Genomic DNA, 57,671 nt, shown 5'->3' with positions numbered 1-57,671 from the left:
AGCCCAGTTGAGCGAAGCCGTCGATGGCGGCACCGTTCTTGTCCAGCCCCGCTGCCAGCCCGACCGGGTTGGCGAACTGCAAGCCCATGACGGTTACCGGCAACTGCGCCGGCGCCTTGGTCAACAGCCCGTTGAGGCCCAGGCGCCCACCTGCACCGATCAGGTCCAGCGACAGGTCGTGGGAGGTTTCCGGGGACAGTTTGAACAGCAGCTGGCGGGCCAGGGTATACATGGGCAGGCTTAGCTCGAGGTGTGGGAAGGCAGCGATTATAGCGGTGCAGCCGCGACGAAGACAGGCCCGCGTACGCCTTGCACCCACCGCCCGATCAAATCGCAGGCAAAGAAAAGCCCGGCCGGAGCCGGGCTTTTCTCAAGCGTCAGACCAATTACTTGGCTTGGGCTTCTACTTGAGCTTCAACGCGACGGTTGACAGCGCGACCAGCTTCGGTGGCGTTGTCAGCTACCGGACGGGTCTCACCGTAGCCAACCGATTCAACGCGGTTCGACTCAACACCGTACTGGTTGGTCAGAACCTGCTTCACGGCGTTTGCACGACGCTCGGACAGCTTCTGGTTGTAAGCGTCAGGACCGACGGAGTCAGTGTGACCTTCAACAGTGGTGGTGGTGGATGGGTACTGCTTCATGAAGTCAGCCAGGTTCTTGATGTCGCCGTAGCTGTTTGGCTTGACGACCGACTTGTCGAAGTCGAACTTGACGTCCAGCTCTACACGAACGACTTCAGCAACAGCCGGGCAGCCATCAGCGTCAACGGTGACGTTGGCTGGGGTGTCAGGGCACTTGTCGACGTTGTCGCACACGCCATCGTTGTCGCTGTCGGAGCAGACTTCAGCTACTGGAGCTGGCGCAGGAGTCGGTGCAACCTTGCCACCGCTACCACCGAAGTTCAGACCCAGACCCAGGGATGGGCCCCACTCGGTGTTGCCGTTGTCGATGTTGTACATCGCTTCAACGCCAGCACGGGCGAACAGGTTGTCGGTGATGTACCACTTGGCGCCAGCGCCCAGGTTGGCGAAGGTGGAGTGATCGCGACCGTTACGGGTAGCTTGGCCCAGGCTCTCGTGAGCGAAACCAGCCGATACGTAAGGACGGATTGCGTCACCAACGGTACCCAGGTGGTAGGTGGCGTCCAGCTTGGCCTTGGAACCTTTGATGTCCTTGTTGAACACGTCGCCACGAGCGTTGTGAGTCTCGTTGTAGCCCAGGTCCAAGGACACGTCGTCGGTCAGGAAGTAACCGAGGCGAACACCAGGATTGGTGCCGTCGTTCTTGAAGTTACGCTCGCTGTCGTAGTACTGCTTGGTGACGTTGCCTTCAATTTCGACTGCGCCTTGGCCTTGTGCCAGAGCGCCGAAGGAAGTTGCGGCAACAAAAGAACCAATGGCCAAGCCCAAGGTGTTTTTCAATTTCATCCGTTAAATCCCCATCTGGTGATTGTTAAGTAGTCCCACCAAACCCGGGGGACAACTCGTCGACAAGTTTAGCAGACCTTGTCGATACGTTAGAGATATTTGCGACTCACTAAGTTTCGGTGAGGCCCGCAAATTTCTCGCGTAGCTTGTCGAGCGCACGCTTGTAGCGCATTTTCGTGGCGCTCAGGCCCATGTGCATGATGTCGGCGATCTCCTGGAACTCCAGCTCTGCGACAAATCGTAGCACCAAGATTTCGCGGTCGATCGGGTTCACATGAACCAGCCATTTATCCAGCCCGCCTTTCTCTTCCGGTTTGGGGGCCTTCTCTTCAGAGGCCTCCTCGAGCGGATCGAGACTTAGCGCATCCATCAAACGACGTTTGCGCCGCTCCTTGCGGTACTGGGTGATGCATTCGTTGTAGGTGATGCTGTAGAGCCAGGTCTTGAATTTCGACTTGCCTTCGAAATTCTTCAGGCCGTACAGCACCTTCAACATCACCTCCTGACAGACATCGTCAGCATCCCGATCGTTCCCCAGATAACGTGCACACACGTTAAAAAGGGTCCGCTGGTAGCGCCGCATGAGCTCTTCATAGGCGCGAGTAACATGAAAAAGCTCCTCATGCGAACGCGCCACCAACTCCTCATCAGTGAGCTCGCGGGGGTCGTAACGCATGGGCAGCGAGTGAACTTTATTCAAAACAAATCTGGCCGACAGTCAGGTCATTGTCGCCGCTCGCCCTGCCTGGGCGATTTTGCGGCGGCATACATTAGCAGGATTTGCCCGGTTAGCGGCTACTGACCCGCTGCTCCAGGAGGATCCGGTTCGACAGCGATACCAGTTCACCCTCGTCGGTGAGCACGGTCGTCTTGACCGTGCCGATCTCTTCGATCTGCCCCTCGACCTCGCCAATCTGGACCTGCTGGCCGACCTGATAGAGCTCACGTACGTAAATTCCAGCCAGGATCTGCCCGGCGATTTCACGGCTGCCCAGGCCCATGGCCAGCGCAACTGCCAGACCAACGGTAATCAACCCGATGACAATCACGTGGTTGAGCAGGTCGGTCTTGACCTCCAACTGGCTGATGGCCACCGAAATGCTGATGATGATGACCAGGCCCTGGGCGATACGCCCGACCCCTGCGGCGTATTCCAGGCCGATGCCCTCGGCGGCACCGCGCACCAGGCCGTTGACGATCTGGGCCAGCAGCACACCGGCCAGCAGCACCAGCGCACCGCCAAACACCTTGGGCAGGTACAGCGCCAGCATGTCCAGGGTCGCCGAAACACGTTCAAGCCCCAGGGATTCGGCGGCCGAAACCAGGAAGATCAGCAGCACGAACCAGTAGACGATCTTGCCGATCAGCGTCGAGATCGGCACCTGGATGCCCACCCGGCTGAGCATCTTGGTCAGGCCGGTGCCGCCCATCAGGCGATCCAGGCCAAGCTTGGCCAGCAGCTTGGACAACAGGGTATCGAGCAGCTTGGCAACCACAAAGCCCAGCAGCACCACCACCAGCGCCCCAAACAGGTTGGGGATGAAGTTGGCGACTTTGGTCCACAAGGCGGTCATCGCCGCCACCAGGCTCTGGGTCCAGAGATCAAGTTCCATAATCAATCAGCCTTATCAGCTTTACGGGCAGAAGCGTTACGACGCACCGGCGCGACATGCGCCGAGCCATTGTTCACGGCGATCATCAGCGCCTGGCTCCAACGGCCGAGCAGGCTGAACAGATCGCCCGCGCCGACCTGACGGTTGGCGGTCTTGAGGACCCGGCCCAGGCAGGCGTCGTCGTCGCGGTCTTTGCCGGACGGCGAGGCCTTGAGCAGGTCCCGCAGGGATTCTTCAAACGGATCGTGCATGGGCACCTCGCGCAATGTCTGTCAAAGACGAGACGCTCATAGGGCGGGTCACATGAACAATCTGCGCAAATGTTGTAGGAAATTTCAAGAAAGTGCCCCTATACCCAGCGAAGACGGCGAAACAGCCACCATTGGCCCAGGGCCAGCACGAGCACCAGCAAGCTGGCATAAAGGAAGCCATAGGGGTTTTCCGAACCCGGAATGCCCCCCACGTTGATGCCCAGCAAGCCGGTCAGAAAGCTCATGGGCAGGAAGATACAGGTGATGATTCCGAAGCGGTACATGGTCTTGTTCATGCGTTCGCTCAGGCGCCGGTCCTCGCTTTCAAGCACCAGCGCCACGCGCTCGCGGGTCAGTTCCAGCTCTTCGAGGTAGCGGATCAGGCTGTTGTTGAGCTCGTTCCAGTAGTCGGCATCGTCCGGCGCGAACCATGGCCATTTGTTGCGCGCCAGCTGCGCATAGATTTCCCGCTGCGGCGCCAGGAACCGACGCAGGCCGGCGGCGCGCCGCCGCATCTGCTGCAGGCTGCCGTGCTCAGGCGTATACCGTTCGTCGGATTCGAGTTTTTCTTCCTCTTCATCCACCACTTCGGACAGGTCCGACACCAGCGCCTGGACCTTTTCGGTCAGCAACTGGGCCAGGCTCAGCAACAGCTCGGAGGCCGTGGTCGGGCCACGCCCCTCGTCCAGTTGCTGAAGCAGCTCGTCGGTGGCGCGCAGCGGCCGCAGGCGCAGCGAAATCACCCGCTGCGCCTGGGCGAAGATGCGCACCGACACCATGTCTTCGGGTTCGGCGCCCGGGTTGAGGTTGACCCCGCGCAGAAACAGCAACATCTGCGCATCCGGTAAAGGCACCAGGCGCGGCCGGGTGTTTTCCTCCAGCAGCAGGTCACAGGCGAAGGGGCTCAGGCCGCTGTCATGGCGCAGCCAGGTCTGGGTTTGCGGGTGGCTGCGATCCCAGTGCAGCCACAGGCTCTGCTCCGGCTGCAACTGCAGATCGTCCAGTTCGGTTCGAGCGATCGAACGCGCACCGCCCTTGCCATCGAGTACCAGGGCATGCACCAGCCCCCACTGCGCGTTTTCTTCCTCGAACATCCCTACCCCACGCACCGTCAGCGAAATTTACTCGGGCATCTTCAACGGGCTGGGCGACACGATGACACCGTTGTTGTCAGCGTACACGTACTCCCCCGGCCGGAAGGTCACACCAGCGAACGTGACCACCACATTCAGGTCACCAATGCCGCGCTTGTCGGTCTTCATCGGGTGGCTGGCCAGCGCCTGCACACCCAGATTGGTTTGCGCCAGCGCATCCACGTCACGCACGCAACCGTAGATCACCAGCCCTTCCCAGCCATTCTTGGCGGCCTTCTCGGCAATCATGTCACCCAGCAGCGCCCGGCGCAGCGAACCGCCGCCGTCGACCACCAGCACCTTGCCCTTGCCATCCAGGTCGGCTTGCGCCTTTACCAGCGAGTTGTCCTCGAAGCACTTGACGGTGACGATCTGACCGCCGAACGAATCGCGGCCGCCGAAGTTGCTGAACATCGGCTCCAGCACCTGCACCAGGTCCGGGTAGGCGTCACACAAGTCGGGGGTAAGGTAATGCATGGGAACTCCTGTCGATGGCCAATTGAATGGAAAGCGGATTTCACACGTTCACTGAAAAGACGAAGCCGGCGCACCGGCGTTTAACCAAGGCTACACGCCGACGGGCTGCGGGTCACCTGTCTCGGCCGGGGCCAGCATGGCCTGCGGGTCGCTCAGCCAGCGCTCCACCAGCGGCCACACCTGGGCCTGGGCCGGTTTGCTGACCAGCATATCGACATGACCGAAATTGTCGAAGCCTTCCTCGCGCCCCAGCCGCACGAAACGCTTGTGCTCGCTGCCTATTTGCTCGAACAACTTGCGACAGGCCCACACCGGATCCTGGTGATCTCCGGCCCCAGCCACCGCCAGCACCGGCACGCGCACCTCGGCAAGCCCGGCCCACCAGTCGCTCTGCTTGTCGCCAAAGCGTCCGAACAGGCCGAACCAGCGCATGCTTTCCAGCGCCAGGCCGATGGGCTCATCTTCGGGCCCGCGCTTGAGCCGCGAACCTGACAGGTGTGCAAAGCGCCTGAGCAGCAGGCGCCCGCCCCACTCCACCGGTGGGATTTTCAATGGCCAGTAGGTTCGGCTGACCTGGGTGCCGAAAAAGGCCGCACTGGCGACCTGCTCCTGGGCCAGGTAAGCCCCGCCCAATGCTGCCGCCAGCGTGGTACCGCCCAGCGAGTGGCCAAGCCAGTGCGGGGTGCGCCCGCTCACCTCGCACACGAACGCGGCAATTGCCGGCAGATCGTAACGGGCATAGTCCGCCACACGGTTGTGGCGGTAGTCGCGGTTGCGGGGTGACAGCCCATGGCCGCGCATTTCCGGTATCCACACGTCGAAACCGGCGCGTGCCAGGGTCGCGCCCAGGCCGATACCGCGCGGCGAGAACCAGAAGCGCCGGTTGGAAAAGCTGCCATGCAACAGGATGACCGGGGCACCGCGCACCTCGCTCTGGTCGGCCATACCAAGGCGTGTCAGCGCCAGCTCGACCGTACGGTCGGGGCTGTTGCCGGCCTTGAGCCGATACACATCTTCGCTGAGGTCGCCGCGCCGCTCGGCACTGAGCAGGGCAACGGGAAAAAGAGTACTGCTGCTTTGCATAGGTTACTTGCACAAAAAAGGGCGAGCCCATCACTGGATCACGCCCTGAAAATCCGTTGAAGCGGCCGCCCGACGCCTCCTGGCTGGCGGCCGCTCCTCTTCAGCGCATCAGGCCTGGGCCTGGCCCTCGGCCAGGAAGAACCAGGTTTCGAGCACCGAGTCAGGGTTCAGCGAGACGCTTTCGATGCCCTGCTCCATCAGCCACTTGGCCAGGTCAGGGTGATCGGACGGGCCCTGGCCGCAGATACCGATGTACTTGCCGGCCTTGTTGCAGGCCTGGATGGCGTTGGCCAGCAGCTTCTTGACCGCAGGGTTACGCTCGTCGAACAGGTGCGCAATGATGCCGGAGTCGCGGTCCAGGCCCAGAGTCAGCTGGGTCAGGTCGTTGGACCCGATGGAGAACCCGTCGAAGTACTCGAGGAACTCGTCGGCCAGGATCGCGTTGGAGGGCAGCTCGCACATCATGATCACACGCAGGCCGTTGACGCCACGGCCCAGGCCGTTCTCGGCCAGCAGGTCGACCACCTGGCTGGCTTCGCCCAGGGTCCGTACGAACGGCACCATGATCTCGACGTTGGTCAGGCCCATTTCGTCGCGCACGCGCTTGAGTGCACGGCACTCGAGCTCGAAGCAGTCACGGAACGATTCGCTGATGTAGCGCGAGGCGCCACGGAAGCCCAGCATCGGGTTTTCTTCTTCCGGCTCGTACAGCTTGCCGCCGATCAGGTTGGCGTACTCGTTGGACTTGAAGTCCGACAGGCGCACGATGACCTTCTTCGGCCAGAACGCTGCGGCCAGGGTGCTGATGCCCTCGACCAGCTTCTCGACGTAGAAACCGACCGGATCGCCGTAGCCGGCAATGCGCTTGTCGACGCTTTCCTTGAGCTCGGCCGGCAGGCCGGCATAGTTGAGCAGTGCCTTGGGGTGCACGCCGATCATGCGGTTGATGATGAATTCCAGGCGCGCCAGGCCGACACCGGCGTTGGGCAGCTGGGCAAAATCGAATGCGCGATCCGGGTTGCCGACGTTCATCATGATCTTGAACGGCAGGTCGGGCATGGCATCCACCGAGTTCTGGCGAATGTCGAAGCCCAGCTCGCCTTCGAAGATGAAGCCGGTATCGCCTTCGGCGCACGACACGGTCACGCCCTGGCCATCCTTGAGCAGCTGGGTGGCGTTGCCGCACCCGACCACCGCCGGAATGCCCAGTTCACGGGCAATGATCGCGGCGTGGCAGGTACGCCCGCCACGGTTGGTGACGATGGCGCTGGCGCGCTTCATCACCGGTTCCCAGTCCGGGTCGGTCATGTCGGACACCAGCACGTCGCCGGGCTGGACCTTGTCCATCTCCGACACGTCCTTGATGATCCGCACCTTGCCGGCGCCGATGCGCTGGCCGATGGCACGGCCTTCCACCAGCACGGTGCCGGTTTCCTTGAGCAGGTAGCGCTCCATGACGTTGGCCTGGGCGCGGCTCTTCACGGTTTCAGGGCGCGCCTGCACGATGTACAGCTTGCCGTCGTCACCGTCCTTGGCCCACTCGATGTCCATCGGGCACTTGTAGTGCTGCTCGATGATCATGGCCTGCTTGGCCAGCTCGCTGACCTCTTCGTCGCTCAGGCAGAAACGGGTGCGGTCGACCTTGTCGACATCGACGGTCTTGACCGAACGACCGGCCTTGGCCTCGTCGCCGTAGATCATCTTGATGGCCTTGCTGCCCAGGTTGCGGCGCAGGATGGCCGGGCGCCCGGCTTGCAGGGTGCCCTTGTGCACGTAGAATTCGTCGGGGTTGACTGCGCCCTGCACGACGGTTTCGCCCAGGCCGTAGGCGCCGGTGATGAACACCACGTCACGGAAACCCGACTCGGTGTCCAGGGTGAACATCACGCCGGCGGTGCCGGTTTCGGAACGCACCATGCGCTGCACGCCGGCCGACAGGGCCACCAGCTTGTGGTCGAAGCCCTGGTGCACGCGGTAGGAAATGGCGCGGTCGTTGAACAGCGAGGCGAACACTTCCTTGGCCGCGCGGATCACGTTGTCCACGCCGCGGATGTTCAGGAAGGTTTCCTGCTGCCCGGCAAACGAGGCGTCCGGCAGGTCTTCGGCAGTGGCCGAGGAACGCACGGCGACAGCCATGTTCGGGTTGCCCTGGGACATTTCGGCGAAGGCGGTACGGATTTCGGTGTTCAGCCGCTCGGGGAATTCGGCTTCCATGATCCACTGGCGGATCTGTGCGCCGGTGCGGGCCAGGGCATTGACGTCATCCACATCCAGCGCGTCGAGGGCGGCATGGATCTGGGCGTTCAGGCCGCTCTGCTCGAGAAAGTCACGATACGCCTGAGCCGTAGTGGCAAAGCCGCCGGGGACCGATACACCGGCGCCCGCGAGATTACTGATCATCTCTCCGAGGGATGCGTTCTTGCCCCCCACATGCTCTACATCATGGACGCCGAGCTTATCGAGGGAAACTACGTACTCTACCAAGGTGATCTCTCCACTAACTGTGTTGGAAAAGCTCATGACGCCGGTCAGTTCGCTGTGACCGTACCGGGCGTTTGTGGCCTGGACCTGGAAAATAAGTGAGAATGCCGACCAGGGATGTTCGGCAAACCGAACGTATCATATCCAAGAATCGTCACCAGCTTAAGGCCCAAGGCGCAAATGAAACGATCTGCTTTCTTTATTTCCGACGGCACCGGCATCACTGCCGAAACGCTGGGACAAAGCTTGTTGGCACAATTCGAGAGCATCGGGTTCAACAAGTTCACGCGACCGTACATCGACACCGTGGACAAAGCGCGCACCATGGTACAGCAAATCAATACCGCCGCAGAACGCGACGGCGTGCGCCCGATCATCTTCGACACCATCGTCAACCAGGATATCCGCGAGATCCTGGCTACCTCCAACGGCTTCATGATCGACATCTTCTCGACCTTCCTGGCGCCGCTGGAACAGGAGCTGACCGCCCATTCGTCGTATTCGGTGGGCAAATCGCACTCGATCGGCGGCAACTCCAACTACATGGAGCGCATCGAGGCGGTGAACTTCGCCCTGGACAACGACGACGGTGCGCGCACCCACTACTACGACAAGGCCGACCTGATCCTGGTGGGCGTATCGCGCTGCGGCAAGACCCCCACCTGCCTGTACATGGCCATGCAGTTCGGCATTCGCGCAGCCAACTACCCGCTGACCGAAGACGACATGGAGCGCCTGCAGTTGCCACCGGCCTTGAAGAACCACCAGCACAAGCTGTTCGGCCTGACCATCGACCCCGACCGCCTCACTGCCATTCGCCACGAGCGCAAGCCCAACAGCCGCTACGCCAGCTTTGCCCAGTGCGAGTTCGAGGTGCGCGAAGTGGAGAACCTGTTCCGGCGCGAGAACATTCCCAACATCAACTCCACGCATTTTTCGGTGGAAGAGATATCCGCCAAGATCCTGGTGGAGAAAGGCGTGGAGCGGCGCTTCAAGTAAGCCGCCCGGCCGGCCTTGCCGGCGCAACGGCCCACCCCGCCAAAAGAAAGCCCCGGCACAGGCCGGGGCTTCTTTTTACCTGCTACACACTCACGACGGCACCGCCGCCGACTGCCCGCTCAGCGCCAGGTCAACCAGCTCGCGGTTGGCCACCGCGTACATGGCGTAATCGGTGCCGGTGGCCGCACGCAGCTCATCGAGCATCGCGCGCCAGCGCTCCACCATCACCGCATGCTGCGCCAGCCACAAGGCAACCCGCGCATCCATGTCGGCAGGCGCATCGACCATCTGCAACACGGAGATGGTGATGGCGCGCTGCTGCAGGTCGATGTCATCGCGAAACGCTTCACGTGCCAGTGCCTGCCAGTTGTTCTCCACCGGCAGGTTGCTGATTTCCTGCAGGTACCAGGTCAGGTCCAGCGCGCTGCCCACGGCGAAGAACGCCTTGGCCACCTCGGCCGGGTCCTGGCCGGTCACATCGGAGGCCTCGATGATCGGCAACAGGGTGTACAGGTGCGTAGTGCCAGCCACCATGCGCGCCAGCAGCTCCGGCACGCCGGCTTCGACGAAGCCCTGGTAGCGGGTCATCCAGCGCTCGCGGGTCGGCCCCTCCAGCAGTTCGTCCAGCTTGAGCCCCAGCGCCGCGATCTTGGGCCCGAAGTGGGCCACGTCACGCCCGGCATCCTGCTCGTTGCGACGGCTGCGCAGGAACCAGCGGGTGGCCCGGCGGCCCAGGCGCATCAGCTCGTCCATCAGCGTCAGCTGCACTTCGGCGGGCACCAGGTAGTCCAGCGCCTCGATCTGGCGGAACCAGTGCGGCAGGTGGAAGATGTCGCGCACGATCACGTAGGCACCGGCCACGTTCGCCGGGCTCATGCCCGTGGACTCCTTGAGCCGCTGCACGAAGGTGATGCCCATGTTGTTGACCAGGTCGTTGGCGATCTGGGTGCTGACGATCTCGCGCTTGAGGCGATGGCGACGCATGGCCTCGGCGAACTTGTTCACCAGCGACGGCGGGAAGGCCGTCTCCATGTCGCGGGTCAGGTAGTCGTCATCCGGCACCAGCGACTGCAGCAGGGCTTCCTTGAGGTCGATCTTGCTGTACGAGATCAGCACCGACAGCTCGGCCCGGGTCAGGCCCTGGTTGGCCGCAATGCGCTCGGCCAGTTGCTCTTCGGTAGGCAGGAACTCGATGGCCCGGTCCAGCTTGCCGCGACTTTCCAGGTCGGCCATCAGGCGCTTGTACTCGGAAATCCGCTCACGCGCCCGGCGCGCCGCCAGCGACAGTGCCTGGGTCTGCTTGTAGTTGTTGCCCAGCACCAGCGCAGACACTTCGTCGGTCATGCTGCCCAGCAACTGGTTGCGCTGCTTCTCGGTCATGTCACCGGCCTGCACCACCTCGTTGAGCAGGATCTTGATGTTGACCTCGTGGTCGGAGCAGTCCACGCCACCGGCGTTGTCGATGAAGTCGGTGTTGGTCGCGCCGCCGTTGAGGCCGAACTCGACCCGACCCAGCTGGGTCATGCCCAGGTTGCCGCCCTCGCCCACCACCTTGCAGCGCAGCTCGTTGCCGTCCACGCGCAACGCGTCGTTGGCCTTGTCGCCCACATCGGCGTGGCTCTCTTCGCTGGACTTGACGTAGGTGCCGATGCCGCCGTTCCACAGCAGGTCGACCGGCGCCTTGAGCAGCGCATTGAGCAGCTCGGTCGGGGTCAGCTTGTCGGCCTCGATGGCAAAGCGTTCCTTCATCTGCGGGCTGATGGCGATGCTCTTGGCACTGCGCGAGAAGATCCCGCCACCTTCGGACATGATGCTGGTGTCGTAGTCGCTCCAGGCCGACCGCGGCAGGTCGAACAGGCGCTTGCGCTCGGCAAAGCTACTGGCAGGCTCCGGGTTCGGGTCGATGAAGATATGCAGGTGGTTGAAGGCGGCCACCAGTTGCAGCTTGTCTGACATCAGCAGGCCGTTGCCGAACACGTCGCCGGCCATGTCGCCCACACCGACCACGGTGATCGGGTCCTGCTGCACGTTGATGCCACGCTCGCGGAAATGGCGCTGCACGCCAACCCACGCACCACGGGCGGTAATCCCCATCTTCTTGTGGTCGTAGCCGGCCGAACCGCCCGAGGCAAAGGCGTCGCCCAGCCAGAAGCCGTAGTCGATGGCGATGCCGTTGGCGATGTCCGAGAAGGTCGCGGTGCCCTTGTCGGCCGCCACCACCAGGTACGGGTCGTCATCGTCGTGACGCACCACGTTGACCGGCGGCACCAGCACGCCATCCTTGAGGTTGTCGGTAATGTCCAGCAGGCCGGAAATGAAGATGCGGTAGCAGGCGATGCCTTCGGCCTGGATATCGTCGCGGCTGCCGCCCAGCGGCAGCCGGCGCGGCAGGAAGCCACCCTTGGCACCTACCGGCACGATCACCGAGTTCTTCACCTGCTGCGCCTTCACCAGGCCCAGCACTTCGGTGCGGAAGTCCTCTTCGCGGTCCGACCAGCGCAGCCCGCCGCGTGCCACGTTGCCAAAGCGCAGGTGCACGCCCTCGACCCGCGGCGAATACACGAAGATCTCGAACTTGGGCACCGGCTTGGGCAGCTCGGGAATCAGCCTTGGGTTGAACTTGAAGCTGAAGTACGACTTGGCCTGGCCATTGGCGTCGGTCTGGTAGAAGTTGGTGCGCAGGGTGGCCTTGATCAGGTCCAGGTAGCGACGCAGGATGCGGTCTTCGTTGAGCACCTGCACGTCGTCCAGCGCGGTCAGGATCGCCTGTTCCAGGCGTTGCTGCTTGTCGTCCAGGTCATCCCCGGCCAGCTTGCGCGCCAGGTAGAAGCGGGTCTTGAACAGCCGGGTCAGCTCGCGGGCGATGTCGGTATGGTTGTTCAGGGTGCTGGCGATGTAGCCCAGGTCGAAGCCCAGGCGAATCTGCTTGAGGTAGCGGGCATAGGCGCGCAGCAGCGCCACGTCGCGCCACGGCAGGCCGGCGGTCAGTACCAGACGGTTGAACGCATCGTTTTCGGCGTCGCCGTTGACGATGTGCACGAAGGCGTCCTGCAGGGTGTCGTTGAGCTGCTGGATATCCAGGTTCAGGCCTTCGCTGTAGGTGAAGGCAAAGTCATGAATCCAGAACTCGCGGCCATTGCTGTGGCGAAGACGGTACGGGAACTCGCCCAGTACGCGCAGGCCCAGGTTTTCCAGGATCGGCAGCACGTCCGACAGCGCCAGCGGGGTGTCGGCGTGGTACAGCTTGCAGTGCAGTTGCTGTTTGCCGGCCTGGGTCAGCGGCTGGTAGAAGCTCATCACCAACGGCTTGCTGTCGGACAGGGTCAGCAGGTGCTGCATGTCCACCACCGCCGAATGCGCGGCAAAGCGCTCGCGGTAGCCGGCCGGGAAGCCTTTGGGGAAGTCGGCCAGCACATTGGTGCCCTGGGCCTCGCCGAAGCTCTCGACGGTCAGGCTGGCATAGTCGTCCTGCCACGAACGGCAGGCCTGCACCACTTCGTTTTCCAGCTGCTGGGGGTCGATGTCGATGCGGTTTTTCGGGTCGACTCGCAGAATCAGTTGCACGCGGGCCAGCACCGACTCGGAGAAGAAGGTCCAGAACTCGCAGTCGCTGGCCTTCAGGCGCTCCATCAGCACCTGCTGGATCTTCTGGCGCACCTCGGTGGAATAGATGTCGCGCGGCACATAGGCCAGGCAGTAGCAGAAGCGCCCGTAGGGGTCCTTGCGCAGGAACACGCGAATCTTGTTGCGCTCCTGGATCTGCACGATCGACATCACGGTGCTGAACAGCTCGTCCACCGGGGTCTGGAACAGGTCGTCGCGCGGCAGCACCTCAAGTACCTGGGCCAGCTCCTTGCCCAGGTGGGCCTTGGCGTCGAAGCCCGAACGGCGCTCCACTTCGGCGACCTTGCCGCGAATGTACGGGATCACCCGCACACTTTCGCCATACACCGACGAGGTGTACAGGCCCATGAAGCGGCATTCCTTGATCACCTTGCCGTCGGCGTCCAGCTGGCGGATCGACACGTAGTCCGGGTAGGCCGGGCGGTGCACGCGGCTGGGGTGCGCGGCCTTGGCGAACGACAGCAGCAGCGGCTCGTTGAGGTAATTGACGGCGTAGTCTTCGATGCGCAGGTCGTCGGCGCTGAGGCCGCTGCGCAGGCGGCGGGTCAGGCCGAGGAAGGACTGCTCGTCATACTCCAGCTGGCCGCCCTGGGCGTCGGCCTTGACCACGAACTCTTCGTAGCCCAGGAAGGTGAAATGGTTGCTCACCAGCCATTGCAGGAAGCTCTTGACCTCGTCCTTCTCGGCAGCGGCCGGGGCGTAGGCCGTGTGGTCGATCAGCTCGAGCAGCTCGCGCACCTTGGCCTTCATCGGCTCGAAATCGGCCACCACCACGCGCACTTCGGCCAGCACCTGCTCCAACTCGCGGGCCAGCAGGTTGAGCTCGGCGGCATTGGCGCAGCGGTCGATCTCCAGGTACATCAGCGATTCCTGCAGGATGCCCTCACCCTGGGTGCCCTTGGGCAGAATCTCCAGCAGCTCGCCCTTGGCCCCGCGACGCACGCTGAGCACGGTGGTCTGCAGGGTATGGATGCTGTAGCCGCGGCGGTTGAGCTCGGTACGCACCGAGTCGACCAGAAACGGCAGGTCATGGTGCAGCACTTCCACGGCCGTGTGGGTGGACTGCCAGCCGTGGCGTTCGTAATCGGGGTTGTAGACCCGAACCTGGGGTTCGGTGTGGTCGAAGCGTTCGATGATGCGCCAGGCCGAGAGGGTGCAGCCGGCCAGGTCGGAGAGGCGACGCTGGGTCAATTCGTCAAGAGAGATGATGCCAAAGAACTGCTCGGCAAACAGCGCCACTTGTGGCAGTGCCTGTTCCCCGATGTGCTGCGCCAGGGCCGCCTGCAGTTGATGCTGGAAGTCGGCTTTGCTGGCTGCGGTGAAAAACGCCATCTGTGGTACTCCGCTTGGGCTTGTTATTGAGTGAAGCGTCGCGCACATGCCGTCATGCTCGGATCAACCATAGCCAACCACACGCTGGGTGTCGTCGGGTTGTCCATCGACAGGGCAGCTTAACGACTGGCCGGTCACCCCTGCTTGCGATGCTGCGACATATTCGGTCAATCAGCGGCAGGCGGCGATTTATCCATTGACCGAAGACTGGCACACTCGCGTTTCACTTCTTGACCCCCGAGCCGTCCATGCAACTGACCACCCCCCTGCTCTTCGCCACCCCCTGCGATGATGAAGAAGACAACATGGCCACCCTGTGCTGCCACAGCGACAAGGGCCAGATGTTCCTCATGACCCGCTACCCGGACGAAGACACGGTGGACATCACCCTGGATGACGAACCGAGCACACTGGACGGCATCAAGGTCACCCTCAGTGCCAGGCGCCTGCTGATCGAAGTGGCACCGGGAGACGCCGACGTGTTCAACGGCGCCGATCATCTGGAAATCACCCTCAGCAGCGACGGCACCGACCTCGCCGAAGTCGAGCAGACCCTGCAGAACATCCTCAAGGGCACCGGCACCTACGTCAGCGAGCTGTAACCCCGTCAAGGAGCCCCCATGCCCCAGCCGATCTTCGACGCCCACTGCCACATCATCGACCCGCGCTTCGCGCTGGTGCCCAACAACGGCTACCTGCCCGAGGCCTTCACCACCGAAGACTACCTGGCGGCCGTCACGCCGCTGGGCATCTGCGGCGGCGCGGTGGTGTCGGGCTCGTTCCAGGCCTTCGACCAGGGCTACCTGCTGGCCGCCTTGAAACAGCTGGGCCCAGGCTACGTGGGGGTGACACAGGTGCCGGCCGGCATCAGCGATGCCGAGCTGCTCGCGCTGGATGCCGCCGGCGTGCGTGCGCTGCGCTTCAACCTCAAGCGCGGCGGCTCGGCGCCGGCCGATCAGCTCGAAGCCATGGCCCTGCGCGTGTTCGAACTGGCCGGCTGGCACGTCGAGCTGTACGTCGATTCGCGCGAGCTGGGCGAGCTGACCCCGCTGCTGCGCCGCTTGCCGGCGGTGAGCATCGACCACCTGGGCCTGCGCCGCGACGGCCTGCCGGCGCTGCTGCAACTGGCCGAGGCAGGTGTGCGCATCAAGGCCTGCGGCTTTGGCCGGGTCGATTTCGATGTGGCCGCTGCCTTGCGCGACATCGATGCCGCCAACCCCCACGCCCTGATGTTCGGCAGCGACCTGCCCTCCACCCGCGCACCGCGCCCGTTCGACCCGGCCGATATCCAGCTGATCCGCCACACGCTGGGCGGCGCCAGTGTCGAGCGCGTGCTGTGGGGTAACGCACGGGCGTTCTATCGCCTGCAACCCCAGGCACATTCTTGACAACATGCAGCTGCACGGGCATTGTCTGACAACCTGACCTACTGGCTTTATCCTTCATGCTCGAGCTTCAACGCCCCGACACCCTGGTGGAACGCGTCGTCAGCGCCATCCGCACCGAGATCGACTCGGGGCGCCTGGCTGCCGAAGCACGCCTGCCCACCGAGCAGCAACTGGCCGAACAGCTGAATGTCAGCCGCTCGGTGGTGCGCGAGGCGATCTCCCAGCTCAAGGCCGATGGCGTACTGATCGCCCGGCGCGGGCTGGGCTCGTACATTTCGCAGAATCCGACCGGCACGGTGTTCCGCTTCCCCAGCAACAACGGGCGCAGTGCCGATCTGGTGCAGATGTTCGAAGTGCGCCTGTGGATCGAAACCCAGGCCGCTTCGATTGCCGCCCAGCGCCGCGACCAGGCAGACCTGGCGCGCATGGCCAAGGCCCTGCAGGAAATGATCGACAAGCGCAGCCAGTTCGACGTGGCGGCGGCTGCCGACGTGGAGTTTCACCGCGCAATTGCCGAAGCCAGCAAGAACGACTACTTCGTCGCCTTCCATGACTTTCTGCGCGGCCAGCTGGCTGCCGCGCGCAAGACCGCGTGGGAGAACTCGGCGGCGCATTCGGTGGGCGGCTCGGCCGACGCCAATCGCGAACACCAGGCGCTGTACCAGGCGATTGCCGACGGTGACCGCCAGCGCGCCGCGGCCTGCGCCGAAGCGCACCTGCGGGCCTCGGCCAAGCGCCTGAAGCTGGACCTGCCAGCAATGGAATGAACAACACGTGACGGGCGCTGCGGGTCAGCGCCCTTTTCTTCGCACTACTTAGTCTGACAACCTGATAACCAGATAAGAATACCAAGGTGACCCCTGCATGATTTACGACTACTGCATCATCGGCGGCGGCATCGTCGGCCTCGCCACCGCCATGGCGCTGCTCAAGCGCCAGCCTGGCGCCTCGCTGGTCATCCTGGAGAAGGAAACCACACTGGCCCGGCACCAGACCGGCCATAACAGCGGGGTCATCCACGCCGGCATCTACTACGCACCCGGCAGCCTCAAGGCCGACCTGTGCAAGCGCGGCGCCCAGGCCACCAAGGACTTCTGCGACACCCACGCCATCAAGTACGAGGTGTGCGGCAAGCTGCTGGTGGCGTCCAACCCGCTCGAGGTGCAACGCATGCAGGCGCTGTACGAGCGCTCGCAACAGAACGGGCTGAAGGTCGAGCGCCTGGATGCCGCCGAACTGCGCCGTCGTGAGCCGAACATCGTCGGCCTGGGCGGGCTGTTCCTCGATGCCACCGGCATCGTCGACTACAAGCAGGTGTGCCAGGCCATGGCCAAGGTCATCCAGGCCGCCGGCGGCGAGATCTGCCTGGACACCCGCGTGGCGGCGATCGCCGAAAGCGGCGACAGCGTCACCATCAGCAGCGAAGACCGCGTATGGCGCGCCAGGCAGCTGGTCGCCTGCGCCGGTCTGCAGTCGGACCGCCTGGCGGCGCTGGCCGGGGTCAGGATCGACCACCAGATCATCCCGTTTCGCGGCGAATACTTCCGCCTGCCAGCCACCAAGAACCAGATCGTCAATCACCTGATCTACCCGATCCCCGACCCGGAGCTGCCGTTTCTGGGCGTGCACCTCACCCGCATGATCGACGGCAGCGTCACTGTCGGGCCGAATGCGGTGCTGGGCCTGGGCCGCGAGAACTACGGCAAGTTCTCGATCAACTGGCGCGACGTGGCGCAGTACGCCCGCTTCCCCGGCTTCTGGAAAACCCTGTGGAACAACCTCGGTTCGGGCACCACCGAGATGAAGAACTCGCTGTTCAAGCGCGGCTACCTGGAACAGTGCCGCAAATACTGCCCTTCGCTCGAGGTCGACGACCTGCTGCCCTACGAGGCGGGCATCCGCGCCCAGGCAGTGATGCGTGACGGCACCCTGGTGCACGACTTCCTGTTCGCCGAGACCCCGCGCATGGTCCACGTGTGCAACGCACCGTCGCCGGCAGCCACCTCGGCCATCCCGATCGGCGAAATGATCGCCGACCGCCTGCTCACACCACGCTGATCCGCATTGCTGCACGGGCGCCCGCCGCCCGCTTGAAAATAACTACAAAGACCAACAAGGAATCTCTCGATGTCGGTACATGAAGCGGTCACCACCGCAACCGAAACCCCGGAACAGAACAGGAAGCGCCTGCGCAAGGTCGCGGCGGCCACCATCTTCGGCTCGATGCTGGAGTGGTACGACTTCTACCTGTACGCCACCATGGCGGCCATCGTGTTCTCGAAGATCTTCTTCGACGCCAGCAACCCTCAGGTTGCCTCGCTGCTGGCCTTCTCCACCTTTGCCATCGGCTTTATCGCCCGCCCGTTCGGCGGCGTGCTGTTCGGCTACCTGGGCGACCGTTTCGGGCGCAAGCAGGTACTGGTGGTGACCTTCTGCATGATGGGCCTGTGCACCACCCTGATCGGCCTGATCCCCAGCTACGCCAGCATTGGCATCTGGGCGCCGATCATCCTGGTGCTGGTGCGCATAATCCAGGGCCTGGGCGCGGGCGCCGAGCTGTCCGCCGCGGCCGTGACCAGCTACGAACATGCCAGCGAAGGCAAGCGCGGCAGTCAGGGTGCCTGGCCTGCGCTGGGGCTCAACCTGGGCCTGCTGCTGTCGTCGCTGACCGTGTACCTGCTGACCATGAACGGCAACGACTTCCTGCTCTCGGGCGGCTGGCGCATCCCGTTCATCTGCAGCATCGTGCTGGTGGGCGTGGGCTTCTGGGTACGCCGCAGCATTCCGGAAACCCCGCAGTTCGCCGAACTCGAGCAGGCGCCGAAAAAAGCCAAGGTGTCGCCGCTCAAGGCGCTGTTCAAGAACGACCTCAAAGGCCTGGCCGTGGTGTTCTTCGTGGCCATCGGCTACAACGCCCTGAGCTATATCTTCAAGACCTTCTCGCTGGCCTACCTGACCCAGTTCAAGGGTGTGGAGGCCCACGTGACCTCGCTGTCGGTGACCATTGCCAGCCTGGTGGCGATCGTGGCGGTGCCATGCTTCGGCTGGTTGTGCGACAAATGGAGCAGCAAGGCCGTGCTGATCATGGGCGGTCTGTTCTCGGTACTGTTCGCGTACCCGTTCATGGCCCTGCTCAACACCGCCGAGCCGCTGATGATCTACATCGCCATCGCCATTGGTACCGGCCTGCTGGCGCCGATGATGTTCGCCCCGCAGGGTTCGTTCCTCAGCCGCCAGTTCCCCACGGCCACGCGCTCATCGGGCTTTGGCACCGGGCGCGAGATCGGCACCGCGGTGGCCGGTGGCCTGGCGCCACTGGGCGGCCTGGCACTGGTGGCCAGCTCGCCGACCCATTCGACCGACGGCGTGGTGGCGATCCTGGCGATTGCCGCAGTGTTCGTGGTGGTGTTCGCCCTGTGTGACCAGGGGCGCAAGCACTCCAGCTTCAAGAACTGACTCGCCTGGCTAATCATCGCGGGTCAAGCCCGCTCCCACAAGAACAGCGCCGACCTTGTGGGAGCGGGCTTGACCCGCGATGGCGGCACCGATGATTTGTGATCTGCGCTCAAATTTACCCACCCACCATTAGTCGCCGCACCCCCGGATGGATTAAAGTATCAGCCCCTGCCCGGGCGTTGTTGCCCTCCCCCCGGGCGCACGCCCAGGAACCGTCCCGATGGAACATCGTGAAGCGCTCATCGCGCTGCGCACCTTTCTCTCCACCCAGATTCTTGGCCAGGAAAAACTGGTCGAGCGCCTGCTCATCGTGCTGCTCGCCGATGGTCATATGCTGGTGGAGGGTGCGCCGGGCCTGGCCAAGACCAAGGCCATCAAGGAACTCGCCGAAGGCGTCGAGGCGCAGTTCCACCGCATCCAGTTCACCCCCGACCTGCTGCCCGCCGACATCACCGGCACCGAAATCTATCGCCCTGAAACCGGCAGCTTCGTGTTCCAGCAGGGTCCGATCTTCCACAACCTGGTGCTGGCCGACGAAATCAACCGCGCCCCGGCCAAGGTCCAGTCGGCCCTGCTCGAGGCCATGGCCGAGCGCCAGGTCAGCGTGGGGCGCAGCACCTACGAGCTGTCGCCCCTGTTCCTGGTGATGGCCACGCAGAACCCCATCGAGCAGGAAGGCACCTACCCGCTGCCCGAAGCCCAGCTCGACCGTTTCCTGATGCATGTGAAAATCGGCTTTCCCGATGCCGCCGTGGAGCGGCGCATCCTGCAGCAGGCCCGCGGCGAGGCGCTCAACGGCGAAACCAAGCCCGAACGCCGGGTCAGCCAGCAGGCGATCTTCGCCGCACGCAAGGAGATCCTCGGCCTGTACATGGCCGACGCAGTGGAGGAGTACCTGGTGCAACTGGTGATGGCCACCCGCACCGGTGCCAAGTACGACGCCGAACTCGGCGACTGGATCGCCTACGGCGCCAGCCCGCGCGGCTCCATTGCCCTGGACCGCTGCGCACGCGCCCACGCCTGGCTGGCCGGACGCGACTTCGTCAGCCCCGAAGACATCCAGGCGGTGCTGTTCGACGTGCTGCGCCACCGCATCATTCTTTCGTTCGAGGCCGAAGCGGCCGGTATCGACCAGGACCGGGTGATCCAGCGCATCCTCGACGTCGTCGCCGTGGCCTGAAGCCATGCCTCTTTCAGCGCAGGCCGAGCCCGGCATCCGCATCGGCCTTTCCGAGCTGATCGAGATGCGTCATCGCGTGCGCGAGGTGCAGCTGTTCTCCGCCCCCGGGCAACGCAGCCCGCTGGTGGGCCTGCATCACTCGCGCCTGCGCGGGCGCGGCGTGGACTTCGACCAGGTGCGCGTTTACCAGGCCGGCGACGATGTGCGCAACATCGACTGGCGAGTCACCGCCCGCACCCAGGAACCCCACACCAAGCTGTTCCACGAAGAGCGCGAGCGGCCCATTTTCATCCTGGTCGAACAGAGCCGACGCCTGTTCTTCGGCTCCGGGCTGATGTTCAAGTCGGTACTTGCCGCCCAGGCCGCCGCCCTGATCGGCTGGGCCGCGCTGGGCCACAACGACCGCATCGGCGGCCTGGTGTTCGGCGACAACGAGCACTATGAAATCAAGCCACGGCGCAGCAAGCAGAGCCTGCTGCAACTGCTCAACCGCCTGGCGCGGGTCAACCAGTCGCTGCACACCGAGGCCCAGCCCCAGGGCGACAACCTCAACATCGCCCTGCGCCGCGCCCGCGAAGTGCTGCGCCCGGGCAGCCTGGCCATCGTGATCTGCGACGAACGCGCGCTCACCCCCGGGGTGGAGCAACAGATGAGCCTGCTGGCGCGCCACTGCGACCTGCTGCTGCTGCCGGTGTCCGACCCACTCGACCACGCCCTGCCCGCCGCCGGCTTGTTGCGCTTTGCCCAGCGCGGCGCACAGCTGGAGCTCGATACCCTGGATGCCAACCTGCGCAAGAGCTATCGCCAGCAGAGCGAGGCACGCATCGAACGCTGGGAACTGCTGGCCCAGAAACTGCGCGTGGTGCTGATGCCCTTGAGCACCCAGAGCGAAATGATCGAGCAACTGCGCGAATACCTCGACCCGCAACGTTCGGGTAAAAGCCGATGAACCCACTGGACGCACTGCAACCGCTGATCGCCCCCGCCCCCATCGGCGCGTGGCCGCCCGCGCCGGGCTGGTGGGTGCTGCTGGCATTGCTGCCCGTGCTCGCCTGGGGCCTGTGGCGGCTGCGTCACTGGCGCCCGCGCAAGGCTCCGCTGCCACGCGCCGAACAACCGCTGGAACCGATCCGCATCGCCGCCCTGGCAGAGCTGGCGGCGCTGCCCAAGCCCTACGACGGCGCACCGGCCGGTGCCTGGCTGCAGCAGATCAACGCCCTGCTCAAACGCCTGTGCCGCAACCACTACCCCGACAGCCACAGTCACACCCTCAACGGGCGCAAGTGGTTGGCGTTTCTCGACAACCGCTGCCCGGCCGCCGGCCTGACCCGCTGGATGGTACTGGTGGAAGGCGCCTACAAGCCCGAGTGCCGGCTTGACGACAAGGCCATCGCCGGGCTCAACCAGGCGGTCGACACCTGGATTCGCAAACATGTTTGAACTGGCCTGGCCGTGGGTCTTCGCGCTGTTGCCGCTGCCGTGGCTGGCCCGTCTGCTGCTGCCGGCCGCCGACAGCGGCGAACCGGTGCTCAAGGTGAGCTTTCTGGACGAACTCGAAGGCCTGGCCGGGCGCCGCGCGCGGCTCAACCTGCCGACCTGGCGCCAGCAGGCGCCGTTCGTGCTGGTGTGGCTGCTGTTGCTGTGCGCCGCCGCGCGCCCGCAATGGCTGGGCGAGCCGCTGCCGGTGGCCGCCAGTGGGCGCGACCTGCTGGTGGCGGTGGATGTATCCGGCTCGATGGACTTCCCCGACATGCGCTGGGACGACGAGGACGTCAGCCGCCTGACCCTGGTCAAGCAACTGATGGGCGACTTTCTGCAAGCGCGTGAAGGCGACCGCGTGGGGCTCATCCTGTTCGGCAGCCAGGCCTACCTGCAGGCCCCGCTGACATTCGACCGACGCACCGTGCGCAGCTTTCTCGACGAGGCGCAGATCGGGATCGCCGGCAAGAACACCGCCATTGGCGATGCCATCGGCCTGGCGGTCAAGCGCCTGCGCATGCGCCCTGCGCAAAGCCGCGTGCTGATTCTGCTGACCGATGGCGCCAACAACGGCGGGCAGATCCACCCGCTGACCGCCGCGCGCCTGGCCGCCCAGGAAAGCATCAGGATCTACACCATCGGCATCGGCGCCGACCCGGACGAAACCGGCACCGCCGGCATGCTCGGGCTCAACCCGAGCCTGGACCTGGACGAAGCCTCGCTCAAGGAGATCGCCGAGGTCACCCACGGCGCCTACTTCCGCGCCCGCGACGGCAACGAACTCAACGCCATCGGCCAGACCCTCGACCGCCTCGAGCCGGTAGCCCAGCAACCGACCCAGGCGCGTACCGCGCATGCCCTGTACAGCTGGCCGCTGGCCCTGGCGCTGGGCCTGAGCGTACTGCTGGTGGTGCGCGATCGCTGGCCCGACAACCTGCTGCAACGCCTGCTGCGTCGGCCGCACTTTCTGCAGCCGCACCCCGAATGGCGCGAGCGCCTCAAGCGCCTGCGCCTGCGGAGGCGTCGATGATCGAGCTCTGGCCCCAATGGTTGCGCCCGGCCTGGCTGTTGCTGCTGCCGCTGCTCGGCTGGCTGCTGTGGAAGCTGTGGCACCGACAAAAGCGCGCCGGACGCTGGCAGATGATCCTGCCCGCGGCGTTCCATGCCGTGCTGCTGGGCGGCGGCAATGGCCGCGACAGCAAGCTGCCGTGGATCGCCCTGGGCCTGGCCTGGCTGCTGGCCGTGCTGGCCCTGGTCGGCCCCAGCTGGGAGCGCCTGGAAGAGACCCGCCAGCGCGCCGCCGACCCGCTGGTGGTCATGCTCGAACTGACCCCGCAGATGCTCGCCGACGACACCCCGCCCAACCGCCTGCAGCAGGCCAGGCGCAAGCTGCTCGACCTGCTCGAACACCGCCGCGACAGCCAGACCGCGATCATCGTGTATGCCGGCAGCGCACACACCCTGGTGCCGCTGTCCGACGACCTGGCCACCAGCCGCAACCTGCTCGACGCCCTGGACCCCGCCATCATGCCGCAACCCGGTCAGCGCGCCGACCTGGCGGTACGCAAGGCGCTGGCACTGCTGGCCCAGGGCGCGCTGGGCCAGGGGCGCCTGCTGCTGATCGGCTCCTCGCTCAGCCCGCAGGAACGTCAGGGCATCACCCAGGCACTGGGGCGTCATGGTCCCAAGCTGCTGATGCTGGGCGTGGGCACCCCCGAAGGCGCGCCGGTCAGGCAGACCAACGGCGAGTACCTCAAGGACGCGGACGGGGCAATCCTGGTTCCGCGCCTGGACAGCGCCGAGCTCAAGGCCTTCATCAACAGTACCGGCGGGCGTTACCGCAAGGCGCGCATCGACGACCTCGACCTGCGCGGCCTGGGCCTGTTCGACAATCCCCAGGCGCTGCGCGCCGACGGCCAGACCCTGCAACTGGACAGCTGGGCCGACCAGGGCTACTGGCTGCTGATCCCGCTACTGCTGCTGGCCGCGTGCGCTGGCCGGCGTGGCTGGCTGTTCTGCCTGCCGCTGCTGCTCGGCCTGCTGCCGCAACCGAGCCATGCCTTCACCTTCAACGACCTGTGGCTGCGTCCCGACCAGCAGGGCCATCGCCTGCTCGAACAGCAGCGTCCGGCCGAGGCCGCCCGCCACTTCGAAGACCCGCAATGGAAAGGCATGGCGCTGTACCAGGCTGGCGACTATGCTGGCGCCGCCCGTGAATTCGCACGGGCCAGCAGCGCCAGCGCCCATTACAATCGCGGCAATGCCCTGGCCCGCAGCGGCGAACTGGAGGCGGCCGTGGATGCCTGGGAGCAGGCCCTGGAGCTGGAGCCCGAGCTGGAAGCGGCCCAGGCCAACAAGGACCTGGTCGAGCAGCTGCTGCGCCGCCAGCCCGAACAGCCCCAGCAACCGCCGGCCACCGAAGACCCGCCTCAGGGCCGGCCCGACCTGCCGACCGATTCGGCCAGCAACGGCCAGCAATCGAACAGCAGCGACAGCAGCCAGGGCGATGCCAAGGCCGGCGCCGGCGAAGACACCGCCACCGCGCCAGAGCACGCGCACAACGCCAGCGAGCCGCCGGACGAAGACACCACCCGGCCACCGCAGCGCCCCGTCGACAGCACCCTGGATGCCGAGCAGCGCCAGGCCCTGGAACAATGGCTGCGCCAGATCCCGGACAACCCGTCCGAGCTGTTGCGCCGCAAGTTCTGGTACGAACAGCAACTGCATCAGGAAAGCCCCAAATGATCCGCGTCTGCGCCCTGGTTTTCAGCTTCTTGTTCGCCCTGCAGGTGCAGGCGGCGACGCTGCTCGCCAGCGTCGACCGCAGCCGCCTGATCGCGGGCGAAACCCTGGAACTGACCCTGGAAATCGAAGACGTGACCCAGTTCGGCAAGCCCGACCTGACCCCGCTGCAGGCCGACTTCGAAGTGCGCGACACGCGCCAGGTCAACAGCCTCAAGAGCCTCGACGGCCAGACCCAGGCCAATACCCGCTGGATCATCACCCTGCGCCCGCGCCAGAGCGGCACGGTCCAGGTGCCGGTGCTGCACCTGGGCGAGGCGCAGAGCCAGCCGGTGACGTTACAGGTACTGCCGGCCGAGGCGGCCAGCGACATCAGCCAGGCGCCGGTGAGCATCGATGCCAGCCTGGACGCAGACAGCGTGTACGTGCAGGCCCAGGCCGTACTGACCCTGCGCATCTACCACTCGGTGTCGCTTTACGATGACAGCAGCCTCAGCCCGCTGGTGATCGCCAATGCCCGGGTCGAACCACTGGGCGAGTCGCGCACCTATGAAAAACTGATCAACGGCGTGCGCTTTGGCGTGATCGAGATGCGCTACGCGATCTTCCCCCAGCAAAGCGGCGCATTGAGCATACCCGCCCTGACCTTCAGCGCCACCAGCGCCGACGAGCCGGCCCAGGGCGACAGCGGCGCGGCACGTGGCAAGCAGGTACGGGTCAGTTCCACGCCGCTGCCCTTGCAGGTGCTGCCGATACCGGCCGAGTACCCCGCCGACCAGCCGTGGCTGCCGGCACGCAGCCTGAGCCTTGAGGAACGCTGGAGCCCGGACCCTGCGCAGACCCCGACCCAGATCGGCGACTCGCTGACGCGCAGCGTGATCCTCAGCGCCGACGGGCTGTCCAGTGCGCAACTGCCACCGCTGCCCGCCACCGAAGTCAACGGCCTGCGACGATACCCGGATCAGCCGCAACTGCGTGAAGAGGTCAGCGAACGCGGGCTGGTAGGCCTGCGCGAGGAACGCGAGGCGCTGGTGCCGACCCACAGTGGCGCACTGGAACTGCCGAGCCTCGAGGTGGTGTGGTGGAACACCCGCGAACAGCACGTGGAGCGCACCAGCCTGCCGGCGCGCGGGTTGAAGATCGAAGACAACCCTGCCCTCACGGCAGACACCCCGGCCAGCGTCGTCAACCTCGAGAACCGGCCGCTATGGCCGTGGCAACTGAGCACGCTGCTGCTGGCCCTGACCACCCTGCTCGGCTTCGCCCTGTGGTGGCGCGCACGCTCGCAGCCGGCGGTATTGCGTGCGGCGCAGAGCGGGCCGAGCCCGCGCACCCTGCTCGACGACCTCAAGCGTGCCTGTCAGGCCAACGACCCGCAGGCCACCCGCCAGGCGCTGGATGCCTGGGCCCGCCAGCAGCCCGAGACCCTGGCCGAGATGGCGGCGCGCTTCGTGCCGCTGTCGGATGCGCTGGACGGGCTCAACGGCGCGCTGTACAGCGAGAGCGGGCAATACTGGCAGGGCGATGAACTGTGGCGGGCGATCGGCACCATTCCCGCAGCCGAGCAGGCGCAGCCGAGCGCCGCCGAGAACGGCAGCCTGCCGCCGCTCTATCCCAAATAACGCGGCGCCTGCGCAGGGGCTATCGCAGCCCCCAAAACCTGCCACCCGCGTTACCATAGCCGGCTACCGGCTCGACCTTCACGGGACTTCCAATGCGTCTGTTTCACACCTCCGACTGGCACCTGGGGCAAACCCTGCATGGCCAGGAGCGCGACTTCGAACATGCCTGCTTTCTCGACTGGCTGCTCGGCCAGCTCAAGCTGCGCCAGCCTGACGCGCTGCTGATTGCCGGCGACATCTTCGACACCGTCAACCCGCCGGTCAAAGCCCAGGAGCGTCTCTACGACTTCATCGTCCAGGCCCACGAACAGCAGCCCAGGCTGAACATCGTGATGATCGCCGGCAACCACGACTCCGGCTCGCGCATCGAATTGCCCGCACCGCTGATGCGCCGTCTCAGGACCTACGCCCTGGGTCGCGTGCACTGGCTCGACGACGGCCAGCTCGACAGCGAGCGCCTGCTGGTGCCGCTGACCAACGCCAAGGGCAAGGTGACCGCCTGGTGCCTGGCCCTGCCCTTCCTGCGCCCGGCCGAAGTCACCGGTGCGCACCTGGGTGACGACTACCTGCGCGGCATCGGCCAGGTGCACGAATGGCTGATCGAGGCCGCCCTCAAGCAACGCAAGCCTGGCCAGGCGCTGATCGCCGTGAGCCACGCACACATGGCCGGCGGCTCGGTATCGGAAGACTCCGAGCGCAGCCTGATCATCGGCAATGCCGAGGCCCTGCCCGCCAGCCTGTTCGGCAGCCAGATCAGCTACGTCGCCCTGGGCCACCTGCACAAGCCGCAGAAGGTCAACCGCGAAGACCGCATCCGCTACAGCGGCTCGCCGATTCCGCTGTCGTTCTCCGAAATCGGCTATCAGCACCAGATCCTCGAAGTCGAACTCGACGGCGCCACCCTGACCAGTGTCGAACCGCGCCTGATACCGCGTGCCGTGCCCCTGCAACGCCTGGGCCCGGCGCCGCTGGTGGAGATTCTCGAACAACTCGGGCAACTGCCCCAGGTCGACCTGCTCGACGACCCGCAGCGCCAGCCCTGGCTGGAGGTGCGGGTGCGCCTGGACGAACCGCAGCCCGACCTGCGCCAGCAGCTCGAAGCCTGCCTGCAAGGCAAGGCCGTGCGCCTGGTACGCATCGCCGCCGAATACGCCGGCACCGGCGCCAGCGACGGCGAGGATGACACCCGCCTGATCGAGCTGGGCCAGCTCAGCCCCCACGACCTGTTCAGCCGTGCCTGGGAACAGGCCTACGGCACCAGCGTCGACGAACAGACCCTGGCCGACTTCGCCCTGCTGTTGCAGGACGTGCAGCAGGAGGAGGAACAGCCATGAAGATTCTTGCCATTCGCCTGAAAAACCTCGCCTCCCTGGCCGGCCCGTTCGAGATCGACTTCACCTGCGAGCCGCTGGCCAGCGCCGGCCTGTTCGCCATCACCGGGCCGACCGGGGCCGGCAAGAGCACCCTGCTCGACGCCTTGTGCCTGGCGCTGTTCGGCGCGGTGCCGCGGCTGAACAACATCGGCCGCGAGACCAAGCTGCCCGAGGTCGACAGCGAAATACTCACCAGCGACCCGCGCACCCTGCTGCGCCGCGGCACCGGCAGCGGCTTTGCCGAAGTCGACTTCGTCGGCATCGACGGGCGCCATTACCGCGCCCGCTGGGAAGCCAACCGCGCCCGTGACAAACCCACCGGCAAGTTGCAGGGCAGCCGCCAGAGCCTGCACGACCTGGACAGCAACCAGTTGCTGAGCAACCAGAGCAAGCGCGAATACGAGCAGATGATCGAGGCCCGCCTGGGCCTGAACTTCGAACAGTTCACCCGCGCCGTGATGCTGGCGCAGAGCGAATTCAGCGCGTTCCTCAAGGCCGACGACAAGGAACGCAGCGAACTGCTCGAAAAGCTCACCAACACCGCCATCTACAGCCAGCTGGGCCGGCGCGCCTACAGCAAGAGCAAGGAGGCCGAAGAGGCGCACAAGGCGCTTACCGACCAGGCCCAGGGCGTGATGCCGATGGCCGACGAGGCACGCGCCGAGCTCGACCAGCGCCTCGCCGAGGCGCAGCGCCAGCTCAAGGCCGAACAGGCCCGCCTGCGCCTGCTCGAACAGCAGCGCAGCTGGTTCGCCGAACTCAAGCAGCTGCAGGACCAGCAGGCCGCCGCCAGCGAGCAGTTGCACAGCGCCCAGCAGCAGTGGGCGCAGTTGCAGGGCGAACGCCTGAACCTGAGCCGCCTCGAACAACTCGCCCCGCAGCGCCATCAGTTCGCCCGCCAGCGGGAACTGGCCAGCCAGCTCAGCCCACTGGCAGCGAGCATCCAGCAGCAACGCCAGCAGCAGGCCGCGTTGCAGCAACGCCTGCAGCAGCTTGAACAGGCGCAGCAAGCCGCCGGTGAGCACCTGGCCACGGCCCTGGCCCGGCAGACCGAGTGCGCGCCGCTGCTGCGCCAGGCCTTCGCCGAGCAGCAGACGCTGGCGCGCCTGGAGCAGGAGCTTGACCAGCGCAACGTTCAATGTCAGCAGGCCGAGCAAGCCAGTCGCCAAGGCCAGCAGCAGATCCAGGCGCTGATCGAGCGCCAGCAACTCACCCACCAGCGCCTGGCCCAGGTCGACGAGCAGTTGAGCCAGAGCGCTCACCTGGCCAGCATCGGTGATGCCTGGAACGCCTACCGTGCCCAGTTGCAGCAACTGATGCTGGTCGGCAACCGCCTCAGCCAGGGCCGCGAGGAACTGCCCGGCCTGCAGCAGCGCGCCGAAGAGTGCGCACGCCAGTTGCAGGCACACCGTGAAAGCCTGGCCCTGCGCTACCACGAGGCCGGCGCCGAGCCCGAGGCGCTGGCCGAACAGATCGACCTGCTCGGCACCCTGCTGCAGGACAACCGCAAGCAGCAGCGCGCCGTCGAAGAGCTGTCCCGCCTGTGGGCCAGCCAGCAGGAGCTGACGCAGCGCGCCCAGGCCCTGCGCGAGCGCCAGCAGGCGGCCCAGCAACAGCGTGAAGGCCTGATCGCCGAAGGCCTGCAGGGCAAGACCGAGCTGACCGCCGCCGAACAGGCCCTGCAGGTCACCCGCCAGGTGCTCGAACGTCAGCGCCTGGCCCGCAGCGCCAGCGTCGAGGAACTGCGCGCGCAGTTGCAGGACGACCAGCCCTGCCCGGTGTGTGGCAGCCAGGAGCACCCCTATCACCAGCCCGAAGCCCTGCTGCAGAGCCTCGGCCGGCACGACCAGACTGAAGAGGCCGGCGCCCTGCAGGCGGTGGAGGCGCTCAAGCTCAAGCTCGACGAACTGCGCAGCACCCTGGGCGGCGTGAATGGCCAGATCAAGGAGTACCTGCACCAGCAGGAACAACTGGCCACCCAGCAGCAGGCACTGGCTCCTGGCCTGGAGGCGCACGCGCTGTATGCGCAACTCTCGGCACAGGATGTGGGCGAGCGCTCGGCCTGGCTGGAGCATCAGCTACGCCGCCTGAACGACGACATCGCCCGCGACGAGCAACGCCTCGCTACCCTGCTGACCCTGCAGAAAGACGCCGCCCGTGTGCAGCAGCAGGTGCAGGCGAGCGTCGAGGCGAACCAGCAGGCCGCGCAGCACCTGAGCCAGCAACAGCATGCGCTGCAGGCCGACGACGAACACCTGGAGCAGGCGCTGGCCGGCTTCGCCACGCTGCTGCCAGGCGACATTCTCGATGCCTTGCGCCGGGAGCCCGCCGCGACCTTCCTGCAACTGGACCAGCAACTGGCCCAGCGCCTGGAGCTGCTGGACCGGCAAAAGGACGAGCAGCAGGAGCACGCCGAGCGTCAGCAGCAGCTTGAAAAGACCCAGGTGCAGCAACAGGCGCTCGAACTCAGCCATCAGGCCGTGCAGCAGCAGGTCGATGCCCTGCGCACCCAGCAGCAACAGGCCCGCGACGCCCTGACCGCGCTGATTGGCGAGCATGCCGGTGCCGAGCATTGGCAGCAGCACCTGGAACAGCAGGTCGAGGCAGCGCGCAGCGCGCAGGCAACGACCGGCCAGCAGTTGCAGCAGGCCCAGGCCCAGGCCATCGAGCGGGCTGCCGAACTCAAGGCAGACGAACAGCGTCTGGGCGCCCTGGAGCAGGAAAGCCAGCAGCTCGACCACGCCATCGGGCAATGGCGCCAGGGTCACCCGGAACTCGACGATGCCGGGCTGGACCAGCTGCTGGCGGTGGATGACGAGCAGGTCAGTCAACTGCGCCAGCGCCTGCAACAGGCAGAAAAGGCCATCGAGCAGGCCGGCGTGCTCGTCGCAGAGCGCGAACAGCGCCTGCAGCAGCATCAGGCCCAGGCCAGCGGCGAGGTACCCGCCGAGCAGCTGGAGCAGGCGCTGAGCGAGCTGCAGCAACACCTGGTGATCAGCGAACAGCAGTGCGCCGAACTGCGCGCCGAGCAGGCCGACGACCAGCGCCGGCAACTGGCCAACCAGGCCCTGGCCGAGCGCATCGCCCAGGCCTATGCCCAGTGGCAACGCTGGGCACGCCTGAACGCGCTGATCGGCTCGGCCACCGGCGACGTGTTCCGCAAGATCGCCCAGGGCTACAACCTCGATCTGTTGGTGCACCACGCCAATGCCCAGTTGCGCCAGCTGGCGCGGCGCTACCGGCTCAAGCGTGGCGGCAGCGCGCTGGGGCTGCTGGTACTGGATACCGAGATGGGCGACGAACTGCGTTCGGTGCACTCGCTGTCCGGCGGCGAGACCTTCCTGGTGTCGCTGGCACTGGCGCTGGGCCTGGCCTCGATGGCCTCGAGCACCTTGCGCATCGAGTCGCTGTTCATCGACGAAGGCTTCGGCAGCCTCGACCCGGAGTCGCTGCAACTGGCCATGGACGCGCTGGACGGCCTGCAGGCCCAGGGCCGCAAGGTGGCGGTGATCTCCCACGTGCAGGAAATGCATGAGCGGATCCCGGTGCAGATCCAGGTGCGGCGCCAGGGCAATGGGTTGAGCACGGTGGAGGTCAGCGGATGATCCTGTATTCGTTCCGCCGCTGCCCCTACGCGATGCGTGCGCGCATGGCCTTGCGCTACGCCGGTTGCCCGGTGCAGATCTGCGAAGTGAGCCTGAAGGCCAAGCCGGCCGACATGCTGGCGCTGTCGCCCAAGGGCACGGTGCCGGTGTTGAGCGTGGACGGTGAGGTACTGGAGGAAAGCCTGCAGATCATGCACTGGGCGCTGGCCCGGCATGATCCGCAAAACTGGGCGCTGCGGGACGACCCGAACGCAGCGCAGCAGGCCACGCAACTGATCGAGCGCAATGACACGCTGTTCAAGCAGCAGCTCAATCACTACAAGTATGCCGAGCGTTACCCGGAGCAGTCGCGCGAGACGTATCGTGCGCTGGCCGAGGCGGTACTGCTGGACCTGGAACAGCGCCTCGAGCGGCAGGCCTACCTGGTGGCGGCGCACCCGAGCATCGCGGACGTGGCGCTGATGCCATTCGTTCGCCAGTTTGCCGGGGTCGAGCCTGACTGGTTTGCCACAGCGCCCTACCCGCGCTTGCGCGTGTGGTTGCAGGGGTGGCTGGAGTCGGCGCTGTTCAAGGCGATCATGGCACGCTGACCAGCGAAGGGGCCGGTACTGACGCTACAAGGTCAGCACCGGAAACGATCAGTGCTGGACCTTGTGATCCAGCGCCGCATAGAAATTCGCGCTTTGCTGCAGGTACTTCTGGGTGTAGCTCGGGGTGGAGGATTTTTTCTCGCGGATCTCGACCTGGGCGCCGGCAGGCAGCACCACAGAGGCAGAAATGGCCGAAGCCGCGATAACCGAAAAAAGATTGAAGTTCATGGCAATGCCCTCGAAAGCGTCAGGTTGAAGTGGCCGGTTGGGCCGTGGTTCAAACCTACGCCGCTGCCGGCGCACTGAAAAATTCATTGCGCCAGTAGCGAATATCAAGGCGATTGATAGTTCAGTCGACGAACTTGAGGTCCGAAGGCGATTGCAGTGCCAGCGTCTGCACCACCTCGCCCAGCAGGCCGGTCTGCGCATCGCGCCGGATCACCACGATCTGGTTGCTCTGCTGGTTGCCGACCAGCACGTAGCCCCCGGTCGGGTCCAGGGTGAACTCGCGCGGGTGATCACCCTCCACCGAACGGCGCTGCACCTGGCGCAGGCTGCCATCCTGACGGTCGATGGCGAACACGATCAGTTCGTTGCGGGTGCCGCGGTTGCTCACGTACACGAAGCGCCCGTCGGCGGACACATGCACCGCGCTGGCCGCCTTGGCCGCGGCATCGGCCTGTTCGGTCAACGGCAGGATCTGGCGCTGGCTCAGGGTGCCGTCGTGGTAGTCGAACACCACCAGCTGTGCACTCATTTCCAGGGTCAGGTAGGCATGCTTGCCGTTTGGACCGAACGCCAGGTGACGCGGCCCGCTGCCCGGCGGCAGGACGACCGGGGTTGCCGCGCCCAGTGGCCGGGTCGGGGTCTGGGGCTGGTAGCGGTAGCCGATCACCTGGTCGGCGCCAAGGTCGCTGGCAAACAGGTATCGCCCGTCCGGGGACGGCACCACCGAATGCACATGCGGCCCGGCCTGGCGCTCGGGGTTCACCCCGCTGGCCACATGGCGCACCTGCTGCACCGACGCCGACAAACGGCCATCGGCGGCAACCGGCAACACGCTGAGGCTGCCGCCCGGCTCAGGCTTGACGCCGTAGTTGGCCACGAACAGATAACGCCCATCCAGGCTCAGGCTCGAGTGGGTCGGTTCGTCACCGTCGCTGGACACCTGGCTCGACAGGCTCAGTTCACCGCTGTCATGCGCCCGGGCAAAGCTGCTGACCTGGCCCTGGCCGTCACCGTTCTCGTTCACCGCGAACACGTTGCGCCGGTCCGGCGACAGCGTCAGCCAGGACGGGTTGCTGCTTCTGAGCACTTGCAGGGGCGTGGGGTCGAGCTGGCCGCGCTGGCTGTCGAAGCGGTAGCGGTAGATCCCGTCATGGGTGCCCACCAGCAGTTCATGGCCGTGGGCGTTGAGCGTCAGCGCCATGGCACTAGCGGTCAGCAGGGACATCAGCTGGCGTTTCATCGTCGTCCTCTTCAGAAGCGCGCAAGGCACTCATGCAGACTAGTTGATGCTCGCCCGTGTCGTCGCTGAGCTGCCAGTGCTCGCCGGCAAGCGTCGCGTTGCCGATCTGCTCGGGGCTGAACTGCCATTTCTTCAACGCACGGCCGTCCATCAATTCGATGCGCAGGCCCGTATCGTCGAAGGTGAAGTCGAATGCGTGCAGGCCATCGATCAACAGCATGTCGCAGGATTCAAGGGCTTGGGCAAGGGTGGTCATGGGGGGGGTATCCCTGATTAAACACGCATGATACCCCAACCTTAAAAGCATCGCGGGTCAAGCCCGCTCCTACAAGGACCGCGCTAGCCATTGTGGGAGCGGGCTTGACCCGCGATGAAAACGACGCAGTGTGTCAGTGCGCGAAAATCGACTTGCTCTGGGTGCCCGCCATCTTCTCCGGCTTGATCAGGAAGCGTGCCAGCGCCGGCAACAGCCACAGCGCGCCGAACATGTTCCACAGCAGCATGAAGGTCAGCATCAGGCCCATGTCGGCCTGGAACTTGATGGCCGAGAAGATCCAGGTGCACACCCCGATCGCCAGGCACAACCCGGTGAACAGCACCGCCTTGCCGGTGGAGCGCAGCGTCTGGTAGTAGGCCTCCTGCAACGGCAGGCCGGCGCGCAGGAAGCTCTCCAGGCGGCTGTAGATGTAGATCCCGTAGTCCACGCCGATGCCCACGCCCAGCGCCACCACCGGCAAGGTCGCGACCTTGACGCCGATGCCCATGAACGCCATCAGCGCGTTGCCCAGCACCGAGGTCAGCACCAGCGGCAGCACGATGCACAGGGTGGCAGCAAACGAGCGGAAGGTGATCATGCACATCACCGCCACGCACAGGTACACCAGGATCAGGATGGTCAGCTCGGCCGACCGGATCACCTCGTTGGTGGCCGCCTCGATCCCCGCGTTGCCCGCCGCCAGCAGGAACTCCAGGCCCTCCTGGTCATGCTCGGCAGCGAACGCCTTGACCGCATCCACCACGCGGTCGAGGGTCTCGGCCTTGTGGTCGTTGAGGAACACCAGCACCGGCGCCAGCGAACAGTCGGCGTTGTACAGGCCCTCGGCACGCGACACCGAGGTGTTGAGGATGTCCGGGTTGCGCGACAGGCTCTCCCATTTCAGGTTGCCCTCGTTCATGCCCTTGATCATCTGCTTGGACACGGTCACCAGCGAGATCGCCGACTGCACCCCGGGGGTGTTCTCCATCTTCCACATCAGCTCGTCGACCGGCGCCATGGTCTTGTACACCGAGCAGCCTTCGGTCGGGGTCTTGACCATCACCACCAGCACGTCGGAGCTGGTGGAGTAGTTGTCGATGATGAAGGCGTTGTCCTTGTTGTAGCGCGAATCCGGACGCAGCTCCGGCGCACCCTGGTCGAGGTCGCCGATCTTCAGGTTCTGGCTGTACCACAGGCCGCCACCGAACATCGCCAGCGCCAGCAGCACCGACACCGGCGCCACCTTGGGGCTGGCGAAGCTGGACAGCAGGCGCCAGAACGGATGCTCGCGGGTCGCATCCTTCTTGCTGCGTTCGATGGCCTTCTTGCTGATGCCCACATAGGAGATCGCCACCGGCAGCAGGATCAGGTTGGTGAACACGATCACCGCCACGCCGATCGAGGCACCGATGGCCAGTTCACGGATGACCCCGATGTCGATGATCAGCAAGGTGATGAAGCCCACCGCATCGGCCAGGATGGCGATCATGCCCGGCAGGAACAGCTGGCGGAAGGTACGCCGCGCCGCAGTCAGCGCGTTCTCGGCCTCGCTGGACTGCAAGGCGATGCCGTTGATCTTCTGCACCCCGTGGGAGATGCCGATGGCGAAGATCAGGAACGGCACCAGCATCGAATACGGGTCGAGCCCGAAGCCCACCGCGTGCATCAGCCCCAGTTGCCACACCACCGCCACCAGGGTGGTGATGAGCACGGCAATGGTGCTGCGGATGCACCAGGTGAACCAGTACAGCAGCACCCAGGTGATCACCAGGGCGATGCCGAAGAACATCACCACCATCATCAGGCCGTCGATCAGGTCGCCGACCTTCTTGGCAAAGCCCACGATGTGGATCTTGACGTTGGGGTTCTGCGCCTCGAACTTGTTGCGGATCAGGTCTTCGAGCTGGTGCGAGAACGCCTGGTAGTCGAGCTTGATCTGGCGCCCCGGGTCGTTGGGGTCGGGGTAGGATTCGAGCAGCGGCACATCGACGATGCTCGACTTGAAGTTGTTGGCCACCAGCCGGCCGACCTGACCGGACTTGAGCACGTTGTTGCGCAGTTGCTCCAGGCTGTCGGGCGAACCGTCGTAGGTCTGCGGGATCACCTCGCCACCGGCGAAGCCCTCCTCGGTCACCTCGGTCCAGCGCACGCTGGGGCTCCACAGCGACTTGAGCGCCGAACGATCGACGCCAGGAATGTAGAACACCTCGTCGTGGATCTGGCGCAGGGTCTCCATGTACGCCTTGCTGAAGATGTCACCGTCCTTGGCCTCCACCGAGATCCGCACGGTGTTGCCCAGGTTGGCCAGGTCGTTGCGGTGCTCGATCATGTTCTGGATGAACGGATGCTCCAGCGGAATCATCTTCTCGAAGCTGGTGGACGGGCGAATCAGCATGGCCTGCCAGAACAGGAACAGGCTCACCAGCACACAGATGCCGATCACCGCCGGGCGGTTGTTGAATATCAGGCGCTCGAGCAGGCTCGCCTTGTCCTGGTTGTGCTGCATGTTGAACGACTCCTGACTGCTCATGGTTGCGCCCTCGCGGCGCCGGTGGCGGTAGCCAGGCGTGCCCCGCCCTGGCCGACCAGGATCAGCTGCCCATCGGCCTGGCCGCTCACGCCCGAAAGGGCGATACGGTCGGGCCGGTTGAACACGCTGAAGCTCTGGCCGTCATCGGTGCTGCGCAACACGCTGCCGCCGTTGCCCACCAGCACCAGGCTGCCGTCTTCGAGTAGCGTAGCGCTTGCCAGGCCGAATTCGAGCGCACCGCGCTCGCCCTGGAGCGCGATGGCCTGCCAGGTGCTGCCGAAATCGCTGGAGCGGTACAGGTTGCCGCGCAGGCCGTAGACCAGCAGGGTATCGGCGCGGGCGGTACCGATCGCTCCGAACAGCGAGCCCTCGTAGGGGCCGTCGAGGTGTTCCCAGGTCTGCCCGGCATCGCGGGAGCGGAACATGCTGCCCTGCTCGCCCACGATGAACAGGCCCGCGTCCTTCACGGCAGCGATGCCATTGAGGTGGTACTGATCGGGGTTGTCGAGGCGCTCTGCGACGTCCTGCCAGTGCGCGCCGCCGTCGGTGGTTTCGAACAGGCTGCCATAGGCCCCCACGGCCAGCCCGTGCCGGGTGTCCTGGAACCAGACATCCAGCAGCGGGGATTCGCGGGACGGGTCTTCGAACTGTTTGCTCCAGGTGGCGCCGCCGTCGCTACTGGCGAGGATCTGCGCATCATGGCCCACTGCCCAGCCGTGCTTGGCATCGGCGAAGTACACGGCAGTGAGCAGTTGGCGGCTGGGGACGCGGGCCTGGGTCCAGCTCTGGCCCTGGTCGTCGGAGAAGAGGATATGCCCGCGTTCGCCCACCGCCACCAGGCGCGGCCCGGCCTTGGCGATGTCGATCAGCAGGCTGTGGGAGGCCTTGTTCGAGGTCTGTGAATACACCGTCTGCGGTGTCGGGCCGTCATCGGCAGCCCCGGCGGTTGCGGCGAACAGCCCCAGGCCCAGGCTCAGCAAGACGCTGGCCGTGAATACATTCATAGTCCTCTCCCACATTATTGTTATTCGGTGCTACTGGCGGGGCTGGAAGCGGCAATCTAGAGCCCCGCGAATGCTGGCCTCAAGCTAGCAGGCTTTGGAAATGGATGACAACGTACAACGCGTTATGTTTTGTTAAGCGCGGCCTCTGGGTCGTGGATGTCGCGTTGTCCGCCCGCACCTTCATCATAAAAAAGGGGGCTGCCCCGAAAAGGCCAGCCCCCTGTTCAACCTGCCCTCAACCTCAGGCCAGGCTCTTGCTCACCACCTCGAACACATCGCTGGACAGCCCGCCCGAGCCGCGGATGCGCTCCAGCTCGGCCTTCATCAGCGCCTGGCGCGCGGCATCGTACTTGCGCCAGCGGGTCAGCGGCGCCAGCTGGCGCGAGGCGATCTGCGGGTTGAAGCCGTTCAGTTCGATCACCAGATCCGCCAGGAAGCGATAACCCGAGCCATCGGCCGCATGGAAGTTGACCAGGTTCTGCCCGGCGAACGCACCGATCAACGCGCGCACCTTGTTCGGGTTCTTCAGGGTGAACGCCGGGTGCTCCATCAACGCCCGCACTCGCGCCAGGCCGCCCGGCAACGGGCTGCCCGCCTGCACGCTGAACCACTGGTCCATCACCAGCGGGTTGTCCTTGAAGTGCTCGGCAAAACTTTGCAGTGCCCTGGCGCGCTCGTCCTGGAACGGCGAATTGACCAGCACGGCCAGTGCGGTCAGGCGTTCGGTCATGTTGTCGCACGCCTCGAACTGCTCGAGCGTCGCCTCCAGCACCTGCGCCCGGCCCGTGAGCATCAGGTACGACAGCGCGATGTTCTGCAGGCTGCGCCGGGCAAAGTGCTCGGCCTCGGCCACATAGGCGGTTTCGCGCGAGACCGCACGGTTGGCCTGGTAGCGCGCCCACAGCCCGTCGAACAGTTGCTCGGCCAGTTGCTGGCGGGCAAAGTCGCGGGCCGCGTGAATCGCGTCCACATCGGCCACTTCGCTGATTTCGGTGAGGTAGGCCTCACTCGGCAGCGAGAGCATTTCGGCGACCATGGCCTGGTCGAGTGCCTCGTTGGCCAGCACGCTGCCCAGGGCAGTGACCAGGCGCTGATCGAGCACCAGGGCTTCACCGCGCTGATGCTGCGCGATCAGTTCCTGCAAGACCTGAACCGACAGTTGCTGGCCGGCTTCCCAGCGATTGAAGCCATCGCTGTCGTGCTGCATCAGGAACATGAGTTGGTCGCGGTCGTACGGGAAGCTCAGCTTGACCGGCGCACTGAAGCCGCGCAGCAGCGACGGCAACGGCCTGGCGGCCACGTCGACGAAGGTGAAGGTCTGCTCGGCCTCGGTCACCGACAGCACCCGCGTGGTCGCGCCCGCCTGCGTTTCGCCTTGCAGGCGCAGGGCAATGTCGTTGCCCTGGGCATCGAGCAGGCCCAGTTCGACCGGGATCACGAATGGCTGCTTCTCGACCTTGTCCGGGGTTGCCGGGCAGCTCTGGCTGAAGGTCAGGCTGTAGGTCTGGGCAGCGGCGTCGTAAGCCTCGCTAACGTTCAGGCGCGGCGTGCCGGCCTGGCTGTACCAGCGCTTGAACTGGGTCAGGTCGACGCCGTTGGCGTCTTCCATGGCCTTGATGAAGTCGTCGCAGGTCACGGCCTGGCCGTCATGGCGTTCGAAGTACAGGTCGCTGCCCTTGCGAAAGCCTTCGGCACCCAGCAGCGTGTGCACCATGCGTACCACTTCCGAGCCCTTCTCGTACACGGTCAGGGTGTAGAAGTTGGAAATCTCGATGAAGCTGTCCGGGCGCACGGCGTGGGCCATGGGGCCGGCGTCTTCGGCGAACTGGTGGGTACGCAGGTAGGCCACGTCCTCGATGCGCTTGACCGTGCGCGAGTTCATGTCGGCGCTGAACTCGGAATCGCGGAACACCGTGAAGCCTTCCTTGAGCGACAGCTGGAACCAGTCGCGGCAGGTCACGCGGTTGCCCGACCAGTTGTGGAAGTACTCGTGGGCCACCACCGCCTCGACCCGCTGGTGCGCGGCATCGGTGGCGGTCTCGGCACGCGCCAGCACGCAGCTGGAGTTGAAGATGTTGAGGCCCTTGTTCTCCATGGCGCCCATGTTGAAGTCGTTGACCGCCACGATCATGAAGATGTCCAGGTCGTATTCGCGGCCATACACCTCTTCGTCCCAGCGCATGGACTTCTTCAGGCTGACCATGGCGTGCTGGCACTTGTCGATGTTCTCCGGCTCGACATAGATGCGCAGGGTCACGTCGCGCCCCGACTGGCGGGTGAAGGTGTCTTCGACGCACCACAGGTCGCCGGCCACCAGTGCGAACAGGTAGGCCGGTTTCTTGAACGGGTCTTCCCAGGTGGCCCAGTGCCGACCGTCCTGCTGCGGCCCGCTGCCGATGGGGTTGCCGTTGGACAGCAGGACCGGGTAGCGATGCTGCTCGGCGATCACCGTGGTGGTGAAGGTGCTCATCACGTCCGGGCGGTCGAGGTAGTAGGTGATCTTGCGAAAGCCCTCGGCCTCGCACTGGGTGCAGAACATGCCGCCGGACTTGTACAGGCCCTCGAGCGCGGTGTTGGTCTCGGGGTGGATCTTCACGCTGGTGTCCAGGGTGAAGCGCTCGGCAGTGGGCTGCAGGGTAAGGTGGCTGTCGTCGAGCTGGTAGTCGTCAGCGCCCAGCGGCTGGTCGTCCAGCGCCACGCTGAGCAGTTCCAGCTGCTGGCCGTCGAGCACCAGCGCCGGCAGGCCGGCACCGCGCGCCGGGTTGCGGCGCATGACCAGCTGCGCGTGGACCAGGCTGTGGTCCTCGAACAGTTCGAAGGTCAGGTGCGTCTCGTCGATCAGGTACTCGGGTGCCTGATAGTCCTTGAGGTAGATCACTTGCGGCTGTTCGGTACGCATGTGGCGGTCCTTTTACTGATGCACGGCCAGCTGGTAGGCCGTGTACTTGCGAATATTGATCACGCCGGTATCGAAAATCAGGTACTGGCCCTTGATCCCCAGCAGGGTGCCTTCGGCGACAGGGTTCTTGTCCAGGTTGAAGCTCACGATCTTGCTCGGGTACGCCTCTACCGGGTAGCGGATTTCAATCGGCTCGACGTCGGTCAGCGGCTGGATCGCCTGCAGGCCGAAGCGGTCCTGCAGGCCCTTGAAACCTTCACTGCAGCTGTCGAACAACTGCTCGCGCACGGCCACCAGGTCGACCGCCTCGGCGTTGCCCTTGAGCAGTGCGCGCCAGTTGGTGCGGTCGGCCACCTGGCTGCGGAACAGGTCCTCGACCAGCCCGGACTGCTGCCGGGTGGCCACCCGCACGATCGGCAGGGCCTGGCTGGCGCCCTGGTCGAGCCAGCGCGTGGGCAGCTGGGTGGCGCGGGTGATGCCGACCTTGATACCCGACGAGTTGGCCAAGTACACCACGTGGTCGGTCATGCAGAACTGCTCGCCCCAGGCCGGGTCACGGCAGGTGCCGTGCTCGTAGTGGCAGCGCTCGGGGCTCATGATGCAGGTGTCGCATTGCGCCAGCCTGGTCATGCACGGGTAGCAGTAACCCTGGCTGAAGCTGGTCTTGGTCTTGCGCCCGCAGTGGGTACAGTGGATCGCGCCCAGGTATTCGAGACGCACGGTCTTGCCCAGCAGGGGGTTGACCGGCACTTCGACGTCGCCCAGGCGAAACGCGTATTGCACGACCGGCTGCTCGAGGCGCGCCGTCATCTTGCTGATGGAACCACGGCCGAGTTCGATCAATGGATCGCGTCCGACTTGAACAGGATGTTGGGCACCGGCGCAGACTTGGATGCGCATTCCTGCGGGCCCATGTAGCCGGTACGCTGGTCTTCGGGCAGGTTCTGCATCTCCCAGGCGATCACGGCCTGCAACGACAGCTCCTTCTGCTCGGCGGTGAGCTTGCGCCCGTCGGACCATTTGCCGATTTCCACGGCCAGTTTCAGGCTGGCGTAGATCTCCGGGGTGATGTTTTCGATCATTTGCGCAAAAGTGGACATAGCGTCTCCAAAAATCAAGCTGACAGTTTACGCCGGGCCAGTGCCCCGCCCAAGAGCCCGCTGAGGCAGCCGACCAACAGCCCACCCACGTGGGCGGCGTTGGCGATGGCGCCGAAGCCGAGCAGGGTGATCAACCCGGACAGGCACAGCAGCAGCCATACCAGCATCATCACCAGCACGCCACGCGGCATGCGATACACCGGGTTCGGCGCCAGCCACTGGTACAGCCAGATGTGCCCGAGCAGGCCGTACAGCACCCCGGACAAGCCACCGAACAGGCTGGGCCCGCCGAACACGAACTGCGCCACGTTCGACACCAGGCTGAACAGCAGGGTCAGCAACAGCAAGGCCAGGGTGCCCTGACGCAGCTCGATGCGCCGCCCCAGCTCCCAGTACCACAGGCCGTTCATGGCCAGGTGCAGGATGCCGAAGTGCACCAGCATCGGGCTGAACAAGCGCCACCACTGGCCTGCATCGAGGCTGGTCAGCAACGGGGTGAAATACAGGTAGTCGCCCTGCACGCGAAAATCCAGGAAGGTCAGCCAGCTCAAGGTGGCGAAGTTGTCGCCCAGGCCGGTCAGTGCAGCCACCACCACACACAGCAGCAACACCGCTGCAGTGGCCTTGCTGGCCTTCGCCTGCGCGGCCAGGCTCGGGCGCGGTGGGGCCGGGGGCTGCGCCAGGGGCGGCAGTTGCACATCGGCATTGCCCTCCGGAAAGCGCTGGTACAGCTGGCGAACATCTTCCACCAGGTAGTCGGCGGTCCACAGTACCTGCTCCTCGCCCTCCTCCGAGACCCGGTGCGGCACCTGCAGGCGCTTGAGCAGCTCGACAAAGCCGCTGAGGTCGACGCTCAGGGGCAGGCGCATCACCATTGCCGCACTCATTGACTGGCCTCCGGCCGTTCGACATCCACCCATACGAACTTGTGCGGGTCGATGCGGGTTTCATCATCCAGCCGATAGGCCACCAGCTTTCCGTAGAGCACCGCACTGTAGTCCAGGCACGCCAGGTTGGCGCGGATGGGTGCGGGCCGGCCGCTGCGCCAGTAATGGCCGACGAACAGCAGCGGCTCGTCGTCACCGTAGCGCAGCAGCGCGTTCTTCTGGCTGCGACTGAGCGGCGCATTGGCCACTTCGGCCGGCAGCGCATCGGGCTGGAACACGATATCGCCGTAGGTCTGCGGGTCTTCCTCCCAGAACTTGGTGCGAAAGAATGCGCGGGTCAGGCCGTCGCCGCCGGTCAGGGTGAGGCCGTCGGGCAGGCGCATGTCGGTGCCGCGCAGCAGCCGGTTGCACACGGTGTGGGCAAAGCTGCCGGCCACGGCCGAGGCCTGCACGAAATGCTCGTCGATGCGCCCGTCCGGATGCTGCTGGCGCAGCGGCTCGATCAGACGCGCGTCCCAGCAGGCGTGTACCACGCGAAAGCGTCCGGCATCGATGAACAGCGGCAGCTCGTAGAACCAGCCGAGAAAGTCGTGCCAGTCGTGGGGGTGGTCGGCGAACTGGGTCAGTGTCTCTTCGATCAGCCGCGCATGGCGCGGGTTGTGCTCGCGCACGAACTGCTTGCCGCTGCCCGGCAGCGCCGGCGTGGTCCAGCCCAGTGCGCTGAATTCGTGGTTGCCCATGATGCAGTGGGCCTGACCGGCTTCGACCATGTCGTGCACGATGTGCAGGGCCTCGCGAATGCGCGGGCCGCGGTCGATGATGTCGCCAAGGAAGATCGCCTGACGCTGCGCATGCCGCCACACCCCGCCCTGACGCTTGTACCCCATGGCGTCGAGCAGACGCTCCAGGGTGTGGGCACAGCCGTGGACATCGCCGATCAGGTCGTAACTGCGCGCGGGATCGAGCATCAGTCGCCTCCACCACCCAGACGGCTGCCCCAGCCGAGCTTGGTCCGGCAGACCTCGTAGTAGTTGTGGTCCAGCGGGTGGATCAGGCGCAGCTTCTGCGGCTTCTTGTTCACCGTGATGGTGTCGCCGGGGGCACAGGTGAAATGGTTCTGGCCATCGCACGAGACTTGCGGGTACAGCTGCAGGTCACGCGATACCACGATCTTCAGCTCGCTGTTGCCATCGACCACGATCGGGCGTCCCGAAAGCGTGTGCGGGTACATGGGCACGATCACGATGGCGTCGAGCTTGGGGTGCATGATCGGTCCGCCGGCCGACAGCGCGTAGGCGGTCGAGCCGGTCGGTGTGGCGACGATCAGGCCGTCGGCCTTCTGGCTGCACACGAACTGGCCGTCGATGTAGATCTCGAACTCGATCATGCGGTTGGACTTGCCAGGGTGCAGCACCACGTCGTTGAGCGCGTCGCCCTGGCCGATGGCCTCGCCGTGGCGGCGGACTTCGGCCTGCAGCAGGAAGCGGTTCTCCACCAGGTAGTGGCCGTCGAGCACTTCGGCCACCTTGACCTCGAGCTCGTCGGGGCGAATGTCGGTGAGAAACCCCAGGCTGCCGCGGTTGATGCCCAGTACCGGGATGTTGTGGCGCGCCAGTGCGCGGGCGGCGCCCAGCAGGCTGCCGTCGCCGCCGACCACGATGACCATGTCGCACACCTCGCCCAGCAGCTTGCGCGAGGAGGTCTGCAGGCCGTGGCCGGGCAGCACGTCGGCAATTGTGTCCTCGAGGATCACGTGCAGGTGCCGCTCGAGCAGGAATTTTTTCAGTCGGCGAATGGTATCGAGCACCTGCGAACTGCCAAGGCGGCCGATGATACCGATATTGCGAAATTGCTCCATGGGGCTCCTGCGGGGCACTGCGGCGTTGAATGGGCCGGTTGGCCAAAGCGTTGATTATGGGCGAAAGCGCCGGGCAGCGGCAAACGCCGCAGTTTTTTGCACAAGGCGCCGGGGCGGGCGGCTATGCTCGCAGGATGATGCCCTTTACCGACCTTTGCGACCTGCCCAACCGCCTGCGCCAGCCCCCGGTGCGGGACCTGGCGTGGGTAATCCTTGCGCCCCCCATGCTCGCAGTGACGCCCTGGCCGCAACGCCACCCGTTGGCCGGCAGCGACTGGGTGGCCGCACCAGCGTTGCTGCGCGACTGGCTGCTGGCGCTGGACCACGACAGCCGTGACCTGCAGGCCTGGCTGGCACAGGCCGCCAGCCGGCGCCTGGGGTTGTACTACGAGCGGCTGTGGCAGTTCGCGTTGCGCCATGCTCCGGGGGTGGAGCTGCTGGCGGCCAACCTGCCGATCCGCGACGGCGGGCACACCCTGGGCGAGCTGGACATCCTGCTGCGTGACCGCGACGGGGTGCATCACCTGGAGCTGGCCATCAAGCTGTACCTGGGCCCGCAGCACGGTGACGGGCGTAACCCGGCGCAGTGGCTTGGGCCTGGCTGCCATGACCGGCTGGACCGCAAGCTGGCGCACCTGAACGACCATCAACTGCCGATTTCGGCGCGGGCCGAGGGGCGCGAGGCACTGGCGGCGCTGCATATAGACAGCTTCACGGCTCAGCTTTGGCTGGGCGGGTATCTGCTGTATCCATGGCCGGGGACGGCGCAGCCTCCGGCGGGTGCGCACCCGCAGCACTTGCGCGGGCGCTGGCTGCATCAGCGCGACTGGGCCCGGTTTGCGGCGCAGGCCGACCCCGGGCGCTGGCAGCCGTTGCCGCGCCAGGCATGGCTGGCGCCGGCGCGGTACACGCAGGAACAGGCCTGGGGCACGGAACAGTTCCAGGCCTGGCTGCAAGCGCTGGACCCGATGGCCCCCGCGCAGTTGCTGGTGCGGCTGGTGCCAGGGGATCGCGGGGATTGGGTAGAGGCCCAACGCTTGTTTCTGGTGGCCGATGCCTGGCCGAACCTGGCGGGTTAGCATGCACTGGCTGGGCCGGCCCCCACATGAACGTACGCCCCCGTGGGAGCCGGCCTTGCCGGCGAAGGGGCCAGCGCTGACAACATTCTGCTAACCTCGCCCCCCCTCACCCAGTACCCGCACAAGGAACCCACCCGTGCCCGGCAATCTTCTCGCCCTGGCGCTCGCCGTCACCCTGGCCTGGCCCGCAAGTGCCAGCGCAGCGCCTGCCCCAGGTCTGGACCAGGACAACGACCTCGCCCTGCTGAGCGACAGCTTCTGGCGCCAGGCGACGCCCACCGACCTGGACACGTGGCTGGCCCCGCGCAGCCAACCCGGCGAGTATCCACCCGGTGTGGTCACCCGCAACACCACGGCCTTTCACCTCGCACTCGAAAACAACGCCTCGCTGGCTATGCTACAGCACCTGCGTGCCGCGCTACCGGCCATGGTCGGGCTCGGCGACTACCCCGAATCGCTGCTGTCCACGGCCATCAAGCACAACCACCCCACTGCCACCATCGAATGGCTGCTGGCCCAGGGCGCGCCGGTGGAAGCCGGCGACTACCACAACCCACGCCCGCTGCTGCTGGCCATCGCCCAGGGCGCCGATGCCTCGCTGATCGACGCACTGGTCAAGGCCGGCGCCGACACCTCCTACTTCACGCGCAGCGACAGCAACATGGACGCCTTCGACGCCGCAGTGCTGACCGAGCACAGCACCACGCGCCGGGCCGTCGCCCGCCATCTGCCACTGCCCGAGGCCGGCAGCGAAACCATGGAAGCGATCCTGGTCGAGCTTTCGCGCCAGGGTCGCGACGGGCCCGACGCCCCGCACGTGAGCTACGACATCCTCAGCGTACTGCTCGAGCGCGGCATGAGCAGCACCGGCACCTACTGCGACCCGCACAAACCCCACTGCCTGGCCGACGACAGGAGCGACCTGATGGACCTGGCCATCCGTATCGAGGACCCGCAACTGGTCGACTACCTGCTCGGCAAGGGTCTGAAGGCCCGCTAGCACACTTTTTTGCCCCAGCGCAGGTGCAGGGCACGCGCAAGCGATTAGAGTTATCCGCACAGCGCCATCAAGAGCGCGGCCATTGACCTGATTGACCGATATGAGGAACCACCATGACCCTGACCAATACGCAGGCACGCTACGGCAGCCTGTCGATCGCCCTGCACTGGCTGATGCTGATTCTGCTGGCGGTGGTATACGCCTGCATCGAACTGCGCGGCATCTTCCCCAAGGACAGCGCCGAGCGCGACCTGATGAAAAGCCTGCACTTCATGCTCGGCCTGAGCGTGTTCGTGCTGGTATGGCTGCGCCTGATCCTGAAGGTCACCCACCCCACCCCGCGCATCGAACCCAAGCCGCCGGCCTGGCAGACGGGTCTTGCGCACCTGATGCACTGGGCGCTGTACGCCCTGATGATCGGCCTGCCGCTGGCCGGCTGGGTGATCCTCAGCGCGGCCGACAAGCCGATCCCGTTCTTCGGCCTGGAGTTGCCTGCCCTGGTAGCACCGGACACCGACCTGGCCAAGTTCGTCAAGGGCTGGCACGAGTGGTTCGGCGCACTGGGCTACTGGCTGATCGGCCTGCATGCACTGGCCGGCCTCTATCATCACTACGTGGTCCGCGATAACACCCTGCTGCGCATGCTGCCGCAAAAAGGTGACTGACTAGGCGAACCCGCGGCGGCCCTGCAAGCCGCCGGTGTGAACGAAGATCAGCCGCGTGCCGGCCACGAACGCGCCAGCCAGCACACGCTCCTGCAGGGCCAACAACGCCTTGCCGGTGTACAGCGGTTCCAGTGGCAGGCCCGATTCGGCCTCGCTGGCCTGGATGAATGCCAGCAAGGCCGGGTCGACCTTGGCAAAGCCGCCCCGGCTGGCGTCGTGCAGGCGGTAAGTGCCCGGCGCCAGCACCTCGACCTCGCCTTCCACCCCATGCCCCGGCGGCACGGCCAGCGCGCCGTGCACCGGGTGGGCGCCCGCTTCGGCCTGGGCCAGCCCCACCAGCGTGGTACCGCTGCCCACCGCCAGCCACCAGGCGTCGTAATCGGCCCAGCCCACGGCCGCCAGCTGCGCCCGCGCCTGGGTCACGATCTGTGCGCAGCCTTCGGTGCCCAGTGGCCCCGCGCCGCCTTCGGGCACGCAATGCCATGCCGGGTAGAGGGCTTGCCAGGGCTGCCAGAAATCCGCCTGATGCCGCGCCCTGTATCCGGCGTACCCCAGCCAGTGCAGGTGCATGCCCAGTGCTTGCAGGTCGTGCACGGTGGGGTTGCTGTGCGGGTGCCCACGCAACAGCCCGGCCGTGGCAAAGCCGAAGCGCTTGCCGGCCGCCGCCAGGGCATGCAGGTGGTTGGAATAGGCGCCGCCCAGGCTGATCACCCCCGGGGCACCACGGGCATGGGCAAAGCGCAGGTGCCCCTGCAGCTTGAACCATTTGTTGCCGCTGATCAGCGGGTCGATGAGGTCCAGACGCAGCACTGCCACCTCGACCCCGGCGCGCGCCAGCCAGCCTAGGGCCAGCGGTTGCAGGGGTGCCAGTGGCAGGTCATCGAAAGCGGCAGACATCGAACAGGCTCGGCAGAACGGGAGCGCGCAGTCTACCAGCGCACCCCCGCCACCGCTTTACAGCTCGGCCGCCAGGCGTGAACCCTGGTTGATCGCGCGCTTGGCGTCCAGCTCGGCGGCGACGTCCGCGCCGCCGATCAGGTGTACCGACTGCCCGGCGGCCAGTAGGCCATCCTGCAGCTCGCGCAGCGGGTCCTGGCCGGCGCAGATCACCACGTTGTCCACCGCCAGTACCTGCGGCTCGCCTTCGGCGATACGGATATGCAGGCCGGCGTCGTCGATCTTCAGGTAGTCGACGCTGTTGAGCATCTGCACCCGCTTGTTCTTCAGGCCTGTGCGGTGGATCCAGCCGGTGGTCTTGCCCAGCCCGTCGCCAACCTTGGTCTTCTTGCGCTGCAACAGGTACACCTGGCGCGCCGGAGCATGGGGCTCGGCCTGGATGCCCGCCACGCCGCCGCGCGCTTCGAGCCGGGTGTCGATGCCCCACTCCCTCCAGAACGCCTCGCGGTCCTGGCTCGTGGCAACGCCCTGGTGCACCAGGAACTCCGACACATCGAAGCCGATGCCGCCGGCACCGATCACCGCGACCTTCTGCCCCACCGGCTTGCGCGCCAGCAGCACGTCCAGGTAGCTCAGCACCTTGGCGTGATCGATACCGTCGATGGCCGGCAGGCGAGGCGCGATGCCGGTCGCAAGGATGATCTCGTCGTAGCCGCCCTCCACCAGTTGCTCGACATTGACGCGGGTGTTCAGACACAGCTCCACGCCGGTGGTCTGCAGCTTGCGCTTGAAGTAGCGCAGGGTCTCGAAGAACTCCTCCTTGCCCGGCACGCGCTTGGCCACGTTGAACTGCCCGCCGATCTCGCTGGCCGAGTCGAACAGGGTCACCTGGTGGCCACGCTCGGCGGCCACGGTAGCGGCGGCCAGGCCGGCCGGGCCGGCGCCGACCACGGCAATGCGCTTGGGCTGGGCCACCGGCAGGTAGTTGAGTTCGGTTTCATGACAGGCCCGCGGGTTGACCAGGCAACTGGTCAGCTTGCCGCCGAAGGTGTGGTCCAGGCAGGCCTGGTTGCAGCCGATGCAGGTGTTGATCTCGTCGCCGCGCCCGGCGGCGGCCTTGTTGACGAAGTCCGGGTCGGCCAGGAACGGGCGTGCCATCGACACCATGTCGGCGTCGCCTTCGGCAAGGATCTGCTCGGCGACTTCCGGGGTGTTGATGCGGTTGGTGGTGATCAGCGGGATCTGCACCGCGCCGCGCAACTTGGCGGTGACCTTGCTGAACGCGGCACGCGGCACCTTGGTGGCGATGGTCGGGATACGCGCCTCGTGCCAACCGATGCCGGTGTTGATCAGCGTGGCGCCGGCCTGCTCGATGGCCTGGGCCAGCTGCACGATCTCCTGCCAGTTGCTGCCGCCTTCCACCAGGTCGAGCATCGACAGGCGGAAGATGATGATGAAGTTCGGGCCGACCGCTTCGCGCACCCGGCGCACGATCTCCACGGCCAGGCGCATGCGGTTCTCGTAGCTGCCCCCCCAGCGGTCGGTGCGATGGTTGGTGTGGGCGGCCAGGAACTGGTTGATGAAGTAGCCTTCGGACCCCATGATCTCGACGCCGTCGTACTCGGCGCTCTGGGCCAGCGTGGCGCAGGTGACGAAGTCCTGGATCTGCTTCTCGATGCCCTCTTCGTCCAGCTCGCGGGGCTTGAACGGGTTGATCGGCGCCTGGATCGCGCTGGGGGCCACCTGCTTGGGGCTGTAGGCGTAGCGCCCGGCGTGGAGGATCTGCATGCAGATCTTGCCGCCGGCCTCGTGTACCGCCTGGGTAACGATACGGTGCTTCTGCGCTTCTTCGGCCGTTGTCAGCTTGGCCGCGCCGGAGTACACACCGCCCTCTTCGTTGGGCCCGATGCCGCCAGTGACCATCAGGCCGACGCCACCACGGGCGCGCTCGGCAAAGTACGCCGCCATGCGCTCGAAACCGCCGGGTTTCTCCTCCAGGCCGGTGTGCATCGAGCCCATCAGGGTGCGGTTGCGCAGGGTGGTGAAGCCCAGGTCCAGCGGGGCAAGCAGGTGCGGGTATTGAGCGGCGGTCATGGTGAACTCCACAGCGAACTGATCACGGAATGCGGGCGCCTCGCTGCGTGCAGCGGGGCCCGTCGGTTATCTGTGAGGGACAGTAATGCGCCTGGAAGTGAGGCTCAATGACCGAAAGTTACAAGTTAATGACCGTAACTGACAGTGCGTGAGGCGCTGACCTGTTCACTGATGCAGGCAGCGTTCGGCCAGTTGCCGAGCCTGATCGTGGGTGATGCCGGTGTTTTGCTGCAGGGCGAGCGGGTGATCGCCCGCGTCCACGAACACCAGCGGGCGGTCGCCCAGGGCCTGGGTCTGCAGCGTAGCCTTGAGGTTGAGGGTCGAAACCTCATAGGGGAACTCGCTTTGCACACGTGCCGCATAAGGTGGTTCGCGCTCGCGACCTGGGGTTTCCCACAGTTCGCTGGTGCGGTAGAAGTCCGCCTCGCTGACCGTCACCCAGGTCAGCCACACGAACGGCTCGGGTGAGCCGATGATCGGGATTTCCAGGCGCCCGAGCACGAAGTGGTGGGTGTCATCGATGATGCACTGATCGCTGGACAGTGGCGCACGCTGCTCGCGCTCTGCCTCCGGCAGGTCATACCAGGCGGCAGGGGCTGGCGCGCCGAAGGTGGTGGGCAGCTCGTCGTGATACTCGCCACAGGTGGCGCAATGGAAGCCTTGCATGGTGGGTACTCCTTGAACACTTAAGGCCGGATCAAGCCGCGCGGCGCGCAAACGGCAGCGTCATGTTACAGGCCCAGCAGTGCCTTGAGCGCAGGCATTACCCACTGGGGGTGATCCTCGTGCGGCGAATGCCCGGTAAACGGGATGTTCAGCAGTTGCGCATTCGCCACTCGATCGGCCAGCTCGCAGGCGTTGGCCCGCGTTACCAGGCGGTCTTCATCGCCATGAATCACCAGCAAATCGGCGGTGATGCCGCACACCGTTTCATTCGGGTAGCCCTGCTCGCCTGAATCCAGCCACAGCTCGCGCAACGCCACGGCCAGGCGGTCGAAATCGGGTTCGGGGTTCAACTGCAGGTAGCGCTCGTAGCTGTGCGGGAACAGCTCACGCCAGCGCGCGCCGGTCACGCGGCTGTACATGCCGCGCACGGGATCATCCGCTTTCAGTTGCCAGTGGGCACCGATCGTCACCAGTTTGTCGATGCCAGCACTCCCGGCAGCCGCGATGCGCAGCGCTGCAATGCCGCCATCGCTGTGGCCAACGAGGCTGAAGCGCTCAAGCCCCAACTGCCGGGCAACCGCCTCCACATCCAGTTGCAAGCGCTGGTAGGTCAGCGGCAGGTGCCCCAGGGTCGATTTGCCCTGGCCGCGGCTGTCGATGCCGATCAGGCGATAACGTTCGGCCAGGGCTGGCGTGATGGCATTGAAGGTTTCGATGTCGCCAAAGCCACCGTGCAGAAAAACCAGTGCCGGGCCCTGTGGGTTGCCTTGCTGTTCACAATAGAGGCGTGCCCCGGCAACTTCGACGTACTGGCCGTCCTGGTGAGTGAATGTCGTCATTTGAGGATCCCTTGTTGTGTCGCGGTGGCAATTGTCGGCGGCAGTTTAATGCGTTGCGCCTTCGACGCGGTACCCCCGATGCCCTCATTGCCAGGTATGAAGTCCTTTGCTTAACGCATCGTCCTGTCATTGATCGGAAAGACACAACCCTGGCTTTGGCCCCAATGCGTTAGTATGAGGATGACGATTGCCAGTACCGCACCTCCATAGGCTGATGTCAGCAACATGATTGAAAGCTTTTTATCTTCGAATCTGAAAACCATACCCCACATTTCAAGCATGCCCGAAAAAGTGTTCATATTGATACCCTTTTTCTTGCTGCAGCGATTTGCGTATATCACCGAAACCGTCAAAAACAACCATCCCACAAAAAACAGAAAAATACGGAAAAACTGGATCGTATCGCACATGAATTTATTCTGACCACGCTGATGGCACAAGACTAAAGATAGAACGCTGACCACAAAGCGAACTGAGCTACATCACCGCATGGCAGTACTGAAATATGGCCCACCCCACCAAACCGCCCATCAACTACAAAACACAGCCTTTCGACCGCCCCCAATAAAACAATAAACACCAAGCAAAATACAAATTTCCTGTAAAAATTCAAGACATCACAGTTGCGACTTAAAACACACTTCTTCGGCGCCAAACACGCACCAGTAAAAACTTGCCGAGCCATACTTCAGCTCTTGTTTCTCCTTTCGCTCACCCTAAATTAACCACTACATCAAGCGCACACCCCTGAGATCGCGCGTAAAACACCAAAGAAGCCAACCCGACTCCTGCGGCCGCTCCGCCGTAAACAGTTGTAAGAACCACCCACGAAAGCATCTTATTTTTAAATGAAAAAACATGCCTATACATCTCAAAAAGCCCTACAAAGGTATTCATATTTATGCCATTACGCTTGCAGTATGCATTTGCATAAAAAACCGTTAAAAAAACCACCCCAAACAAAAACCAGAAAATTATCTCAATCAATAAAGCCATCCAAAAGCACACAATACGCCCTCAATCTTTCAGTGGAATAATTACAGTTGGATTTACCGGAATCTTAATCTCAGGACCTACACCCGGACCCAGCCCAAAGTATAGTTCTGGCCAAGTGGAAGTTTGCGCCATTTCTATAGTTAACAAACCAAAGCTCATGCCAACTCCTGCGCCAACGGCCAACGCCTTCGAGTCCGGATCCGAAATTTTGAATCCACAGCTTGCAACCGCACGTAGACCAACACTTGAAACTGGCACTCCTAGCTGTTTGGAAAACCCCGATACTTCGTTTGCGCTTGCCCCAATAGACAACCCTGCCCCAACTGCGGCAGTGCCAGACGTCCTGCATTCTCCCGTCATAATAGGTTTGGCCGGCGGTGGCGCCATCGCTCGGGAAACCTCATCCGGTGTCGCACCATTCTGCAACATCCAACTTCCCAGTGAAGCGCGCTCCGCGACGCCGGGCATGTTCAGGTCGAACAGCCCCAACGGGTCAGCCCTCATAACAGGCTTGTTACTCACATAGCTGTACACGTTCAACCCACCCAGCATCCCGATCGGGTCTCTCGAGACATAGCGCGCCATGCGGGGTTCGTAGTAACGGAATCGGTTGTAATGCAGCCCTGTTTCAGGGTCGTGGTATTGCCCCTGAAAACGAATCGGATTGCCCACGCCATGCTGCGCGGCCCACGACGAGCGCTCTTCACGAACCTCACCCCACACCTTGTACTGCCCCGTCCAGGCAACATTGCCGTTGTGGTCGGTGATTTCCATTGGCGTGCCCAGGTGGTCGCAGTGGTACCAGGCAATGACGTCGAACGCTGGCGCAGTGGGCAGTGCCTGCCAGAGTGGGTCCTGGTCGATGTCGTAATGACGGCCCTGCCAGTCGGGTTGCCTGAGCAGGCGTATCGAGCGCTTGTGCAACGCTTGAGCCACCGGCACGAAGCGGCCCGGTTCGTAGAGGTAGTGAACGGTACGGCCTGTGTCGCCCTCGTCGAGGGGCAATGCGCTTTCCCAGGCCAGGGTTTCGCCGTCCCATCCGTACAGCGTGAAACCGCAGTGCAGCTCACGCTGACGCTTGCTGCGCTGCATTGCATTCCAGCCGGTGCCGGCCTCGGGCTTGTCCTTGTAATGGGCGACGGCATGCTTGTGCAACCGCCGACCAAGGGCGTCATAGCTGTATTCCACACTGAGCCTGTCGTCGCTGTAGCGCACCAGGCGATTGAACAAGTCCCAGCTGAAGTGGGCAGGCACACCGTTGTGCAAGCGTTGCACAAGGTTACCGCGCTCGTCATACGTGTAGCGGCTGCCCGCGTATTCGCGCAGCACGTTGTCCATCACCTTGTGGGAGCTGGCATCGTTATCCAGCGGGCGATGCAGTTGCCGCGCCTTGTCCGTCAGGTTGCCGGCCGGGTCGAAGGCAAAGGTTTCTTCACCCAGGCGGCTGTTGGCCTGCAGCAGGCGGCCTAGCGGATCGTACTGGTAGGCCAGGTGACCACGACGGGTATCGAGGATGTCTGTCAGTTGACCGATCGGGTCGTATTGATACTCGCGCTTGCACAGAATGGATTGGCCGTCATGACTGGTGAGCAACTGTTCTTGCGGACGCCCCAGCGCGTCCCATACCTGCGTTTGCGTCAGTTTGTTGCCCTGATGGCGGGCGACTTCGCGATGCAGATCGTCGCGCTCATAAGCCAGTATTTCGTGCTGGTCAAGTCGCATGCCCAAGAGATGGCCGCTGCCGTAAGTCAGCCAGCTGACCTTGTGGCCATCCGGGCGCGTGGTGGCGATTCGCTGGTTGAGTGCGTCGTACTCGTGCAGCCACACCGCTACCATCGGCGTACCCGTTGCCAGGTAGTGCTGGTGCTCACGGGTCAGGTTGCCCGCGTCGTCATAGAACCATTGCAGTGTGCTGGAGTCGTTGATCGCCTGCAGCACCTTGCCATTGCCGTCGTAGGCAAAGCGCTCTGTTTGGCGCTGATCGCCAAGGTGCGCTGTGCGCTCGATCAACCGGCCCATGCGGTCATGGTGCAAATCGATGCGGCGCTGCCCCACCTGGCTGCTCGCCAGGCGCCCAGTGCAGGGGTCGTACCGATAACGGACGGTCACACCATCGAAGCCGGTTTCTGCCACTCGACGTCCCATGGGATCGTACTGGTAAAACGCGCACTGCTCGTTCTGGTTCTCCAGGCTGAGCAACCGCCCCAGCCTGTCCCACTGGTAGCGCAACGTGTGCTCCTTCGCATCCACCCGTTCAGCCAACAGACCGGCAGCCGTATAGGACCAGGTAGTACAGCGATCCAGCGCATCCAGGTGCGCGAGCAAGCGCCCTTCGGCGTCACGCTCGAAGCGCTCTTCGGTTTTGTCTGGATGAATCACCTTGGCCAACTGCCCCGCCTTGTATTCGTACTGCGTCTTGTCGCCCGCCGCATTCGCGGTTTCCACCAATTGCCCGCATTCGTTGTAGTGCCACTGGCTGGTCTTGCCCGAACAGTCGGTGTATTCGAGCATCTGCCCGGCCTCGTTGTACCCGAGTTTTTTCTCGTTGCCGTGAGCATCCTTGATTGCCCTGACCTGGCCTGTGGCGGTGTAGGCAAACTCGGTCTTGTTGCCCAGCGGGTCGACCGTCTCTACCAGGTTGCCGCGCTCGTCGTAGTCCCGTCGCCACAGCCCACCTTCAGCATCCCGAACCTTGATCAGCTGATCATCGTCGCTGTACGCGTAATGCACCACGCTATGGTCGGCACGAATGTGTTGCAGCCGGTTGCTTCGCTCGTCGTAGGCAAAACGATCCTGGCTGCCGTCGGCATGAAGGTGGCGAATCAGGTTCTTGCGCTGGTCGCGAAACAGCCACTCCGAGCGCCCATCCGGGTACTCGATACGATAGGTGTAGCCCTGCGCATCGTAATAGTGACGGGTCTGCTGGCCATACGCGTCAGTCACCGTTGTCAGGCGAATGTGTTCATCCCAGGTGAGACGAGTCTCGAAGCTGCCGTCGTCTGCCCATTCGTGCACGGCCCTGGCGCGAGGGCCGCTGCCGTCCCAGCGCAAGTTGAGACCACGACCGGTACGGTCGGTATAGCGCGTGATCAGGTGGTGCTGGTACGCGTACTGCCAGGCAGCGCCATGCTCGTCCTGGGCGCTTACCAGGTCGCCAAGCCGATCGTGGTGATAAGCGCAGAGCTGGCGCAGCGGCTTGCCATCGACCACCTGCCAGAGCCCCTGGATACGGCCATGCCCGTCAAGCACGGTGCCGAGTTGCAGGTGTACCTTGGCAGGGTCATTCTCCTGGTAGGTGTTGATGTCCGAGAGTACCGGGCGCCCCTGATGACGGTGCTCGTAATGCAGCGTGGCTCCTGCGCCACTGCGCAGCACGATATGCGTGAGGAGGAAGCGCTCCCCTGCCCGCTCATAGGTTTCCTTGCGCCCCAGCCCGCGCATGAGAATCAGCTGACTGTCGGTGGTGCGTACCAGGGCGTTGTACTCCACCGGGTCATAGTGCGACATACCGATCTTGGGCAGCGGGTAGGCATGGCTGCGGCCATCCACGTCGTGGAACAGCACGCCGTCATCCAGCACATCGATGCACGTGGTGAATTCGGTGATCCAGCGTGCGCCCAGGCTGGCGCTGTCGAGGGCATCGAGGCGCGAATGATAGGTACGCGTCCACACGATCGGAAACGGCCCCGGCAGGCTGAAGTCGGTGTGCTGAAGCGTCTCGCTACCCGAGGCGAAGTTGATGCGGTTGCACGTGCTGGTGGGCGCGCCATTCTTGCACTGGTTGGCCTCCAGGCTCGCCGGGCTCTGCATCTTCTGCGTTTCGACCTTACCGTCGGCAGCCTGGTGCTGGGCCGTGCTGATGGCTGCGGTCTTGACGTTGGCCACCACAACCTGGGGGTTGCGCGTGCGCCATTGCTCTACGCTGCTGGCCAGCTTCATGCGCAGGCCTTCAATGGAGCAAGGGCGGCCGGGATCGGAAAGTTCAAGGATTTCAGCACGCACCTGTGGCGCCAGTTCCCGCAGGCGCGCAATCTGCGCCAGTAGGCCAGCTTTGCCCTCGTCCCCCAGTGCAACGCTGACAGCAGCACTGGTCATGCCTTTGCCGGCCGCCTTGTAGGCATCAAAGGCTGCCCGGAGATAGTTGTCGATGCTCGCCGTCGGGTCGTGGACAAGCCGGCTTCCAGCTGGCGCCGAGACCGGGCTGGCCACACCCACAGCAGTGCCGGCAACCAAAGCACCGAGGCCTGAGGCGATGTCGAGAATGATCTGTTCGCCCAGGATTGCTGCCTGGGCCAACGCCTCCTTGAGATTGCCCTGGGACTGCTCGACGAAGTCATCCAGGCTACCGACGATGTCAGCATTCAAGTGGCCCGCCATCAGCTCCATCAGCGCATCACCCAGCGCCCGCTTGCCCTCCTGGCGCACGATGAACAGCATCGGGCGCAAGGCCATGCGTGCTGCGGTCATGCTCGCAGGGGAAGCCACCAGACCGATCAGGTTGAGCCCGAAGCTCGCGCAATCAAAGGGCTCAGGTACGTTGCTGCGCGCCAGCGCGACAACATCCCCCAGCGCGTCGACCAAGGCAATGATATTGCCTGCCATGGGCACACTGCCGGCGACACCGCTGATGCGCTCAAGGGTGGCAAAACTGGCACTGACCTCACGTAGCCAGGCATCGAAGACCACGGCGCCACGACCAACGTCCTCTATCTGGATTTCGCGAAGCGGGGTGATGGCTACCTGCGAGGCGCGGGAGTGGTCGTCGCAAGCGTAGGTATGTTCAGTCATGAGATCAGTTCACCTGGCAGCAAATCGGTAACAGTGTTCAGGCTGTGACCCTTGAGTTCAGCCAGCTTGGGTACTGGCAACCTTGGCAGGCCGGCCAGGCCCGCCGCACTCAGCGCGGCCGAGGCGGCAGGCAGCGTAGAACCGACGGCACTGGAAGCGCTGACCCGCTGTGCCAGCCCACCCATGCCGCCCTGCATTGCGCCCCGCATCTGCTGCATGCCTTGGAGCGCGCTTTGGCCGGTGTTGAGCAAGTCACTGCCGGCCTTTGCTGCATGCATGCCCTTGCCGGCGAGTTGCTTGGCCTCTTCGATCAGGCTGCCGCCAGGATCAGGCTTGAGCTTGTCGAGCATCGCACCGAGCATCGACGGCGTGCCCTCTTCGAGGGCCGACAGGCTCGGCCAGGGCAGGCCCTTGGTAAAACTGCCAAGGCTCCAGGTGTTGACCGTATCGAGACCAAACCTGACCCACGCCGGCCCCGGCGCAACCCCCGACACGGCATTGAACCCCTGGCCATCGAGGCTGCCCTTGAGCACCGTGCCCAGCGCATCGGTCACTTCGTAATCGCCGGCCTGGATGCCCTTGGCATTGGCGTACAGGTTGAACAGCTCCAGGTTGCCCTTGCCCGGCTTGGGCGGCTCGGGGAAGGTCCCGGCCAGGCTCTTGGGCCCAACATGGGCGAAGTTCGCCGCGTGCGCGGTGTACGGCCCGGTGGTCACGTGGGTGATGCCGCTGGCGTTGTAGGTGGTGGCACTGCCGCCGCCCTGCACCACCAGTTCGGTCTTGGCGG

The 57,671-nt window shown here is 64.8% G+C and carries 45 protein-coding genes and 1 pseudogene (1 of these 46 running past the window's edge); 18 read left to right on the top strand and 28 right to left on the bottom strand.

Annotation, left to right across the window (positions count from 1 at the left end; genetic code table 11):
* The 9 genes from DN388_RS07460 to ppsA form a co-directional block, all read right to left on the bottom strand.
* On the bottom strand, positions 1-232 hold the start of the coding sequence (locus DN388_RS07460) for a quinone-dependent dihydroorotate dehydrogenase (protein WP_043864607.1). 794 nt of this gene lie to the left of the window's left edge; the window shows 232 of its 1,026 coding nt (coding positions 1-232); the start codon lies at positions 230-232; the stop codon falls past the left edge of the window.
* Between the two features lie 154 nt (positions 233-386).
* Positions 387-1,430, bottom strand: a complete 1,044-nt coding sequence (locus DN388_RS07455) for an OmpA family protein (RefSeq protein ID WP_043864608.1) — start codon at positions 1,428-1,430, stop codon at positions 387-389.
* A gap of 109 nt (positions 1,431-1,539) precedes the next feature.
* On the bottom strand, positions 1,540-2,130 hold the full coding sequence (gene sigX, locus DN388_RS07450; protein WP_026001337.1) for an RNA polymerase sigma factor SigX: 591 nt from the start codon (positions 2,128-2,130) through the stop codon (positions 1,540-1,542).
* An 88-nt stretch (positions 2,131-2,218) separates the two neighbouring features.
* Entirely contained in the window at positions 2,219-3,043 is an 825-nt protein-coding gene (locus DN388_RS07445) for a mechanosensitive ion channel domain-containing protein (RefSeq protein WP_043864609.1), read from the bottom strand.
* A 2-nt stretch (positions 3,044-3,045) separates the two neighbouring features.
* On the bottom strand, positions 3,046-3,300 hold the full coding sequence (locus tag DN388_RS07440) for a CrfX protein (protein ID WP_173925061.1): 255 nt from the start codon (positions 3,298-3,300) through the stop codon (positions 3,046-3,048).
* 92 nt (positions 3,301-3,392) lie between these two features.
* A complete protein-coding gene (locus tag DN388_RS07435) occupies positions 3,393-4,388 on the bottom strand; it encodes a zinc transporter ZntB (RefSeq protein ID WP_043864611.1) in 996 nt (331 codons plus the stop codon).
* Positions 4,389-4,415: 27 nt separating this feature from the next.
* Positions 4,416-4,904 carry a ribonuclease E activity regulator RraA gene (rraA, locus tag DN388_RS07430; protein WP_043864612.1) on the bottom strand — a complete coding sequence of 163 codons (489 nt, stop codon included), beginning with the start codon at positions 4,902-4,904 and terminating at the stop codon, positions 4,416-4,418.
* Positions 4,905-4,994: 90 nt separating this feature from the next.
* A complete protein-coding gene (locus DN388_RS07425; protein WP_254998268.1) occupies positions 4,995-5,987 on the bottom strand; it encodes an alpha/beta fold hydrolase in 993 nt (330 codons plus the stop codon).
* Positions 5,988-6,095: 108 nt separating this feature from the next.
* Positions 6,096-8,471 carry a phosphoenolpyruvate synthase gene (gene ppsA / locus DN388_RS07420; RefSeq protein ID WP_116055059.1) on the bottom strand — a complete coding sequence of 792 codons (2,376 nt, stop codon included), beginning with the start codon at positions 8,469-8,471 and terminating at the stop codon, positions 6,096-6,098.
* 177 nt (positions 8,472-8,648) lie between these two features.
* Here ppsA and DN388_RS07415 point away from each other — a divergent pair, with 177 nt between their 5' ends.
* Entirely contained in the window at positions 8,649-9,467 is an 819-nt protein-coding gene (locus DN388_RS07415; protein ID WP_043864615.1) for a pyruvate, water dikinase regulatory protein, read from the top strand.
* A gap of 90 nt (positions 9,468-9,557) precedes the next feature.
* On the opposite strand, the gene DN388_RS07410 is transcribed toward DN388_RS07415, so the two are convergent.
* Positions 9,558-14,423, bottom strand: a complete 4,866-nt coding sequence (locus DN388_RS07410) for an NAD-glutamate dehydrogenase (protein WP_116055061.1) — start codon at positions 14,421-14,423, stop codon at positions 9,558-9,560.
* A gap of 248 nt (positions 14,424-14,671) precedes the next feature.
* On the opposite strand from DN388_RS07410, the gene DN388_RS07405 reads away from it, so the two are divergent.
* From DN388_RS07405 to DN388_RS07340, 14 genes are all read left to right on the top strand, one after another.
* Positions 14,672-15,025, top strand: a complete 354-nt coding sequence (locus DN388_RS07405) for a hypothetical protein (protein ID WP_043864617.1) — start codon at positions 14,672-14,674, stop codon at positions 15,023-15,025.
* A gap of 18 nt (positions 15,026-15,043) precedes the next feature.
* Positions 15,044-15,811, top strand: coding sequence for an amidohydrolase (locus DN388_RS07400; RefSeq protein WP_254998255.1), 768 nt, complete (start codon positions 15,044-15,046; stop codon positions 15,809-15,811).
* Positions 15,812-15,867: 56 nt separating this feature from the next.
* The gene (locus DN388_RS07395; RefSeq protein WP_043864619.1) at positions 15,868-16,578 is read left to right on the top strand and encodes a FadR/GntR family transcriptional regulator; all 711 of its coding nucleotides are present in this window, start codon (positions 15,868-15,870) and stop codon (positions 16,576-16,578) included.
* A gap of 97 nt (positions 16,579-16,675) precedes the next feature.
* The gene (gene lhgO, locus DN388_RS07390) at positions 16,676-17,869 is read left to right on the top strand and encodes an L-2-hydroxyglutarate oxidase (protein ID WP_054916212.1); all 1,194 of its coding nucleotides are present in this window, start codon (positions 16,676-16,678) and stop codon (positions 17,867-17,869) included.
* Positions 17,870-17,938: 69 nt separating this feature from the next.
* Positions 17,939-19,267 carry an MFS transporter gene (locus DN388_RS07385; protein WP_043864621.1) on the top strand — a complete coding sequence of 443 codons (1,329 nt, stop codon included), beginning with the start codon at positions 17,939-17,941 and terminating at the stop codon, positions 19,265-19,267.
* A 220-nt stretch (positions 19,268-19,487) separates the two neighbouring features.
* Positions 19,488-20,447 carry a MoxR family ATPase gene (locus DN388_RS07380; RefSeq protein ID WP_043864622.1) on the top strand — a complete coding sequence of 320 codons (960 nt, stop codon included), beginning with the start codon at positions 19,488-19,490 and terminating at the stop codon, positions 20,445-20,447.
* A gap of 4 nt (positions 20,448-20,451) precedes the next feature.
* On the top strand, positions 20,452-21,396 hold the full coding sequence (locus DN388_RS07375; RefSeq protein ID WP_054916213.1) for a DUF58 domain-containing protein: 945 nt from the start codon (positions 20,452-20,454) through the stop codon (positions 21,394-21,396).
* Entirely contained in the window at positions 21,393-21,887 is a 495-nt protein-coding gene (locus tag DN388_RS07370) for a DUF4381 domain-containing protein (RefSeq protein ID WP_043864624.1), read from the top strand. Before DN388_RS07375 ends, DN388_RS07370 begins: the two co-directional genes overlap by 4 nt.
* Positions 21,880-22,956 carry a VWA domain-containing protein gene (locus tag DN388_RS07365; RefSeq protein ID WP_254998248.1) on the top strand — a complete coding sequence of 359 codons (1,077 nt, stop codon included), beginning with the start codon at positions 21,880-21,882 and terminating at the stop codon, positions 22,954-22,956. The genes DN388_RS07370 and DN388_RS07365 overlap by 8 nt, the downstream gene beginning before the upstream one ends.
* Positions 22,953-24,671 carry a VWA domain-containing protein gene (locus DN388_RS07360; protein WP_254998245.1) on the top strand — a complete coding sequence of 573 codons (1,719 nt, stop codon included), beginning with the start codon at positions 22,953-22,955 and terminating at the stop codon, positions 24,669-24,671. Before DN388_RS07365 ends, DN388_RS07360 begins: the two co-directional genes overlap by 4 nt.
* Positions 24,668-26,290 carry a BatD family protein gene (locus tag DN388_RS07355; RefSeq protein ID WP_043864627.1) on the top strand — a complete coding sequence of 541 codons (1,623 nt, stop codon included), beginning with the start codon at positions 24,668-24,670 and terminating at the stop codon, positions 26,288-26,290. Before DN388_RS07360 ends, DN388_RS07355 begins: the two co-directional genes overlap by 4 nt.
* Before the next feature lie 92 nt (positions 26,291-26,382).
* Positions 26,383-27,624 carry an exonuclease SbcCD subunit D C-terminal domain-containing protein gene (locus tag DN388_RS07350; RefSeq protein ID WP_078479577.1) on the top strand — a complete coding sequence of 414 codons (1,242 nt, stop codon included), beginning with the start codon at positions 26,383-26,385 and terminating at the stop codon, positions 27,622-27,624.
* Complete coding sequence (locus DN388_RS07345; RefSeq protein ID WP_254998240.1) at positions 27,621-31,268, top strand: AAA family ATPase; 3,648 nt, start codon at positions 27,621-27,623, stop codon at positions 31,266-31,268. Before DN388_RS07350 ends, DN388_RS07345 begins: the two co-directional genes overlap by 4 nt.
* Positions 31,265-31,858 (top strand): glutathione S-transferase, encoded by a 594-nt coding sequence (locus DN388_RS07340; RefSeq protein WP_043864630.1) that lies wholly within the window; start codon positions 31,265-31,267, stop codon positions 31,856-31,858. Before DN388_RS07345 ends, DN388_RS07340 begins: the two co-directional genes overlap by 4 nt.
* 48 nt (positions 31,859-31,906) lie before the next feature.
* On the opposite strand, the gene DN388_RS07335 is transcribed toward DN388_RS07340, so the two are convergent.
* From DN388_RS07335 to DN388_RS07285, 11 genes are all read right to left on the bottom strand, one after another.
* Positions 31,907-32,086 (bottom strand): hypothetical protein, encoded by a 180-nt coding sequence (locus DN388_RS07335; protein ID WP_043864631.1) that lies wholly within the window; start codon positions 32,084-32,086, stop codon positions 31,907-31,909.
* A gap of 121 nt (positions 32,087-32,207) precedes the next feature.
* Complete coding sequence (locus tag DN388_RS07330) at positions 32,208-33,326, bottom strand: lactonase family protein (protein WP_100633147.1); 1,119 nt, start codon at positions 33,324-33,326, stop codon at positions 32,208-32,210.
* Entirely contained in the window at positions 33,292-33,582 is a 291-nt protein-coding gene (locus tag DN388_RS07325) for a DUF5629 family protein (protein WP_058541348.1), read from the bottom strand. Before DN388_RS07325 ends, DN388_RS07330 begins: the two co-directional genes overlap by 35 nt.
* A gap of 133 nt (positions 33,583-33,715) precedes the next feature.
* Entirely contained in the window at positions 33,716-36,112 is a 2,397-nt protein-coding gene (locus tag DN388_RS07320) for an RND family transporter (RefSeq protein WP_043864634.1), read from the bottom strand.
* Complete coding sequence (locus DN388_RS07315; protein WP_229590342.1) at positions 36,109-37,116, bottom strand: YCF48-related protein; 1,008 nt, start codon at positions 37,114-37,116, stop codon at positions 36,109-36,111. Before DN388_RS07315 ends, DN388_RS07320 begins: the two co-directional genes overlap by 4 nt.
* Before the next feature lie 241 nt (positions 37,117-37,357).
* A complete protein-coding gene (gene pepN, locus DN388_RS07310; protein ID WP_054916680.1) occupies positions 37,358-40,015 on the bottom strand; it encodes an aminopeptidase N in 2,658 nt (885 codons plus the stop codon).
* A 12-nt stretch (positions 40,016-40,027) separates the two neighbouring features.
* The gene (locus DN388_RS07305; protein ID WP_058541350.1) at positions 40,028-40,858 is read right to left on the bottom strand and encodes a DUF2797 domain-containing protein; all 831 of its coding nucleotides are present in this window, start codon (positions 40,856-40,858) and stop codon (positions 40,028-40,030) included.
* On the bottom strand, positions 40,855-41,115 hold the full coding sequence (locus DN388_RS07300; RefSeq protein WP_054916681.1) for a YeaC family protein: 261 nt from the start codon (positions 41,113-41,115) through the stop codon (positions 40,855-40,857). Before DN388_RS07300 ends, DN388_RS07305 begins: the two co-directional genes overlap by 4 nt.
* A 14-nt stretch (positions 41,116-41,129) precedes the next feature.
* Entirely contained in the window at positions 41,130-42,002 is an 873-nt protein-coding gene (locus DN388_RS07295; protein ID WP_058541351.1) for a rhomboid family intramembrane serine protease, read from the bottom strand.
* The gene (locus DN388_RS07290; protein WP_173925093.1) at positions 41,999-42,973 is read right to left on the bottom strand and encodes a metallophosphoesterase; all 975 of its coding nucleotides are present in this window, start codon (positions 42,971-42,973) and stop codon (positions 41,999-42,001) included. Before DN388_RS07290 ends, DN388_RS07295 begins: the two co-directional genes overlap by 4 nt.
* Positions 42,970-43,860, bottom strand: a complete 891-nt coding sequence (locus DN388_RS07285; protein ID WP_043864641.1) for an NAD(+) kinase — start codon at positions 43,858-43,860, stop codon at positions 42,970-42,972. The genes DN388_RS07290 and DN388_RS07285 overlap by 4 nt, the downstream gene beginning before the upstream one ends.
* 134 nt (positions 43,861-43,994) lie before the next feature.
* Here DN388_RS07285 and DN388_RS07280 point away from each other — a divergent pair, with 134 nt between their 5' ends.
* The 3 genes from DN388_RS07280 to cybB all read left to right on the top strand — a co-directional run bounded on the left by DN388_RS07280 (position 43,995) and on the right by cybB (position 46,604).
* A complete protein-coding gene (locus DN388_RS07280; RefSeq protein ID WP_058541368.1) occupies positions 43,995-44,939 on the top strand; it encodes a DUF1853 family protein in 945 nt (314 codons plus the stop codon).
* 136 nt (positions 44,940-45,075) lie between these two features.
* A complete protein-coding gene (locus tag DN388_RS07275; protein ID WP_254998206.1) occupies positions 45,076-45,939 on the top strand; it encodes a hypothetical protein in 864 nt (287 codons plus the stop codon).
* Positions 45,940-46,052: 113 nt separating this feature from the next.
* Positions 46,053-46,604, top strand: a complete 552-nt coding sequence (cybB, locus tag DN388_RS07270; RefSeq protein ID WP_254998203.1) for a cytochrome b561 — start codon at positions 46,053-46,055, stop codon at positions 46,602-46,604.
* Here cybB and DN388_RS07265 read toward each other — a convergent pair whose 3' ends face one another.
* The 7 genes and pseudogenes from DN388_RS07265 to DN388_RS07235 form a co-directional block, all read right to left on the bottom strand.
* Positions 46,605-47,501: a 1-aminocyclopropane-1-carboxylate deaminase/D-cysteine desulfhydrase gene (locus DN388_RS07265; protein ID WP_254998200.1), complete on the bottom strand. Its 897-nt coding sequence runs from the start codon at positions 47,499-47,501 to the stop codon at positions 46,605-46,607.
* Positions 47,502-47,558: 57 nt separating this feature from the next.
* A complete protein-coding gene (locus DN388_RS07260; protein ID WP_054916686.1) occupies positions 47,559-49,595 on the bottom strand; it encodes an NADPH-dependent 2,4-dienoyl-CoA reductase in 2,037 nt (678 codons plus the stop codon).
* Positions 49,596-49,760: 165 nt separating this feature from the next.
* Positions 49,761-50,261, bottom strand: coding sequence for a DUF2199 domain-containing protein (locus DN388_RS07255; protein WP_210015425.1), 501 nt, complete (start codon positions 50,259-50,261; stop codon positions 49,761-49,763).
* Between the two features lie 65 nt (positions 50,262-50,326).
* The gene (locus DN388_RS07250) at positions 50,327-51,100 is read right to left on the bottom strand and encodes an alpha/beta fold hydrolase (protein ID WP_253086274.1); all 774 of its coding nucleotides are present in this window, start codon (positions 51,098-51,100) and stop codon (positions 50,327-50,329) included.
* A gap of 711 nt (positions 51,101-51,811) precedes the next feature.
* Positions 51,812-52,096 (bottom strand): hypothetical protein, encoded by a 285-nt coding sequence (locus DN388_RS07245; protein ID WP_254998193.1) that lies wholly within the window; start codon positions 52,094-52,096, stop codon positions 51,812-51,814.
* Positions 52,097-52,117: 21 nt separating this feature from the next.
* Positions 52,118-56,884 carry an RHS repeat-associated core domain-containing protein gene (locus tag DN388_RS07240; RefSeq protein WP_254998192.1) on the bottom strand — a complete coding sequence of 1,589 codons (4,767 nt, stop codon included), beginning with the start codon at positions 56,882-56,884 and terminating at the stop codon, positions 52,118-52,120.
* Positions 56,881-57,671: pseudogene (locus DN388_RS07235) on the bottom strand (type VI secretion system tip protein VgrG); the annotation flags it as partial. The gene DN388_RS07240 and the pseudogene DN388_RS07235, both read right to left, overlap by 4 nt.

Origin of the sequence: Pseudomonas sp. S12(2018) (assembly GCF_024355235.1) — a bacterium.
Classification (GTDB): domain Bacteria; phylum Pseudomonadota; class Gammaproteobacteria; order Pseudomonadales; family Pseudomonadaceae; genus Aquipseudomonas; species Aquipseudomonas palmensis.
This window is presented reverse-complemented; position numbering and strand designations above follow the sequence as displayed.

Excerpts from the sequence above, each read along its gene's own strand:
- DN388_RS07455 (WP_043864608.1), bottom strand. The coding sequence starts at position 1,430 with ATGAAATTGAAAAACACCTTGGGCTTGGCCATTGGTTCTTTTGTTGCC.
- DN388_RS07445 (WP_043864609.1), bottom strand. The coding sequence starts at position 3,043 with ATGGAACTTGATCTCTGGACCCAGAGCCTGGTGGCGGCGATGACCGCC.
- DN388_RS07435 (WP_043864611.1), bottom strand. The coding sequence starts at position 4,388 with ATGTTCGAGGAAGAAAACGCGCAGTGGGGGCTGGTGCATGCCCTGGTA.
- rraA (WP_043864612.1), bottom strand. The coding sequence starts at position 4,904 with ATGCATTACCTTACCCCCGACTTGTGTGACGCCTACCCGGACCTGGTG.
- DN388_RS07425 (WP_254998268.1), bottom strand. The coding sequence starts at position 5,987 with ATGCAAAGCAGCAGTACTCTTTTTCCCGTTGCCCTGCTCAGTGCCGAG.
- DN388_RS07415 (WP_043864615.1), top strand. The coding sequence starts at position 8,649 with ATGAAACGATCTGCTTTCTTTATTTCCGACGGCACCGGCATCACTGCC.
- DN388_RS07410 (WP_116055061.1), bottom strand. The coding sequence starts at position 14,423 with ATGGCGTTTTTCACCGCAGCCAGCAAAGCCGACTTCCAGCATCAACTG.
- DN388_RS07405 (WP_043864617.1), top strand. The coding sequence starts at position 14,672 with ATGCAACTGACCACCCCCCTGCTCTTCGCCACCCCCTGCGATGATGAA.
- DN388_RS07400 (WP_254998255.1), top strand. The coding sequence starts at position 15,044 with ATGCCCCAGCCGATCTTCGACGCCCACTGCCACATCATCGACCCGCGC.
- DN388_RS07395 (WP_043864619.1), top strand. The coding sequence starts at position 15,868 with ATGCTCGAGCTTCAACGCCCCGACACCCTGGTGGAACGCGTCGTCAGC.
- lhgO (WP_054916212.1), top strand. The coding sequence starts at position 16,676 with ATGATTTACGACTACTGCATCATCGGCGGCGGCATCGTCGGCCTCGCC.
- DN388_RS07385 (WP_043864621.1), top strand. The coding sequence starts at position 17,939 with ATGTCGGTACATGAAGCGGTCACCACCGCAACCGAAACCCCGGAACAG.
- DN388_RS07380 (WP_043864622.1), top strand. The coding sequence starts at position 19,488 with ATGGAACATCGTGAAGCGCTCATCGCGCTGCGCACCTTTCTCTCCACC.
- DN388_RS07375 (WP_054916213.1), top strand. The coding sequence starts at position 20,452 with ATGCCTCTTTCAGCGCAGGCCGAGCCCGGCATCCGCATCGGCCTTTCC.
- DN388_RS07370 (WP_043864624.1), top strand. The coding sequence starts at position 21,393 with ATGAACCCACTGGACGCACTGCAACCGCTGATCGCCCCCGCCCCCATC.
- DN388_RS07365 (WP_254998248.1), top strand. The coding sequence starts at position 21,880 with ATGTTTGAACTGGCCTGGCCGTGGGTCTTCGCGCTGTTGCCGCTGCCG.
- DN388_RS07360 (WP_254998245.1), top strand. The coding sequence starts at position 22,953 with ATGATCGAGCTCTGGCCCCAATGGTTGCGCCCGGCCTGGCTGTTGCTG.
- DN388_RS07355 (WP_043864627.1), top strand. The coding sequence starts at position 24,668 with ATGATCCGCGTCTGCGCCCTGGTTTTCAGCTTCTTGTTCGCCCTGCAG.
- DN388_RS07350 (WP_078479577.1), top strand. The coding sequence starts at position 26,383 with ATGCGTCTGTTTCACACCTCCGACTGGCACCTGGGGCAAACCCTGCAT.
- DN388_RS07345 (WP_254998240.1), top strand. The coding sequence starts at position 27,621 with ATGAAGATTCTTGCCATTCGCCTGAAAAACCTCGCCTCCCTGGCCGGC.
- DN388_RS07340 (WP_043864630.1), top strand. The coding sequence starts at position 31,265 with ATGATCCTGTATTCGTTCCGCCGCTGCCCCTACGCGATGCGTGCGCGC.
- DN388_RS07335 (WP_043864631.1), bottom strand. The coding sequence starts at position 32,086 with ATGAACTTCAATCTTTTTTCGGTTATCGCGGCTTCGGCCATTTCTGCC.
- DN388_RS07330 (WP_100633147.1), bottom strand. The coding sequence starts at position 33,326 with ATGAAACGCCAGCTGATGTCCCTGCTGACCGCTAGTGCCATGGCGCTG.
- DN388_RS07325 (WP_058541348.1), bottom strand. The coding sequence starts at position 33,582 with ATGACCACCCTTGCCCAAGCCCTTGAATCCTGCGACATGCTGTTGATC.
- DN388_RS07320 (WP_043864634.1), bottom strand. The coding sequence starts at position 36,112 with ATGAGCAGTCAGGAGTCGTTCAACATGCAGCACAACCAGGACAAGGCG.
- DN388_RS07315 (WP_229590342.1), bottom strand. The coding sequence starts at position 37,116 with ATGAATGTATTCACGGCCAGCGTCTTGCTGAGCCTGGGCCTGGGGCTG.
- pepN (WP_054916680.1), bottom strand. The coding sequence starts at position 40,015 with ATGCGTACCGAACAGCCGCAAGTGATCTACCTCAAGGACTATCAGGCA.
- DN388_RS07300 (WP_054916681.1), bottom strand. The coding sequence starts at position 41,115 with ATGTCCACTTTTGCGCAAATGATCGAAAACATCACCCCGGAGATCTAC.
- DN388_RS07295 (WP_058541351.1), bottom strand. The coding sequence starts at position 42,002 with ATGAGTGCGGCAATGGTGATGCGCCTGCCCCTGAGCGTCGACCTCAGC.
- DN388_RS07285 (WP_043864641.1), bottom strand. The coding sequence starts at position 43,860 with ATGGAGCAATTTCGCAATATCGGTATCATCGGCCGCCTTGGCAGTTCG.
- DN388_RS07280 (WP_058541368.1), top strand. The coding sequence starts at position 43,995 with ATGATGCCCTTTACCGACCTTTGCGACCTGCCCAACCGCCTGCGCCAG.
- cybB (WP_254998203.1), top strand. The coding sequence starts at position 46,053 with ATGACCCTGACCAATACGCAGGCACGCTACGGCAGCCTGTCGATCGCC.
- DN388_RS07265 (WP_254998200.1), bottom strand. The coding sequence starts at position 47,501 with ATGTCTGCCGCTTTCGATGACCTGCCACTGGCACCCCTGCAACCGCTG.
- DN388_RS07260 (WP_054916686.1), bottom strand. The coding sequence starts at position 49,595 with ATGACCGCCGCTCAATACCCGCACCTGCTTGCCCCGCTGGACCTGGGC.
- DN388_RS07255 (WP_210015425.1), bottom strand. The coding sequence starts at position 50,261 with ATGCAAGGCTTCCATTGCGCCACCTGTGGCGAGTATCACGACGAGCTG.
- DN388_RS07250 (WP_253086274.1), bottom strand. The coding sequence starts at position 51,100 with ATGACGACATTCACTCACCAGGACGGCCAGTACGTCGAAGTTGCCGGG.
- DN388_RS07245 (WP_254998193.1), bottom strand. The coding sequence starts at position 52,096 with ATGGCTTTATTGATTGAGATAATTTTCTGGTTTTTGTTTGGGGTGGTT.
- DN388_RS07240 (WP_254998192.1), bottom strand. The coding sequence starts at position 56,884 with ATGACTGAACATACCTACGCTTGCGACGACCACTCCCGCGCCTCGCAG.